The 56,891-nt window shown below is 68.3% G+C and carries 51 protein-coding genes, 2 tRNA genes and 1 pseudogene (2 of these 54 cut by a window edge); 33 read left to right on the top strand and 21 right to left on the bottom strand.

What is annotated here, in order from left to right:
- Window positions 1-602 carry the 3' portion of a sucrase ferredoxin gene (locus SRU_RS10060; RefSeq protein WP_011404642.1) on the top strand. 304 nt of this gene lie to the left of the window's left edge, so the window shows 602 of its 906 coding nt (coding positions 305-906); its start codon lies off the left edge, out of view; the stop codon is at window positions 600-602.
- Between the two features lie 203 nt (window positions 603-805).
- On the opposite strand, the gene SRU_RS10055 is transcribed toward SRU_RS10060, so the two are convergent.
- From SRU_RS10055 to idi, 8 genes are all read right to left on the bottom strand, one after another.
- Window positions 806-1,888, bottom strand: a complete 1,083-nt coding sequence (locus SRU_RS10055) for a class I fructose-bisphosphate aldolase (RefSeq protein WP_013062314.1) — start codon at window positions 1,886-1,888, stop codon at window positions 806-808.
- Between the two features lie 257 nt (window positions 1,889-2,145).
- Window positions 2,146-2,928 (bottom strand): triose-phosphate isomerase, encoded by a 783-nt coding sequence (gene tpiA / locus SRU_RS10050; protein ID WP_011404640.1) that lies wholly within the window; start codon window positions 2,926-2,928, stop codon window positions 2,146-2,148.
- 47 nt (window positions 2,929-2,975) lie between these two features.
- Entirely contained in the window at window positions 2,976-3,548 is a 573-nt protein-coding gene (locus tag SRU_RS10045; protein ID WP_231847096.1) for a class I SAM-dependent methyltransferase, read from the bottom strand.
- A 118-nt stretch (window positions 3,549-3,666) separates the two neighbouring features.
- Window positions 3,667-5,085 (bottom strand): TlpA family protein disulfide reductase, encoded by a 1,419-nt coding sequence (locus SRU_RS10040; RefSeq protein WP_011404638.1) that lies wholly within the window; start codon window positions 5,083-5,085, stop codon window positions 3,667-3,669.
- 8 nt (window positions 5,086-5,093) lie between these two features.
- Complete coding sequence (gene gatB, locus SRU_RS10035; protein ID WP_011404637.1) at window positions 5,094-6,620, bottom strand: Asp-tRNA(Asn)/Glu-tRNA(Gln) amidotransferase subunit GatB; 1,527 nt, start codon at window positions 6,618-6,620, stop codon at window positions 5,094-5,096.
- Between the two features lie 112 nt (window positions 6,621-6,732).
- A complete protein-coding gene (locus SRU_RS10030) occupies window positions 6,733-7,548 on the bottom strand; it encodes a DUF547 domain-containing protein (protein ID WP_011404636.1) in 816 nt (271 codons plus the stop codon).
- Window positions 7,520-7,870 carry a hypothetical protein gene (locus SRU_RS10025; RefSeq protein WP_013062311.1) on the bottom strand — a complete coding sequence of 117 codons (351 nt, stop codon included), beginning with the start codon at window positions 7,868-7,870 and terminating at the stop codon, window positions 7,520-7,522. Before SRU_RS10025 ends, SRU_RS10030 begins: the two co-directional genes overlap by 29 nt.
- A 93-nt stretch (window positions 7,871-7,963) precedes the next feature.
- The gene (gene idi / locus SRU_RS10020; protein ID WP_148278427.1) at window positions 7,964-8,512 is read right to left on the bottom strand and encodes an isopentenyl-diphosphate Delta-isomerase; all 549 of its coding nucleotides are present in this window, start codon (window positions 8,510-8,512) and stop codon (window positions 7,964-7,966) included.
- Window positions 8,513-8,815: 303 nt separating this feature from the next.
- Here idi and SRU_RS10015 point away from each other — a divergent pair, with 303 nt between their 5' ends.
- The gene (locus tag SRU_RS10015) at window positions 8,816-9,190 is read left to right on the top strand and encodes a 2Fe-2S iron-sulfur cluster-binding protein (RefSeq protein ID WP_118828994.1); all 375 of its coding nucleotides are present in this window, start codon (window positions 8,816-8,818) and stop codon (window positions 9,188-9,190) included.
- Window positions 9,191-9,237: 47 nt separating this feature from the next.
- On the opposite strand, the gene SRU_RS10010 is transcribed toward SRU_RS10015, so the two are convergent.
- A complete protein-coding gene (locus tag SRU_RS10010) occupies window positions 9,238-9,477 on the bottom strand; it encodes an FmdB family zinc ribbon protein (protein ID WP_013062310.1) in 240 nt (79 codons plus the stop codon).
- Window positions 9,478-9,746: 269 nt separating this feature from the next.
- Here SRU_RS10010 and SRU_RS10005 point away from each other — a divergent pair.
- The 12 genes and pseudogenes from SRU_RS10005 to SRU_RS09950 all read left to right on the top strand — a co-directional run bounded on the left by SRU_RS10005 (window position 9,747) and on the right by SRU_RS09950 (window position 19,788).
- A tRNA-Asp gene (locus SRU_RS10005) sits at window positions 9,747-9,821 on the top strand.
- Window positions 9,822-10,035: 214 nt separating this feature from the next.
- Complete coding sequence (locus SRU_RS15510; RefSeq protein WP_051010834.1) at window positions 10,036-10,899, top strand: zinc transporter; 864 nt, start codon at window positions 10,036-10,038, stop codon at window positions 10,897-10,899.
- Window positions 10,900-11,052: 153 nt separating this feature from the next.
- Complete coding sequence (locus tag SRU_RS09995) at window positions 11,053-11,859, top strand: hypothetical protein (protein ID WP_103017756.1); 807 nt, start codon at window positions 11,053-11,055, stop codon at window positions 11,857-11,859.
- 18 nt (window positions 11,860-11,877) lie between these two features.
- Window positions 11,878-13,533, top strand: a complete 1,656-nt coding sequence (locus tag SRU_RS09990; protein WP_013062307.1) for a M1 family metallopeptidase — start codon at window positions 11,878-11,880, stop codon at window positions 13,531-13,533.
- Window positions 13,534-13,546: 13 nt separating this feature from the next.
- Window positions 13,547-14,062 carry a nuclear transport factor 2 family protein gene (locus SRU_RS09985; RefSeq protein ID WP_013062306.1) on the top strand — a complete coding sequence of 172 codons (516 nt, stop codon included), beginning with the start codon at window positions 13,547-13,549 and terminating at the stop codon, window positions 14,060-14,062.
- Window positions 14,063-14,153: 91 nt separating this feature from the next.
- Window positions 14,154-14,891 carry a head GIN domain-containing protein gene (locus tag SRU_RS09980; protein ID WP_013062305.1) on the top strand — a complete coding sequence of 246 codons (738 nt, stop codon included), beginning with the start codon at window positions 14,154-14,156 and terminating at the stop codon, window positions 14,889-14,891.
- A gap of 135 nt (window positions 14,892-15,026) precedes the next feature.
- A complete protein-coding gene (locus tag SRU_RS09975; protein WP_011404627.1) occupies window positions 15,027-15,527 on the top strand; it encodes a hypothetical protein in 501 nt (166 codons plus the stop codon).
- Window positions 15,528-15,888: 361 nt separating this feature from the next.
- Window positions 15,889-16,395, top strand: a complete 507-nt coding sequence (locus SRU_RS09970; protein WP_164923595.1) for a hypothetical protein — start codon at window positions 15,889-15,891, stop codon at window positions 16,393-16,395.
- 413 nt (window positions 16,396-16,808) lie between these two features.
- Window positions 16,809-17,372: a hypothetical protein gene (locus SRU_RS09965; protein ID WP_051010832.1), complete on the top strand. Its 564-nt coding sequence runs from the start codon at window positions 16,809-16,811 to the stop codon at window positions 17,370-17,372.
- Window positions 17,373-17,443: 71 nt separating this feature from the next.
- On the top strand, window positions 17,444-18,394 hold the full coding sequence (locus SRU_RS09960; RefSeq protein ID WP_148278425.1) for a HEPN domain-containing protein: 951 nt from the start codon (window positions 17,444-17,446) through the stop codon (window positions 18,392-18,394).
- A 148-nt stretch (window positions 18,395-18,542) separates the two neighbouring features.
- A pseudogene (locus tag SRU_RS09955) lies at window positions 18,543-19,355 on the top strand (HAD-IIA family hydrolase); the annotation flags it as partial.
- Window positions 19,348-19,788, top strand: a complete 441-nt coding sequence (locus SRU_RS09950) for an NUDIX domain-containing protein (RefSeq protein ID WP_011404625.1) — start codon at window positions 19,348-19,350, stop codon at window positions 19,786-19,788. The pseudogene SRU_RS09955 and the gene SRU_RS09950, both read left to right, overlap by 8 nt.
- Before the next feature lie 47 nt (window positions 19,789-19,835).
- On the opposite strand, the gene SRU_RS09945 is transcribed toward SRU_RS09950, so the two are convergent.
- Window positions 19,836-20,297, bottom strand: a complete 462-nt coding sequence (locus SRU_RS09945) for an NUDIX hydrolase (RefSeq protein WP_231847094.1) — start codon at window positions 20,295-20,297, stop codon at window positions 19,836-19,838.
- 189 nt (window positions 20,298-20,486) lie between these two features.
- Here SRU_RS09945 and SRU_RS09940 point away from each other — a divergent pair, with 189 nt between their 5' ends.
- The 4 genes from SRU_RS09940 to SRU_RS09925 all read left to right on the top strand — a co-directional run bounded on the left by SRU_RS09940 (window position 20,487) and on the right by SRU_RS09925 (window position 25,787).
- Window positions 20,487-20,867 carry a hypothetical protein gene (locus SRU_RS09940; protein WP_013062301.1) on the top strand — a complete coding sequence of 127 codons (381 nt, stop codon included), beginning with the start codon at window positions 20,487-20,489 and terminating at the stop codon, window positions 20,865-20,867.
- A 239-nt stretch (window positions 20,868-21,106) separates the two neighbouring features.
- Window positions 21,107-23,509: a TonB-dependent receptor gene (locus SRU_RS09935; protein ID WP_011404623.1), complete on the top strand. Its 2,403-nt coding sequence runs from the start codon at window positions 21,107-21,109 to the stop codon at window positions 23,507-23,509.
- 130 nt (window positions 23,510-23,639) lie between these two features.
- On the top strand, window positions 23,640-24,845 hold the full coding sequence (locus SRU_RS09930) for a GTP-binding protein (protein WP_043552436.1): 1,206 nt from the start codon (window positions 23,640-23,642) through the stop codon (window positions 24,843-24,845).
- A 339-nt stretch (window positions 24,846-25,184) separates the two neighbouring features.
- The gene (locus tag SRU_RS09925; RefSeq protein ID WP_112904297.1) at window positions 25,185-25,787 is read left to right on the top strand and encodes a zinc transporter; all 603 of its coding nucleotides are present in this window, start codon (window positions 25,185-25,187) and stop codon (window positions 25,785-25,787) included.
- Window positions 25,788-25,821: 34 nt separating this feature from the next.
- Here the strand turns inward: SRU_RS09925 and SRU_RS09920 are convergent, their stop codons facing one another.
- The 5 genes from SRU_RS09920 to SRU_RS09900 form a co-directional block, all read right to left on the bottom strand.
- Complete coding sequence (locus tag SRU_RS09920) at window positions 25,822-26,907, bottom strand: lysylphosphatidylglycerol synthase transmembrane domain-containing protein (RefSeq protein ID WP_112905250.1); 1,086 nt, start codon at window positions 26,905-26,907, stop codon at window positions 25,822-25,824.
- A 536-nt stretch (window positions 26,908-27,443) separates the two neighbouring features.
- Window positions 27,444-27,529 (bottom strand) — tRNA-Leu (locus tag SRU_RS09915).
- Between the two features lie 207 nt (window positions 27,530-27,736).
- Window positions 27,737-29,107, bottom strand: coding sequence for a dipeptidase (locus tag SRU_RS09910; RefSeq protein ID WP_011404619.1), 1,371 nt, complete (start codon window positions 29,105-29,107; stop codon window positions 27,737-27,739).
- Between the two features lie 177 nt (window positions 29,108-29,284).
- Window positions 29,285-30,028, bottom strand: coding sequence for an SAM-dependent methyltransferase (locus SRU_RS09905; protein WP_011404618.1), 744 nt, complete (start codon window positions 30,026-30,028; stop codon window positions 29,285-29,287).
- Window positions 30,029-30,120: 92 nt separating this feature from the next.
- Complete coding sequence (locus SRU_RS09900) at window positions 30,121-31,362, bottom strand: 4-hydroxy-3-methylbut-2-enyl diphosphate reductase (protein ID WP_011404617.1); 1,242 nt, start codon at window positions 31,360-31,362, stop codon at window positions 30,121-30,123.
- A 187-nt stretch (window positions 31,363-31,549) separates the two neighbouring features.
- Between SRU_RS09900 and SRU_RS09895 the strand changes: the two genes are divergently transcribed.
- Entirely contained in the window at window positions 31,550-32,605 is a 1,056-nt protein-coding gene (locus SRU_RS09895) for a hypothetical protein (RefSeq protein WP_231847093.1), read from the top strand.
- 2 nt (window positions 32,606-32,607) lie between these two features.
- Here SRU_RS09895 and SRU_RS15505 read toward each other — a convergent pair whose 3' ends face one another.
- Complete coding sequence (locus tag SRU_RS15505) at window positions 32,608-32,883, bottom strand: NifU N-terminal domain-containing protein (RefSeq protein WP_043552433.1); 276 nt, start codon at window positions 32,881-32,883, stop codon at window positions 32,608-32,610.
- Window positions 32,884-33,072: 189 nt separating this feature from the next.
- On the opposite strand from SRU_RS15505, the gene SRU_RS09885 reads away from it, so the two are divergent.
- From SRU_RS09885 to SRU_RS09835, 11 genes are all read left to right on the top strand, one after another.
- Entirely contained in the window at window positions 33,073-33,585 is a 513-nt protein-coding gene (locus SRU_RS09885) for a phage holin family protein (RefSeq protein WP_013062295.1), read from the top strand.
- Window positions 33,586-33,642: 57 nt separating this feature from the next.
- Window positions 33,643-34,164 (top strand): hypothetical protein, encoded by a 522-nt coding sequence (locus SRU_RS09880; protein WP_011404613.1) that lies wholly within the window; start codon window positions 33,643-33,645, stop codon window positions 34,162-34,164.
- 57 nt (window positions 34,165-34,221) lie between these two features.
- Window positions 34,222-34,860, top strand: coding sequence for an adenylate kinase (locus SRU_RS09875; protein ID WP_011404612.1), 639 nt, complete (start codon window positions 34,222-34,224; stop codon window positions 34,858-34,860).
- Between the two features lie 51 nt (window positions 34,861-34,911).
- The gene (locus SRU_RS09870; RefSeq protein WP_051010830.1) at window positions 34,912-35,910 is read left to right on the top strand and encodes a polyprenyl synthetase family protein; all 999 of its coding nucleotides are present in this window, start codon (window positions 34,912-34,914) and stop codon (window positions 35,908-35,910) included.
- Window positions 35,911-36,005: 95 nt separating this feature from the next.
- Window positions 36,006-36,275: an HPr family phosphocarrier protein gene (locus SRU_RS09865; RefSeq protein WP_011404610.1), complete on the top strand. Its 270-nt coding sequence runs from the start codon at window positions 36,006-36,008 to the stop codon at window positions 36,273-36,275.
- 63 nt (window positions 36,276-36,338) lie between these two features.
- Window positions 36,339-38,168: a phosphoenolpyruvate--protein phosphotransferase gene (gene ptsP / locus SRU_RS09860; RefSeq protein WP_043552431.1), complete on the top strand. Its 1,830-nt coding sequence runs from the start codon at window positions 36,339-36,341 to the stop codon at window positions 38,166-38,168.
- An 81-nt stretch (window positions 38,169-38,249) separates the two neighbouring features.
- Window positions 38,250-38,717 carry a GatB/YqeY domain-containing protein gene (locus SRU_RS09855; protein WP_013062292.1) on the top strand — a complete coding sequence of 156 codons (468 nt, stop codon included), beginning with the start codon at window positions 38,250-38,252 and terminating at the stop codon, window positions 38,715-38,717.
- A gap of 156 nt (window positions 38,718-38,873) precedes the next feature.
- A complete protein-coding gene (locus tag SRU_RS09850; protein WP_013062291.1) occupies window positions 38,874-39,467 on the top strand; it encodes a CvpA family protein in 594 nt (197 codons plus the stop codon).
- Window positions 39,468-39,575: 108 nt separating this feature from the next.
- Complete coding sequence (locus SRU_RS09845; protein ID WP_013062290.1) at window positions 39,576-40,007, top strand: hypothetical protein; 432 nt, start codon at window positions 39,576-39,578, stop codon at window positions 40,005-40,007.
- A gap of 105 nt (window positions 40,008-40,112) precedes the next feature.
- Complete coding sequence (locus SRU_RS09840) at window positions 40,113-43,157, top strand: SbcC/MukB-like Walker B domain-containing protein (RefSeq protein WP_231847092.1); 3,045 nt, start codon at window positions 40,113-40,115, stop codon at window positions 43,155-43,157.
- 110 nt (window positions 43,158-43,267) lie between these two features.
- Window positions 43,268-43,603: a MerR family transcriptional regulator gene (locus SRU_RS09835; RefSeq protein WP_013062289.1), complete on the top strand. Its 336-nt coding sequence runs from the start codon at window positions 43,268-43,270 to the stop codon at window positions 43,601-43,603.
- Between the two features lie 42 nt (window positions 43,604-43,645).
- Here the strand turns inward: SRU_RS09835 and acnA are convergent, their stop codons facing one another.
- The 4 genes from acnA to SRU_RS09815 all read right to left on the bottom strand — a co-directional run bounded on the left by acnA (window position 43,646) and on the right by SRU_RS09815 (window position 49,544).
- Window positions 43,646-46,378, bottom strand: coding sequence for an aconitate hydratase AcnA (gene acnA, locus SRU_RS09830; RefSeq protein ID WP_011404603.1), 2,733 nt, complete (start codon window positions 46,376-46,378; stop codon window positions 43,646-43,648).
- Window positions 46,379-46,517: 139 nt separating this feature from the next.
- Window positions 46,518-47,165 carry a polysaccharide deacetylase family protein gene (locus SRU_RS09825; protein ID WP_011404602.1) on the bottom strand — a complete coding sequence of 216 codons (648 nt, stop codon included), beginning with the start codon at window positions 47,163-47,165 and terminating at the stop codon, window positions 46,518-46,520.
- A 47-nt stretch (window positions 47,166-47,212) separates the two neighbouring features.
- Window positions 47,213-48,199, bottom strand: a complete 987-nt coding sequence (locus SRU_RS09820; RefSeq protein WP_112904241.1) for a hypothetical protein — start codon at window positions 48,197-48,199, stop codon at window positions 47,213-47,215.
- 49 nt (window positions 48,200-48,248) lie between these two features.
- Entirely contained in the window at window positions 48,249-49,544 is a 1,296-nt protein-coding gene (locus tag SRU_RS09815; protein ID WP_011404600.1) for a BamA/TamA family outer membrane protein, read from the bottom strand.
- 104 nt (window positions 49,545-49,648) lie between these two features.
- On the opposite strand from SRU_RS09815, the gene purD reads away from it, so the two are divergent.
- The 3 genes from purD to SRU_RS09800 all read left to right on the top strand — a co-directional run bounded on the left by purD (window position 49,649) and on the right by SRU_RS09800 (window position 55,546).
- Window positions 49,649-50,941: a phosphoribosylamine--glycine ligase gene (purD, locus tag SRU_RS09810; protein ID WP_011404599.1), complete on the top strand. Its 1,293-nt coding sequence runs from the start codon at window positions 49,649-49,651 to the stop codon at window positions 50,939-50,941.
- Between the two features lie 14 nt (window positions 50,942-50,955).
- The gene (locus SRU_RS09805; protein ID WP_011404598.1) at window positions 50,956-51,879 is read left to right on the top strand and encodes an NHL repeat-containing protein; all 924 of its coding nucleotides are present in this window, start codon (window positions 50,956-50,958) and stop codon (window positions 51,877-51,879) included.
- A gap of 85 nt (window positions 51,880-51,964) precedes the next feature.
- Window positions 51,965-55,546: a hypothetical protein gene (locus SRU_RS09800; protein ID WP_162713383.1), complete on the top strand. Its 3,582-nt coding sequence runs from the start codon at window positions 51,965-51,967 to the stop codon at window positions 55,544-55,546.
- A gap of 57 nt (window positions 55,547-55,603) precedes the next feature.
- Here SRU_RS09800 and murA read toward each other — a convergent pair whose 3' ends face one another.
- On the bottom strand, window positions 55,604-56,891 hold the 3' portion of the coding sequence (gene murA / locus SRU_RS09795; RefSeq protein WP_231847091.1) for a UDP-N-acetylglucosamine 1-carboxyvinyltransferase. The gene runs 32 nt beyond the window's last position; the window shows 1,288 of its 1,320 coding nt (coding positions 33-1,320); the start codon falls outside the window, past its right edge — the gene reads right to left on this strand; the stop codon is at window positions 55,604-55,606.

Here is a 56,891-nt window from a genome sequence, read left to right as displayed (position 1 = left end):
CCTACGGGGACCTCCCTGCCCTGCGGGTGCCCGAGGCGCTCCGGGGCTCCGGTCCTGCCCTTGAGGCAGGGCCGCTCGTGCTCACCTGCGTGAACGGCCGCCGGGATGCCTGTTGTGCCAAGTGGGGGCGCCCCGTCGCTCAGGCCGTGGCCGACGCCGCCCCCGAGGCCGCGTGGCAGACGTCGCACCTCGGGGGACACCGCTTTGCCCCCACCGCCCTGGTGCTGCCCGACGGCACACACTACGGCTGGCTCCGCCCCGCCGACATGGCCGACCTGGTGGGGGCGCACCGGGACGGACACCTGCACGACCTCGACCGGGTGCGCGGGGCGGTCCACCAGCCGCGGCCCGTCCAGGCGGCGTGTCTGTCCCTCCGGCAACGACGGGGGGCGACCGCCCTCCCGGCCGTGCGGGGGGTGGGGCTGGACGAGACCGACGAGGGCTGGGCGGTGCGGGTGCGGGCCGAAGGCGAGCCGCGAACGGCGCACGTGTGGCAGGAGCAGGAGGGAACGCCGTTTCCGCACAGCTGCGGAAGCCGCGAGGCAAAGCCGCAGCGGGCGTGGCGCGTGAGGTGGACGGCCGACGAAGCCGCCGGGCCCTGAGAGCCCGTTTTCCATGCATGCCACGAGGCTGCGGGCGGCAGCGAGGGCCTGCACGTCGTCCCCGACAGGATTGGGAAGGGCCCCTCTTGCGAGGGAAAATCAACATGCCAGGTTCTGAGACACAAAAAAAGCGTGCCCCCACCGGGCGGTGGAGGCACGCTACGGGGCCTGGTACGAATTGATCTGCCCTCGGCATCACGCGGTTAGGCAATCGTGATGTCGTCGTCGAGGTACACGTCCTGGATGGCGTTCAGGATCTCGACGCCCTCCTCCATCGGCTTCTGGAACGACTTGCGACCGGTGATGAGGCCCATCCCGCCGGCGCGCTTGTTGATCACGGCCGTCCGGACGACCTGCTGCAGGTCGTTCTCGCCGCTGGCCCCGCCGGAGTTGATGAGGCCGCAGCGGCCCATGTAGTTGTTGGCGACCTGGTAGCGGGTCATGTCGATCGGGTGGTCCGTCAGCAGCTTCTCGTCGACGAGCGACGGGTCCTTCGCGTAGCCCTCGTCCTTGTGGTCCCGCACGGCCTGGTACCCGCCCGTGAGGGTCGGCTGCTTCTGCTTGATGATGTCCGCCTCGATGGTGGCCCCGAGGTGGTTGGCCTGGCCCGTCAGGTCGGCCGAGCCCTCGTAGTTGGAGCCGTTCAGGACGAACTCCTTGTTGCGCACGTAGCACCAGAGGATGGTGGTCATGCCCAGCTCGTGCGCCCGGGAGAAGATCTTCGAGATCTCCTGCAGCTGGCGGTTCGACTCCTCGGAGCCCCAGTAGATCGTGGCCCCGACGCCGACGCAGCCCTGCTCGTAGGCGTCTTCCACGCGGGCGTAGGGCACCTGGTCGTACCGGTTCGGGTACGAGAGCAGTTCGCTGTGGTTGATCTTGAGGACGAAGGGGATCTTGTGGGCGTAGTCCCGCGCCACGGAGCCGAGCACGCCGTAGGTGGTGGCCACGGCGTTGCAGCCGCCCTCGATGGCCAGCTTGACGATGTTCTCGGGGTCGAAGTACATCGGGTTCGGCGCAAACGAGACGCCGGCGGAGTGCTCGATGCCCTGGTCGACGGGCAGGATGGAGATGTAGCCGGACCCGCCGAGGCGACCGTGGTTGAAGATCTGCTGCATCGACCGGAGGACCTGGGGACTGCGGTCCGAGCCCTTCCAGACGCGGTCCACGAAGTCCGGGCCGGGAAGGTGAATCTGGTCCTTCGGAATGGTTTCGCACTCGTGGTCGAGAAGGTCCTCAGCTTCGTCGCCGAGGTGCTTGGCAATGGGGGTGCGGGTTGCTTGGGCCATGGGTCGGTTGGGGAGGGTTGTAGGACAAAACGACAAGGAGAAGGCCTCGGTCGGATGTGGACGGCGAGGGCCTACCTCACATGGTAAGAAGAGAAAAGGTTTTCGTCCACGTCGGCGACGCAGGAACGTCGTCGCCCTGGGAGGACGCACAGGAGCGTGGGGCGGCGGCGTGCAAATCGGCTCGCAGGACCATGCGGGGCCCGGTGCGCCCCCGTTGCCGTTCCGGGCCACGGCGACGGCTTGACGGACGGGAAGGGTCAGTGCCCGGACGTCTCGAGCACCTCTGCCGCCTTCTCGGCGATACCGAGGAAGCTCTCCGCCTCGAGGCTCGCGCTGCCGATGAGGCCCCCGTCGATGTCCGGCTGGGAGAGAAGGCCGTAGGCGTTGTGCGGCTTCATGCTGCCGCCGTAGAGGAGCGGCACCTCGTCCGCCACGTCGCCCCCGTAGCGCTCCCTCAGGTCGTCCCGGATCACCGCGTGCATCGCCTGCGCCTGCTCGGCGGCGGCGGATTCCCCCGTGCCGATGGCCCAGATCGGCTCGTAGGCCACGATCAGCTCGTCCGCGCCATCGATCGAGACATCCGACAGCGCCCCGTCCACCTGGCTCCGGACGACCGTGTCGGCCTCCCCCGCCTTCCGCTGCTCGAGGGTCTCGCCGACGCACACGATGGGCACAAGGTCGTGGGCACGGGCCTGCTGGGCCTTTGCGTTGACCTCGGCGTCGGTCTCGTCGTAGTACGTGCGCCGCTCGGAGTGGCCGAGAATAACGGCGTCGCACCCGATGGAGGACAGCATGGGGGCGGACACGTCGCCCGTGTAGGCCCCTTCGTCCTGTGCGTGCATGTCCTGGGCCCCCACCGCGACGGGGACGTCCGCCAGCGCCTCGCGGACGGCCGGCAGGTGGACGTACGGGGGGCAGACGAGGAAGTCGACGTCGCCCCGGTCGGCGGCCGTGGACGACAGGCCCTCCGCGATGGCGTCGGCGAGCGCCCGGCCTTCCGGGACGTCAGTGTTCATTTTCCAGTTGCCAGCGACCAGCATAGACAGGGAAGGGTTGTGCGGAAAATCGAATCGGGCAGGGCGCCGTCCTACTTCTGCGCCTCGTAGACAAACATCGTCGGGGGGATGTTGCGGGGCTCGTACTCCTTCGTGACCGCCGAGAAGTGCTTGCGGAGCGGGGCCTCCAGGTGGTTGTAGTTCTGATAGACGAGGAACTTCCCGTCCTCCGCGAGGACGTCTCGGGTCCGGGCGAGCAGTTCCTCCCGCTCGCCCTCGTCGAAGAAGGAGAAGGGAATCCCGGACACGATGTAGTCGACCGCGTCCACGTCGTGCGCGTCGAGAATGTCGACGATACGCTCGGCCCGGTCCTGCACGACGAGCGCCCGGGGGTCGTCGCTCGTCCATTCCTCGAGCATCTCCACGAAGTCGGGGTTGCTCTCGACCAGGAGGAGCGTCGAGTCCGCCGTCATGCGGTCGAGAATGAACTCGCTGAAGACCCCGTTTCCGGGGCCGTACTCGACGACGACCTGGTCCTCCTCGAAGTCGATCCACTTGCAGACGCGTCGGACCAGAAAGGAGGAGGAAGGCACGATCGCCGCGACATCCTGATCCTGAAGAAAGTTCTTGATGTAGGAGAAGGTCCCGGAGAGAGCAGACGGCACGGCACGGGTGGAGCTATCGCAGAAGACCAACGATGAACCAGCACGAGCCAAGTACGCGGACAGCGGGGCATGTTTCAAGGCCGTCACGTTCCGACTCCATGAAGGACCGCGGAAAAGGTTAGGGCAGGGAGAGGGGGGCGGCCGCCGTGGGCCGAGCGTGGAGGAGTTGCGTGAGGCCCTGCCGGAGGGCAGGAAAATCGCCGGCCCAGTAGCAGTCCACGATGGCCCCGGTGTCGTCGATGAGAATCCACCGGGGGAGGCGCGTGGCGTTGTACCGGCGGACGAGCGGGTCTTGCGGCCCGTCGGCGGCGATGGCCCGATGGCCCGGCAGTCGTCGGTTGTGCAGAAAGGCCCGGTTGACGAGCGTATCGGGCTCGGTGGAGACGGAGACGAACGCGACGGAGTCGGCCCGGGTGGCGTCGTACAGGGCGTTCCGGAGGGGGCGCTGGAGGGCGTACAGGTCGAGCCCGGGGCGGTAGTATTCGAGGACGACGGGCCGGCCCCGAAGGCCGTGGAGGGAGAGGGTGTCGCCGCGAAGCGTTCGGAGCGTTAGGTTCGGCGCCGTCATGCCCGGCCGGAGCCGGGCCGCCTCGTACTCGGTGCGGCGGGCCCATTCGGCCCAGGGCGTGCGCGGGAAGCGGGCCCGGAGCCGTTGAGACGCCGAGAGGGCCGCCTCCACCTGTGCGCTGTCCAGGAAGGCCTGGATGCGGGCGGCCTGCACCCCAGCCCGCTGCCGCGCGGTGGCGGCCCGGGCCTCCAGCGTGTCGAGGAGGGCGAGCGCCGCCCGATGGCCGTCGAGGCGGGCCTCGGCCCGCCGGGCAATGTGGGCGGCGTCGGCGTAGTGCGGACTGGCGGGGCCGATCCGCTGGGCGCGGGCCACGACCAGCGAGTCGTTCCAGCCTTCGAGCAGAGAGAGGGACTCGACGGCGGCAAATCCCGCGGCGTAGGTGCCGGGGTAGCGGTCCCGGAGGCCCCACAGGACGCTACTGGTGAGGCGGATGTTCTGGACCTGCATGGTCGCGTTGGACGGCGCCGTCCGGAGCCGGCGCGTGAGCAGGCGCCGGTGCATGGTCATGGCGTTGCGGTACGCCTGCAGGGCCCGGTTCTCCGGCGACACCGGACGGAGCCCCTCGCCTCGGAGCGGAAGGGAGACGCGAAGCGTGGCGGTGTCGCCGGGGGCCACCACGTACTCCGTGCTCGCGAGTTGCGCCCGGCCGCCCCGGCCCCAGAGGGACAGGGCGTAGAGGCCCCGCTCCGGTGCGGAAATCGACATCTGGAAGCGGCCGTCGGGGCCGGGGCGGGCGTGGCCCAGTGTATCGAGGCGGCGCCCGTCCGGCCGAACCACGAGGAGCCGCACGTCGCGGTACGCGTCGAGGGCCCCGGCCGAGGAGTCGACGGCGACACGGCCCGTCAGGTGGCTCCGGACCGACGAGGAGGGCGGCTGGCAGGCCCCGCACAGCACGACGAGGAAAAGGGCGCCCAGGACGCACCGCCCCGACAGGGCGGCACGGGAGTGGGCGGAAGGGGAGGAGATCATCGGACCGGCTACTCGTCGACATTCGCCGTGTCCCGCCGCGCATCGAGCTTTTCCCGAAGCAGCGACCGGACCAGCTCCGGATTGGGGGAGCCGTCGAAGCGCTGCATCACCTGCCCGATAAAGAACCCGAGGAGGCCGTCTTTGCCGCCGAGGTAGGTGTTCACTTTGTCCGGATTGTCGTTCAGGACGTCCTCCACCACGGGGGCAATCGCGCCCCGATCGGTGACCTGAATCAGGTCCCGCTCGTCGGCGATGCGGCCCGCGCTCTTATCGGGGGCGTCGAGCATGGCCTCGAAGACCTCCTGGGCGCCGTTGGAGCTGACCTTGTCCTGCAGGCGCAGAAACACGAGCTGGGCCAGGCGCTCCGGCCCGACCCCCAGCTCGCTGACGGAGAGGTCCCGCTCGTTGAGCACGCGCATCACCTCGGTCATGATGAAGTTCGACACCGCCTTGGCCTGCGCGTCGGTGTCGCCGCCCTTCGTGCGCTTGTAGAGGTGCCGCAGGGCCTCCTCGAAGTAGTCGGCCACGGCGCGCTCCTCGGTGAGGACGCCAGCGTCGTACGCCGGCAGGCCCACCTCTTCGACGAACCGACGCCGGCGGGCCCGTGGCAGTTCGGGAAGGTTCGCGCGGACCTCGTCGACCGTGGCGTCCTCGATCCGCACCTCCACCAGGTCCGGATCCGGCAGGTAGCGGTAGTCGTGCGCCTCCTCCTTCGAGCGCATGGGCCGGGTCGTGCCCGCGTCGGCGTCCCAGAGCAGGGTCTGCTGCGTGATGGACTCGCCCCGCTCCTCGGCGGCGATCTGGCGGGCAATTTCGTAGTCGAGCGCCTGCTCCACGTGGCGCATCGAGTTCATGTTCTTCAGCTCGGTGCGCGTCCCGAACGCCTCGCGGCCCTGGGGGCGCACGCTCACGTTCGCGTCGCAGCGCAGGGAGCCCTCCTCCATGTTGCCGTCGCTGATGCCGAGGTAGCGCACCAGCTGTCGCAGTCGCTGCAGGAAGAGGGAGGCCTCCCGGGGGGAGCGGAGGTCCGGCTCGGTCACCATCTCCAGCAGCGGCACCCCGCACCGGTTGTTGTCGAGTCGGGTGGTCCCCCCGGCCGAAGCGTGTACGGACTTGCCCGCGTCCTCCTCCATGTGGATGCGCGTCAGGCCGACGCGCCGGGAGTCGGGGGCCGACGGGGACGCGTCCTCCTCCTCCCCCGGGAAGACCTCCAGGTAGCCGTCATAGCAGATCGGCGTGTCGTACTGGGAGATCTGGTACCCCTTCGGCAGGTCCGGATAGAAGTAGTGCTTGCGGGCGAAGGCCGAGCGGTCCGCGATGGAGCAGTGGGTGGCCACGCCGAGCCGGAGGGCGTGCTTGACCACCGTTTCGTTGAGCACCGGCAGCGTGCCCGGGTGGCCGAGGCTGATGGGGTCGACCTGCGTGTTGGGGGCGGCCCCAAACGCTGCGGCGTCGGGACTAAAAATCTTGGCGTTGGTCTGGAGCTGGACGTGGACCTCCAGGCCGATGACCGGCTCGTACCTCTCGTAGGCCATACGTGTTGGACAGGGTCAGAACGAAATGCGTGGACGGGGGCGGCAATGCCCCGATGGGTGCGTGGACGTGAAAACCCGGGGGGCGGGAAAATGTTCGGTCCCGACCCGCGGATCACGAGTCGGCGGCGATGTCGGGGTCCCCGTCGCCCCGATCGAGGGAGGGGGCGTTCAGGGTCCAGTCGTAGGGCCGGTAGCGGACGTCATACGCGCCCTCCGCCAGGGAGTCGCGCACCGCCCCGTCGAAGTAGGGGGCCAGGGCCCGCTGGACGGCGGTGGGGGTGGGCCCAAAATCCGCCCCGTACCACTTGAGGATGCGAGACAGAGCAATGGTGCCGTTGCCGCCGGGAATGCGGTTTTTGGACGACGCGTGCAGAAACCGGCGGGCCTGTGCGTCGAGTTGTGCGTCGAGTTGAGGGCCCGTGTAGGCCTCCCGGCGGAGGCGCGGGCAGCTCTTGGCGGCACAGACGAGCGCGAAGTGGATGCGCGGCTCGTCGAACCGGACGCGGATGATTTCGTGCTCGATCTCGTCGAGGGTCCGGACGGTGTCGGCGACGGGGCCGACGGGGCGTTCAAACGGGGTGCCGCCGTCGGGCGGGCCGTCGATGTCCCGGATGCTCGCCACCGGATAGTGGTCGACGATCAGCTTCAGCGTGTAGGCGTTGTACGCGTTGATCCAGAAGGCAAGGCGGGCCTCCCGATCCAGGGCAGAGGGACGAGCCTCCGCGAGCGTCTGGAGATAGGGGGCGAGTACAGTGTCGGCCTGCGCCTGCAGGGCCGCGTAGTCCACGTCGCCCTGCGAGTCCACGAATCGCTCCAGCAGGCGGTCCAGGGCGGCGTGCCGGGTCGAATCCGACCCGGGAGGGGCGGCGCCCGTGGGGGCTGCGGCAAGGGGGGCGCTGCTACCGACGCACAGAAGCACTGCGAGCATCCACATCCGCCCGGTCATTGGTGATCGTCAGGGTCTGGTGGGAGGACACGAGGGGCGACAGAAGACGGAGGCCGTCCCGCGCCCGCCAGCCCGGGATGGGGCGTCTCGGAGACGGCCCATTATCGAAGACGGTCGGGACGGAGACGGCGGCCGAGGGAGCGGCCCCAACGGAGACGGCCTGAACTTGAGCAGAGCCGTTGGGAGGGGGCGTGGATTCGACCTGCTGTACGGCGCACGACCACCCGATGATGCCCCCGACGTAGGTCAGGATGACGAAGGCGAGGCCGGCGTACTGTCGATACGGGGGGCGACCGTCGGGCACGAGAGGGGGGCGGTGAAGAGAAGAAAACGCTGAGGGCGTATCGGAGGGGTTTCGTCGCCAAGAGTTCCGGGCCGCTCCGCCCGCCGGCCCGGGCTACGCCATGGGGGCGGACGCCGACGGGTCGCCGGACGGGGCAGCGGCGAGGGCAGCGGGAAGAAGGTGCCGAAACCACGCCGTATACCGGTGTGGACGGGCCGCCACGTCGTCGCGCAGGGCGGACGGGGCGACCCACGCCCAGTCGTCCACTTCGTCGGCACTGGGACGAATGCGGGGGGTATCGGCCGTGCCGATGAACACGTGGTTGTGCTCGTGCTCCACGAGGGCGTCCCCGACGGGGAGCTCGTAACGGTCCTGGAAGGCCGGCGTGAGGGCGGCCGTAAAGCCGAGCTCTTCGGGCAGCCGGCGATGGGCCCCGTCGATTGCGGGCTCCTCCGGCCGGGGGTGACTGCAACAGGTGTTCGACCAGAGGCCGCCGGAGTGGTACTTGTCGTCGGTTCGCCGTTGGAGGAGGAGCCGACCGGTGGGGTCGAAGACAAACACCGAAAAGGCACGGTGCAGCCACCCCTCAGCGTGTGCCCGAAGTTTATCGGCGGTGCCGAGTGATTGGTCGTCTTCGTTGACCAGTACGACGGGGTGCGACATGGGCCAAAGGCGGGGGAAAGCGGTGGGGAACCATCCACAATGTGAATGGTGGGGCCGGCCCTCGTTGCCCGAAGGCGCCACACGTTACGGGTTTATCCCAGAACGTTTCCCGACCGGGGGAGGCCAGCCCTCCAGCGTCCAGGGGCCAGTGGGCCGTTCAGTCCGGCCGGTGTGGACGGACGCTCTCACCACGGGGGAGGCCCGCCGGCCTCCACTTGACGTGCTCGCTTCGGATTTGTCTCTTGGGGCTAGACGAATTCCCGGCCGCCCCCGTCCATCCCCTCGCAGATCACGATGCCCCCCATGCACGAGCTTACGATCGAAGGCCTCGGTCCCTGTGAAGTGGAAGAAGGCACGCGGCTGGTCCGGGCCATTGAGGACTGCGGGGCGGCGGTGGGGCACCGCTGCGGGGGGCAGTCCCAGTGCACCACGTGCCGCGTGGAATTCGCAGCAGGGGAGCCTCCCGTCATGACCGAGGCCGAGTACGACAAGCTTACCGACATCGGCCGGCTCGGAGAGATGCGCCTCGCCTGCCAGATCGTGGTGGATCGGGACATGACGCTGACCCCCCTCATGACGGTAGAGGACCAGGGGTGGGACGATGCGGGCCCGGAGCCGGCCCTCATGGTGGAGCCGGACGCAGAGTGGTTTTCGATCGAGACGCTCGAGCAGCGGTGAGTCCCCCGCGTTTCGGGAAGGAAACGGGGACACGGCGCCACCGGTGCCTACGACCCCTCCGCCCCGGCGTCTTCGTCATCGGCGTCCGGGGCCTCCTCCTTGGGGCCGTGGTCGTCGTAGTCGTTGACGTGGAAGCCTTCGCCCTTAAAGATGACGCCGGGGTTGTCGGTGATAATCCGTTCCACGTCCTGCCCCGTTTCCGGGCACGTGTCGAGAGGATCTTCGGTGATGGGCTGATCAACCTCGAAGGTGCTTCCGTCTTCGCGGCGGTACGTGTAGGTCGGCATTGTCGGGTTTGTCGACGGTCTGAGAGAATCGGCGCGTTCAAGAACGACACGTGGCTCCACCCTTGCGTGAGTGGACCAGCCCCTGGTACTTTTTGAATTTCGATTGTTTCCGGGGCTGTGGGCAGTCCCGAGAGAAATTCAAGGAGCCCCGGACGCCTCGTGTCGGAGCGCTCAGGAGTGAGGCGTGGGTTGAACCTGTGTGAACATTCCTCGCGTCCGGAACCCGATCGGGTCTCAGTTTTAGACATAGGTGCAATTTTGAAATCGACGGTCCGGTAGTTCAGTTGGTTTAGAATGCTGCCCTGTCACGGCAGAGGTCGCGGGTTCGAGTCCCGTCCGGACCGCTCAGCCCTCGGTTCCGCTCGTCCGGAATCGAGGGTTTTGTCGTTTGGGTGTTGCGGGGGTGTGAGGGGCCCCCGACGCCGGCCCGGGCCTTTCTGGCCCCACCCTACGGCCTCGCAGGTCGGTCGTCCGCGTCGTCGCGACCGCCCCATCGCTGTCTTCGCCTTGCTCCGGTGCGCAATGTCCTCTTTCTCTCTGCCGTCGCCTGCGCGCTCCATGTCGCCGGTCGGATGGGGCGGGGCCGGGGTGCTCGTCGTTGCGCTGGGGCTTGCGGGGGCGGCGTCGCTCTGGAAACTATTCGCCATCGGGGCCACGGCGTTCGTCGCGATGGCGGGGGGCGCCTGGTTGGGCGTCCAGTCCGAGGCCACCGGCCGGGCGGGGGGCGAGCGGCAGGCCCGCCGGCTCGCCTGGGGGTACGGGGGGGCGAGCGGGGCCATGATTACGAGCACGGGGGCTTTTCTTATCCCGAGTGCCGTCGGGCACGACCCGGTCGTGGGCGGGTTTGGGATTGCGGCCGGGGTGTTTGTGGGGTTCCTGCTGCACGCGGCCCAGCACCAGCTCGCCCATCTGCACCTTCCGGTCGACGCCACGACGCTGGAGCTGACCGCCCACTCGCTCGCCGCCGGGCTTGTCATCGGGGCCGTCTACGCGACGATGCCGGCCCTGGGCCCTGCGCTCGGCCTCGCGATCGTGTCGCACAAGGCGCCGGCGGGCTACGCGGCGGCACGGCGGCTGTGCCGCGCCGGCCGGCCCGTCTCGGTGCTCCTGGTGCCGGCGGCCGCCGTGGCCGTCGCGGCGGTCCCGGTCGGGTTTGCGTCCCCGCCCGGCAGCGACGTCGTGCACGCCCTCGTCTTCGGAATCGCGACGGGCGTCTTCCTGCACGTCGCGCTCGACTTCCTCCCGCGGTGTGAAATTGGGGGGGAGGTGTCGGAGGCCGCCGGGCTGACGGAGGGGGAGACGGGCGAGGATGAGTTCGACGCGCAGCATCACCTGCTCGACCGCCTCCGCCTCCACGCCGTGGCGAGCGCCCTCGTGGGGGGGCTGGTCGTCTTTGTTGCGTGGTGGGGCCTGCACGCCTGACGAGTCCCACGGGGGCCTTCTCGGAGGGCGGACGCCGGCGTCGTCCGGGGCGCGTTGACAGACGAGGCCCTACTGCCTATTCTTACCGTGCATCCCAAAAACCTACGCATTCATCTCTCTCCTGTGCTGCTTCCACCAATCCCCCGAGGTCCCATGCTCCAGTCTCGCTCCCTCGTTCCTCCCCTTGCCTTCGTGTGCGGCGCCCTTCTGCTCCTGGCCGGCTGCGGCGGTGGGGGCGGCGGCAACGGCGTGCAGATTCAGGCGGGCGACCGCTCGCCGTCGATCGACGGCGCGATGGCCCGCGCGACGGCCCCGGCCGACAGTGCGGTCGTCGACAGCGCGGGCGTGGACGTCACGATTGAGGCCGAGAATTTTGAGGCGGGCATCCAGACCGACACGGAGCGGGCCAGCGAGATTGCCAACTCCGGAAACGGGCAGCACTTCCACATCATTGTGGACAACCAGCCCTACATGGCCAACTACGAGGCCGGAACGCCCTTCGACCTCGGCGACCTGGAGCCGGGGGCGCACACCCTCGTCGCGTTCCCGAGCCGGTCCTACCACGAGAGCGTGAAGGGGCAAGAGGCGTACGATCTCGTCAACTTCTACGTCGGCGAGGCGTCCGGCGCGTTCATGCTGGGCCCGAGGGAGCCGGCCATCATCTACAGCCGTCCGAAGGGCACGTACAGCGGCGACGGCGCCGACCGGATTATGCTCGACTTCTATCTCCACAACGTGGAGCTGGGCGCGGACGGCTACAAAGCCCGCTACACCATCCGGGACGCGGAGGGGAGCGAGGTCGCGTCGACGACGCTGACCGAGTGGGCCCCGGCGTTCGTGACGGGATTGGCGGACGGGACCTACGAGGTGACCCTTCAGCTCATCGGGAGCGACGGCAACGTCGTGCCGGGGCCGTTCAACGACACGACCCGCGAGATTGAGGTTCGTTCTGGAAACTAAGGTTCCCTGGAGGTCTGCATGATGACTCTTGATTTGTCCCTATGGCGCTGGGCCCTCCTGTTGATGGTGGGGGGGAGCGTTCTGATCGGCGGCCGCGGGGCCTGCGCGCAACCGGCCCCGGGCCCCGCCGCCCGGCCCCAGCCCGGCATCGACGTGCAGGACTACGACTTTTCCCTCACCCTCTCCGACACCACGGATCGGATCGAGGGCACGGCCACGGTGCACGTCCGCATCGACGCCGACACGCTCACGGCCGTGCGGCTCGACCTCATCGGCCGGGCGCCGGGGGGCGAGACGGGCATGCGCGTGCGTTCGGTGTCCGAGGACGGACGGGCCGTGTCCTACCGCCACGCCGACGATCTCCTCCGCATCCGGCCGCCCGACCTCGCGGCGGGCCAGACCCGCACGTTCCGCATCGAGTATGCGGGCGTGCCGGACGACGGCCTCATCATCGGCACCAACCAGCACGGCGACCGCACCTTCTTCGGCGACAACTGGCCGAACCGCGCGCGCCACTGGCTGCCGGTGGTGGACCACCTGTCCGACAAGGCGACCGTCGAGTTTCGGGTGACGGCGCCCGCCCGGTACGAGGTCGTGAGCAACGGGGCCTTGGTGCGCGACTCGACGAGCGGGGGCACGCGCCACACGCTCTGGCGGACCGACGTGCCGCTGCCGCCGAAGGTGATGGTGATTGGCGTGGCCGACTTTGCGGTCGACACGGCCGGGACCGTCGACGGCGTGCCGGTGCAGAGCTGGGTCTACCCGGAGGACCGGGGGCCGGGCCTCAAGGACCTGGGACAGGGGCCGCCCATCCTCCGGTTCTTTGAGGAAAACCTGGGGCCGTACCCGTACGCGAAGCTCGCCAACGTGCAGTCCACCACGCGGTACGGCGGTATGGAGAACGCGGCCGCCATCTTCTACAGCGAGACGGCGGTCGCCGACGGCGAGGACGACACCTCGCTGTTGGCCCACGAGATTGCGCACCAGTGGTACGGAAACACCGTCACCGAGGCGGACTGGCCGCACCTCTGGCTCAGTGAGGGGTTTGCCACGTACCTGACGGGCCTGTACCTGGAGCACGCCCGCGGCGCGGCGGCCCTGAGGCAGTACATGACCGCGGCGCGGCGGCAGGTCGTGCAGTTCCACGACGCAAATCCGGACACGCCCCTCGTGGACACGACCTACAGCGACCCGAACGAGCTCCTCAACACGAACCCCTACCAGAAGGGCGGCTGGGTGCTCCACATGCTCCGTCGCGAGGTGGGCACCGACACCTTCTGGCGGGGCCTGCGGGCCTACTACGAGCGCTACCGCGACGGCAACGCGAGCACCCGCGATTTCCGGGCGGTCATGGAGGACGTCTCGGGGCAGGACCTCGAGGCGTTTTTTGACCAGTGGACGCGTCGGCCGGGCCATCCGGTCATCGAGGGCACCTGGCGCCACGACGCCGCTGCGGGGGAGTGCGTTGTGACGCTGCGCCAGACCCAGGACGAGCCCCCGTTCGCGGTGCCGGTGCAGGTGGCCCTTGGCGAGTCCCCGTCCCGCACCACGACGCTCTTCATGCGGGGCCGGGAGGCGCAGTCGCGCGTCGACTGCCCGCGGGCGCCGTGGTCCGTGACGCTCGACCCCAACACCGATCTCCTCGCGGAGCTGTCGATGCGCCGCGCCCAATAGCTGCCCGACGCTCATGACGCGCCGTCTCTTCCCGCTTCTCTCTGTGGCGCTTCTCTTTGTGGCGGGGCCGTTGGTCCCGGTCGCGTCTGCCCAGTCCGACGGACCGCGCATGCCCGCGGCGGAGGCGGCGGTGCGGGCCACCCTCGACGCCCTCTTCGACGGGATGCGGGCCGGGGACAGCACCGCGGTCCGAGACGTCTTTCACGACGACGCCCGTCTGCACACCGCAGGGGGCCCGAGCGACACGGCTGGCGTGAGTGAAACCCCGGTCGACGCGTTCGTCGCGGCGGTGGGCCAGCCCCGTGAGCGCGTGTGGGACGAGCGCACCTGGGACGTGGCGGTCCGCGTGGACGGGCCGCTCGCAAGCGCCTGGGTGCCGTACGTCTTCTACCGCGGCGACGAGCGGTCGCACTGCGGCGTGAACGCGGTGCAGTTGGTGCGCGGGCCCGACGGCTGGCGGATTCTCCAGCTCACGGACACCCGGCGGCAGGCCTGCGATGTGCCCCCCGAGGTGCAAAAGTCGCGGTAGCGAGGACGGTGTAACATTGGCGCGCGGCCGACCGTGATGGACATGCCTTCCAGGCATCCACGCATTTTCTCACCCATCCGTCCGCTGCGCCATGCTCCAACCCACATCTGTATTGCGTACCGCGCTGTTCGTGGGCCTTCTCGCCCTGCCCCTCCACGTCGCCGCCGCCCAGGAGAGCGCCCGGGAGACGCGCTCGGTGGAGGCGTTCACCGCCGTCGAGTTTCGGGTGCCCGGCACCCTGCACCTGCGGCAGGGAAGCGACCGGTCCGTCGAGATCGAGGCCCCGCCGGCCGTCCTCGACCAGTTCGAGACCGGGGTCGACGACGAGACGCTCGAACTCCCGGTCGACTCGGACGACACCCTGTTCGGCGGCCTCTTCGGCGACGACGCGTCCGTCGACGAGAAGGTGGACGTCTACGTGACCGCGCCGACGATCGAATCCGTATCGCTGGCCGGGTCGGGCGAGATTGTGGGCGAGAATCAGATCGAGGGGGAGACGTTCGGGCTCAGCGTCGCAGGGTCGGGCCGCACGCGCCTGGACGTGAACGCGGAGGAACTGGACGTGCAGGTGGCCGGCTCGGGCACCACGATGCTGGAAGGGCAGGCGGACGCCCTCACCACCAACATCGCCGGGTCGGGCGATCTGCAGGCCGCGGACCTCGAAACGCGGACGATGGAGGTGAGCATCGCCGGGTCCGGAGACGTGGAGGTGCACGTGACCGACGAGCTGGATGCCTCCATCTTCGGCTCCGGCGACGTGCACTACCGCGGACAGCCCTCCGTCTCCACGAGTTCGTTCGGAAGCGGAGAGGTCGGCCCGCTCGAGTAGAAGGGGCGGGGCCGGTCCCCCGGCGCGATCTTTTGGGCCGGGCGTGCATATGACGGGGCCCTGTCGGGTTCCGACTGTCGGAGTCCGACTGTCGGACCGACGCGCCCGATTTCCCTCATCAATTCCGGACTGCCCGTGGACCTTGACGACTGCACCGTTACGATTCCCCGCGAAGAAGACGCCGCCGACGAGCCCGCATCCGTGGAGGTGTGGCCCCTGATCGAGGCCGCCCTCGACAAGATCGACGCCGACCCCTCGACCCGCGACGCCGCGGAGGCCGCCATCGAGCACGGCGACGGGAGCGTCGTGCTGGCGAACTACCTCAACAGCGAGGCCAAGCGGGTTCACGAAATGGACTACCGCTTCAAGGTCCCGCTCGTGGTGTGGGCCGCCGAGCAGGCCCGCGCGGACGACACCGCGACCTCCATCTACGACCCCGACGAGGGCTGCGTCTACTTCGAGACCGAGGTGAGCCAGTTCTCCTTTCACGTCTACAAGGACTGGACTGTCGACTGGCCCGCGGTGGCCGACGAGGTGCAGGCCGGCTACGAGTGGAGCGGCGAGGACAACCAGACGTGGGCCCTCGACTGGCTCATGGACTTCCTCGACGTGCCCACGGACGACTACATGGTGTGAGCAACGGGCTGGAGCGGGCCGTGGAGGCGCTTGGGTAGGGCCCGTGCCGCCCGCGTCCCGCCCGTGGAGGCGGCCCGGATCGACATTCGGGACGATCGGCGCGGTCCAAACCCACTTCCTCCCTCACGTCCGTTCGGTCAGGGCGTTGGGGGCCTGATTCTGAGACCCGGACATGACATAGAAAGGGTGTTTCAACAGATCGTGTGGCTTGAAGGTAAGATTTATAATATCGAGTATGTCAAGCGGTAGGCGATATTCCACGAACCAAGCCCATGGGACATATCAACAGCCCGCTTTTCTCAATCCGGTCAGTCTCAAAGGATTATGAGCCAAAAGATGTGTATATGTTGAGGGATTTGATATGGTTAAAAGTTATGCAGATAACAACGATTCAATTAATCACAATATGAACGATATTCAACACTCAGAAACACCTGATGCTTCGATAGTCTCGTTCAACTCGAATTACGAAGCAGCCGAAGAGATATCTCAGAGTTCTAACCCCCAAAGCTTCAGTCGAAACCTCGATGAGATAGTCAATGAGATGTCTGACGAAATCTGGTGTGTCTGGTACTTTTTGTTGGATGCCTCGCCGAAAAAGAAAATCTTGAGCGAACAACTCATGAGAGTATTCAAAGCCGGCGAGACTTTGTACTTAGATTCGTGGGGACCAGTAAACATCAAAGTCTTGCCTCCTAGCAAGGCCAGGAATGCTTTCGGTCGTCAACTTGGAAACACCGCTGTGTTTCAGTTCGGATACTTGATACTCGAAGCGGATGGTAATGCTAAAATTGAGACTGGAGATGGAGAAAAGACGATTGTAAGTCGCTTAACCGGGATGTATGGGTTGCTCGATACCTCTGGGTAGTATTATGACATTGCACTGCATCACGTTATACTGCCCCTAGAGAGATCGATATGGCTGCTCAAGATACCTGTCCAGTTTGCAAGTCACCTGACGCACAGTTTAAACCACCCGGAGGAGGATCAGATGGCTTAATCGTACAGTGTCCGATCTGCGGTCAATTCCAGTTGAGTCGGACACTTCGCGGAAAGCTTACGGCCCTCAATGACGCTGAGGTTGCTGAAGAGTACGCTCCGAGATGAGTTTTATCAGCAGCTATTCGTAACCAATATGAGCAGGGAGAAAGATTAAAACTTCTCATCAACACCGTAGAGATACTTCTTCAGGTGGCTCGTCGGCCAGATGATCCGTTCGAATCGATCAATCTTCTTCTGCGTCGCATTCAGAACGAAGTTTCATCACCAGCCCAGGCAGTCATGTTTGAGCAGGAGCATGACTACCCTCTAATTTACGCGAGAGGACCGGAGGAATTTCAATACTACATTACCAAGGCACGGGAACTCGACTTCATCGAAACCGGGCCTGATAATCACGGGTATCGTCTTGGCTTGGAAGGTTGGCGTAGATTGAAGGAATTGGAAGAGGACCGAACGCAGAGCTCTCAGGCCTTCATTGCGATGTGGTTCGATGATGAGATGAAATCAGCTTACACGGAGGGAATAGAACCTGCCCTAGACGAAAGCGGGTATGATCCTATACGGATAGACATGGAGGAGCACAATGAAAAGATTGATGATCGGATTATTGCTGAGATCCGACAAAGTGGCCTCGTTGTCGCCGACTTTACGGGACAACGCGGTGGAGTTTACTACGAGGCCGGCTTCGCAAATGGACTCGGTATACCTTTGATCTGGACTTGCCACGATGACGCAGTCGAAAATCTTCACTTTGATACCCGGCAGTATAATCACATCGTTTGGCAGGAGCCGGTGGATCTCAGAAGCCAGCTAGTAGACAGGATCGCAGCCACCTTACCCTAATTTGACGCGAGCAGTATAATTCCACTGTTATGGCGAATATCCTCTAACACTATTTACATACGACAAGGTGGGTGAGCGCCGAAACCACTGTAAAAATATCTGCAGGATGCAAGATCCGAAACTATTCAGAATCGGAGGCAAAGCAAACAGCTCAAGTCGTACGGAATCGAAATGTCAGTGCCCGAGTCAGCGGTCCCCGTGATTTCTACTATCAGCGTGCCGAGAATCTGAGTGATAAGACGGTGGTAGAGATCATCAATAGCGACCAGATTTTGTCAGATGAAAGGCTGAGTCACGAAGCAAAGCTAGCAGAGGCTGTGCTGGTTGCAAGTATTGTCCTTCAGGGTGACAGAAGTAGTTTTCTAAGTAGTGTAGTTGGTGTCAGGGAAGAGTTTTTCGATCTGAATATCACCAAAGATGCTCGCGAGACGTCAGTTTCTTCGACCAGTCAGGTTGAGAAGGAGCCTTCAGGTTTGGCGGTGGATAGCACGGCTGCTCGACGGTTCCGGAAAAATGGATTTCCAGACCTCTATGCAATAGCGAATGGAGACAGTAAGCTCTCAACTCGGTTGGAGCGCTCTCTGGGTTGGCTAATCCAGTCGAGAACGGACAAATCGGTAAGTTCTGCAATCGTCAAGACTTCCACAGCTTTAGAGACTCTTGTCGTCATAGGTCGGGAGCCCACGCGACGCGCTCTCTCTGAGCGCGGAGCATACATTTTATCAGATGATCCTGATGAAAGACGACGTATAAGCCGTGCCATTAAAACGTTTTACTCAAAACGCGGAAATATTGTACACGGAAAGGGGGATGTATCAGACGAAGAGACAGTTCGTATTTTAGAATTTGGGGATAGACTATCGGTACTAATCGCACTGGTATTATCTTCCAACGGAAACAAATGGGAGAATGCAGATGATGTGCGACGACATTGTGATGCAGTGCGATGGGGAGAAGATCGGACTTGCTCTAGGCCATGGAGCAGGAGGTATCTCAATACAGCACTCAACCGTCTTCCATAGTTTCTGAACGCCATAACACACCACTATAGCTGACGAAAAGCTCGGGCCGTTTTGCCTTCTTAGAGCGAGAGTTGTTTCCTGTGCTTAGATCAGAGGCTCTGCCGCGACTTTTCGCACCTAAGCTCAACGTTACACAGCACGTCTCAACTGGGGAAACCAAAGAACCGCAAGATCTGACGTGACCGCAGAACAGTTCGACATTCTTCTTCTCGATCTCGACGGCGTGGTCTACGTGGGCGACCGCCTGCTCCCTGGGGCGCGCCGGGCCCTTCGGCGTCTCCGTGAGCGCGGGACGACGCTCCGGTTCTTGACGAACGACCCCCGTCCAACCCGAGACGAGGTCGTCGCCCGACTCGAGCGACTCGGGGTTGCGGCAAGCGTACAGGAAGTGGTGACCTGCGGATGGTCCACGGCCGTGTGCCTGCGGGAGGCGGGTCTGGCGTCGGCCTACGTCGTCGGAAGCGACGGGCTTCGCCGGGAGCTCGACCGTGCAGGGGTTCGGGGGACGGACGGCAACGAGGCGGAAGCAGTCGTCGTGGGGTGCGACGAATGCGTGTCCTATCCGCACATCAAGCGGGCGGCACGGCTGATTCGGAAGGGGGCCCGGTTTGTCGCGACGAACGACGATCCGACCTTCCCGACCCCGGAGGGGCCGGCGCCCGCCACCGGCACCATCGTCGCGGCGGTGCGTGCGGCGTCGGGAACGGCGCCACACGTCGTGGGGAAGCCCCATCCCGCCATGTTCGAGGCCGCCCTAGGCGACCGGGATCCGGCAGCGGCCGTCATGGTGGGCGATCGCCTGGACACCGATATTCGCGGGGCCCGTCGGATGGGGATGTCTGCCCTTCTCCTCCGTCGAGGGGACGAACGGCCCCAGCACCATGAAACGGAAGTGACGCCGGACCGGGTGATCACGTCGCTCAGTGACCTTCTCAACGAGAGTGCCTGCCACGATGCGTAGCGATTCGATCTCCATTCGACCGGGCGTCGCTGGGGTGGTCGTCAACGACGAGGGCAACATACTGCTGCACAAAAGGCGAGTGGAGCACGCGTGGGCGCCGCCGAGCGGGGCCGTAAACCCCGGAGAAGACGTCCGTGGGGCGCTGAAGCGAGAACTGCGGGAAGAGGCGTGTTTGGAGGTTGAGATCGATCGGTTCGTCGGGCTCTACTCGGACCCCGCGTTCCAGGTCGTAGACGATCCCGCCGGGGACTCCATCCACTTCGTGACCAGTCTCTTTGCCTGTCGTGTGTCGGACGGTCGGCTCGAAGGATCAGACGAAGGACTCGACTGGGGATGGTATGAGCCGGAGGGGCTGCCGGACCCGCTGCTTCCCTATGCCGAACGGTGGCTGACCGACACGCTCGCGGGGCATGCGCGGCCCGTGGTCCGGTAGGGGCCGCATCACACAGCGGGGCGATGGACGACGAGGGGGCGGACCGATCATTCGGGGGGCGTCCGTACGACCAGTTGCGGCGGGATGCCGGCGCGGAGCGTCTGGTCGGCCAGGCGAAGGAGGCGCTGCTGCTCGGGCCACGCCAGTCGGCCGGCGGCCTCCTCGGCCGGGAGCCAGGCGAACGCGTCGTGCTCGTCGTCGAGCACCGGGTCGCCGGGAAGGGCCGCGGCAAAGGCCGGAATCAGATTGACGCGGTCGTCCTGCCATTCGTAGAAGGCATTGACGGACGGGAGCGTCCAGAGCCGATCGGGGGCGTGGCCGGTTTCTTCGGTGACCTCGCGGTGGGCCGTCTCCCACGCCGCCTCCCCCGACTCGATTTTGCCCCCCACCATGCGCCACTGCCCGGCGTACTCTGTGCCGGGGGCGCGGCGGAGGAGCAGAAACTCGGGGTTTACGGCCGACTCGCGGTACGGATACACGTCGACGACGCGGACGACAGATCCGGGCATGGCGGAGGGCGGTTGGACGACCGACGGTGCACAGGCCAATGTAGCCATCGGCACCGAGAGTATCGATTCGGGGGCCGCCGCGGGGCGGGTCGTCTGAATGGATGTGCATGTGTGGTCGTTTTCAAGTGAGGAACCAGGGGGGAGGTGTGGCAATAGGGAGGATGATTCCTAACAACCCTTCGTCTTCCCATGCAGGGACGCCGTCCCATTCTGGTCGGGCTGCTGCTCGTGGCGTTCGCCACGGGCGGGGTCATCGGGCCGACCGTCCACCTCGTTCAGCACGGGGCGGCGCAACGGAGCACGCAGACGGAGGCGTCTTGTCACCCGGCGGATGTGCACGCCGCGGAGGGGCCCCTCTGGACGGGCGCGACCGATGGTCGTGTGCTGCCGGAGTGTGACCTCTGCGCCACCCGGCTCCTGGTCGTGCCGCCCACGCCCATTCCCGCCACGGCCCCACGTATGGTTGAGGGCCGGGCCGTCGAGGTCCGGTCGCACGCAGCCGTCGCCCCTGTGGCGGCGGATCAGTTCATCCGCGGGCCTCCATCGTTCTCTGAGGCCCGTCCGGCGTAGTCCCGGTCCCCCCTTGGCAGTGCCCGCCCCCCGGACTCACTGGGTGTCCTGCGTGTCTGCAGGCCCCCGCCATCGATCCGGCGTCCGCCCAGGCCGCCCCCCAGCCCCGTGGAATGGGTGTGCGTCTGTGTCGTGGGGCGCCGCGACTGCGACGAACAGGTCTCCCCTCCGTCGTTCCCGCCCGTCCCCGATGGGCGGCCCCGATCTGTTTGCTCCGTCGCACCTGTTTGTCCCGTTTTATGTCGACCCGTATTCTTGTTGCCCTTTCTCTTCTCACCTTTGTGGTCCCCATCGCCGAGGCCCAGTCCACCCGCAGCACCGTGACCGGCACCGTCACGGACGCCGACGGGGCGCCCCTGCCCGGCGCCCAGATTGCCGACGTGGCGTTTCAGCGGGGCACCACCGCCGGCCCCGACGGCCGGTACACGCTCGACGGCCTTCCGCCCGGCACCCACACCCTCGAAATTCGGTTCGTCGGCTACCAGACGGCCGTCCGGGAGGTCACCCTTCAGGCCGGCGAGACCCGCGAAATGAACGTGTCGCTCGAGGAGCGCGTGCTGGAGACGGACGGGGTGACGGTCACCGGCACGGCCCGGGCCCGCAGCACGCTCCGCGCGCCGCAGGACGTGGACGTGATGGGGACCGAAGACTTGCAGAGCGGCCGCAGCGCCGCCCTCGGCGAACTGTTGCAGGAAAACGTAGATGGGGTGTCCTCCATCCAGACGGGCGCGCAGGCCGGCAAGCCGGTCCTCCGCGGCCTGAGCGGCAAGCGGGTGGTGCTTCTGAAAGACGGCATCGCCCAGGAGTACTACCAGTTCGGCGTGCGGCACTTCCCCACCACCAACGCGAGCGAGGCCGAGCGCGTGGAGGTGGTGCGCGGGGCCAGCAGCATCCTCTACGGCTCCGACGCCCTGGGCGGGGCCATCAACGTCATCAGCAAGCCCGCCCCCACCACGGGCGTCGACGCGTTTGAGGTGGGCGGGTCCGCGTCCACCCAGTACTACACGAACAACAACGAGCGGGCCGTTGCCCTTGACCTGAGCGCGGCGCAGGGCAACGTCGGCTGGCGCGTGGGCGCGGAGCGCCGCATCGCGGGCAACTACCACACGCCCGACGCCCCCACGTTTTCGGAAACGAAGAAGGGCGGCACCTTCGGCGATCCGCGCTACACCGGCGAGGTGCCGTTTACCAATTTCGAGCAGTGGAGCACCTACGGCCAGGTCGGCCTCCAGGGCGCGTTCGGGACCCTGCAGCTGTACGGCGACTACTGGTCGAACGCCCAAAACTTTCTGCTTCCCGCGGGCGGGACGCCGGGCCAAACCCCGTTTCCGGCCGCCGGCCTCGGCCAGAACCTGGAGCACAGCAACGTCGTGCTGAAGGGCAACATCGTCGCCGACGGCTTCGTGCTCAAGCCGCGCCTCAGCTGGCAGCGCTCCATCCGGCAGTCGGGGGCGCCGGGCACCAACCTGGGCGACATCCGTGACGGCGGTGGGCTGGCGCGGTTTGACTACCCGCTCGACCTCAAGACCGACATCTACACCGGGCGGCTGGAGGTGGCCCATCCCTCGATCGGATCCCTCAGCGGCACGATCGGGGCGGAGGTGCAGCACCAGGACGCCGACACGCGCGGCCCGGCCGAGCTGCAGCCGTCGGCACGCACGTGGAATACCGGCGTCTTCTTCTTCGAAGACCTCGACCTCGACCCCGTCACGGTCTCGTTCGGCAGCCGCCTGGACGTGCGCACCGTGCAGGCGGTGCCCAACGACCGCACCACCGAGTCCGACCAGCTGGAGAACACGTACACGACTCTCTCGGGGGCCGTGGGGGCCAGCTACGCGTTCGGCGATGGGGTCGCGATTGCCACGAACCTGAGCTCGGGCTTCCGCGCGCCCTCTGTTTTTGAGCTCTACGCGAGCGGCGTGCACGGCGGCGTGGCGGCCTTTCAGGTCGGCAACCCGGACCTGGAGCCGGAGCGCTCCTACAGCGCCGATCTGTCGCTGCGCGTGCGGCGCGACCGGGTGACCGCCGAGGTGACCGGCTACGTCAACGCCATTCAGGACTACATCTACCTGGAGAATACGGGCGAGAAGGGCCCAAATGGGAATCTTCCGAAATTTGCCGCCGATCAGACCGACGCCCTGATTCCGGGCATCGAGGCAACCGTCGAAACCAGCCCGCTGCCGTGGCTCCAGGTGGGCGGCAGTGCCGCCGTGCTTGACGGCACGGGCGACGGGCTGGGGGCGGACGAGGGCGACGACGGGGAGCTTCCGCTCCTTCCCGCCAACACCGTGAGCGGGTTCGTCCGCTGGGTCCCCGCCGACACGGGCCCGCTCACCAACCCCCAGGTGGAGCTCTCGCTGAAGCGGGCCCTGGACAAAGACGCCGCCGGCCGGTTTGAGCCCTTCTCGCAGTTCGACGAAGGCTTTGGCCCGCCGTTCGGGACCGCCTCGACCCGGGCCTACAGTGTCGTGAACGTGGAGGCCCGCACCACGCTGGCGCTGGGCCTGGGCGCGCCCCTCACCGTTTCGGTCGGCGTCGACAACCTGCTCGACGAGACGTACCGCGACTTCCTGGACACCTACAAGGGGTACGCCCTCTCGCCGGGGCGGGATGTGCAGTTCAGCCTGTCGACCTCGTTCTGACCGGCAGGGGCCCGGACACATGCGAGTGCAGTCGCCTGCGGGCGGTGGAGACGGGTCGTTCCCGGCCTCCGCCGCCCGTTCACGCGCGCGATCGCCTGCACATTCTGACCCTCATCTCCATTTTCCGCAAATGAGCGAAAAACTACCCGTTACCGTTCTCTCCGGCTACCTCGGCGCCGGCAAGACGACACTTCTCCAGCACATCCTCCACAACGCCGAGGACCGCCGCATCGCCGTCATCGTGAACGACATGGCCGAGGTCAACATCGACGCCGCGCTCGTCGACGAACAGTCGGACCTCGTCCAGACCGAGGAGAGCCTGGTGGAAATGTCGAACGGCTGCATCTGCTGCACGATGCGGGAGGACCTGCTCGCCGAGGTCAAGGCGCTGGCCGACGACGGCCGGTTCGACCACCTGGTGATCGAGTCGAGCGGCATCTCGGAGCCGATGCCGGTGGCCGTGACGTTCGACCTGTCCGACGAGTTCGGGCACACCCTGTCCGAAATCGCAAAAATCGACACGATGGTGACGGTCGTGGATGCGCACCGGTTCACCGAGGACTTCAACTCGACCGATCTGCTTGCGGATCGGGGGCAAGAGACCGGGCCGGACGACGAGCGGACCCTGGTCGATCTGCTCGTCGATCAAGTTGAGTTCGCGAACGTCATCCTGATCAATAAGACGGATCTCGTCTCCGACGAGCAGGTCCAGTTCTTGACCCACGTGCTTCGGACGCTGAACCCGGAGGCGACGCTCGTCCCGACCCAGCACTCGGAGGTCGATCTCGGCGCGATCATGGGCACGGAGGCGTTCGATTTTGAGGCCGCTCAGAACATGCCGGGGTGGGTCAAGGAACTGGACGGCGAGCACGTGCCGGAGACGGCGGAATACGGCATCACGAGCTTTACGTATCAGGCACGGAAGCCATTTCACCCACGGCGCTTCTGGGACTTTTTCCAGGGGCGGTGGCCCGGTGTCGTTCGGGCGAAGGGATTCTTCTGGCTCGGCACGCGCGACGCCATGGTGGGCGAGCTGTCGCAGGCGGGACGGATGCGAGACCAGCGCCCCACCGGCTACTGGTGGGCGGCCCTTCCGGACGAGGAGTGGCCGGACGATCCGCAGACCCGAGCGCTTATCGCTGACCGCTGGGACGAGGAGTACGGCGACCGGCGGCAGGAACTCGTCTTTATTGGCGTCGACATGGATGAGGCCGAGCTGCGGGATCGTCTGGATGCGTGCCGCATGACGGTCGAGGAAGAGCAGGCATGTCTCGACGGGGAGGGGGCCGTTGCCGACCCGTTCCCGACGTGGGGCACTCACCCGTCATTGGCGTAGGCGGACCTCTGGTTCTCTACGGTACACAGAATACAACGGCTGCCATGAGTTCTCGAACCTCGACCCGGACGCCCTCTCCCCGTGCGGTCCGATGGACGACGGGCCTCATTGCGTGTGGAATGGGGCTGGTGACGGCCTTCGGCCTCGTCGCGGGCCTGATGAAGCTGCTGGCGATCGGCTGGACAGCCTTTCTTGTCATGATGGCGGGGGCAGAGATGGGCCGGCGGGCCGAGACGCACGTCGTGGGGACAGTGGCACGGCGGCTTCGTCGTCTGGCCTGGGCGTACGGGCTGTCGAGCGGGGCCATGATCACGAGTGCCGCTCTCTTCCTGGTGCCAAATGCCGTGTCGCACGACGTGTCGTTGGGGGGGCGGGGGGCTTGGCATCGCGCTCGGAATCGTCGGTGGGTTCGCGATTCATACCGGCCTTTCCCCCCAAGCGTCCGAGGGGGAGGCCGCGTCGATTCCGGTCGTCTGGGTGCTGACGATGCATTCGCTGGGGGCCGGTCTCGTCATCGGGGCGGTTTACGCGACGATGCCGGCCCTCGGGGCCGTCCTCGGTCTTGCCATCGTGTCCCACAAGGGCCCGGCCGGGTACGCCGCGGCCCGACGGCTCCGGCGACGAGGGGCCTCCGTACTGCTTCTGCTCGCGCCCGCCGCGGCGGTCTGCATCGCTGCGGTCCCCGTTGGGCTGATCGACCCTCCCACGAGCGATGCGTTCCACGCCGTCGTGTTTGGCGCCGCCACGGGGCTGTTTCTGCATGTGGCCATCGACTTTCTCCCGCGGTGCGGGTGGGGCAGTGAATTGTCCCGCGCGGCCCGTGTGCGGCCGGACTCCCAATCGGGCCCGACCGCCCGACGGGTCGGAAACGTCCGCCACCACGCCGTGTGGAGCACTCTCGCCGGAAGCATGCTCGTCGTGGGGGCTTGGGCGCTCCTCTAGGGCCCATCCGCCGCCAATGCCCCCTGCGGGCCAATCAGTGCGGGGGGGCCCCGTCGGCCCGTCGCTGGTGCAGTTGGTGGAGGAAGAGGTAGGCCCCGAGCGCGATGAAGAGGTAGTAGCCCAGCAGGCGCCAGGTCAGGAGGGTCGGGGCCAGGAGCGCCTCCGGCATCAGCGGGCCGATGAAGAGGGCGTAGAGGCCCTCCAGGCCGCCGGAGCCCCCGGGGGTGGGCATGACCAGGCCCACCAGCATCATCGCCGCCGAGCGGGCAAAGAGAAGCGTTCCGTCGGCCGCGTGGACGCTGCGGACGATGAGATAAACGAGGGCGTAGCGGGCAAGCCAGGTGAGGGCCGTCAGGGCGAAGCCGGAGGCGTAGAAGGCGGGGGGGCGGCTCCCGAGGTGGCGCGCCCGCCGGAAGTAGGCCCGCATCTCCGGCATGACCGTCTCGCGGAAGCGGCGCAGGTAGGGCCACCGGACGCACCAGTCGGCCACCGCCACCAGCAGGCGGGGGCGCACCAGGGTGGCGTAGGCGTAGAGGCCCGCCCAGAGCAGCAGGCCCCCGAAGTAGGCAAGCAGGCTCCACCCCCCGACCGCGCCGGCGGCGCTGGGCAGCAGGTCGATGGCAAAGGTGGCCAGGACCAGCAGCGGGATGGCGACCAGGAACCAGAGCTGGTCCAGCAAAACGCAGAAGAACAGGAAGGCGGCCGACTCGCCGACCGCGAGGTCCTCGTCGCGGGCCACGTAGAAGGCGGCCACCGGCCCCCCGCCGACGACCGAGGGGGTGACGCTGGAGAAGAAGTCCCAGGCCAGTTGGCCGCGGGTGCCGCTCCGGAGGGAGAGGCGGCCTTCGGAGACCTGGCTGAGGCGCCAGCCCCCGAGGCCGATGCGGGCGAAGGCGACGGCGACGGCCGCGGCCAGCAGTTCCGGGCGGAGGTGCTGGAGGAGGCGGCCGAAGGCGCCGGCGTCGAAGGTGAGGGCCCCGACCGCGGCCAGCACCAGGGCGCTCAGCAGGAGGGACACCACAATGTTGCGGGTGGAGCCGGCGGTGCGGGGCCGAGGCGGGTCCTGAGGGGAGTCGTCATCCGTAGGGGGCGGGGACGCAACGGGCGAAGAAGAGGACATCGAGAGCAGAACACCAGAGGGGGACCCCATCGCAGTGGGCGGCGCGTCGGGAGGGGAGTGCCGCCTAAATGTCGTCACGTCCTACCCGTGTTGCGTGGAAAGGTTTGGGCGACTCGTAAAGCCAAAATTAAGCCCATCCGTGTTGGGTCGGCGGGCGCCGACCGGGCAGTGGGGCCTCCCCATCGTCTTCGTTGGGACAGGGGAACGCCCTTCAATGGAGGGAGGGCGGACAGCCGATTCAGGAAGAAGTCTTGATCCAGCGGGCGGAAGCCGGAGCGGGCCCTTTGACGTCCGCTTTGCCGACGCCCCGGGCAATGTCACGCAGGCGGTCGTACCCATCGAGCGGGGTTCGGGGGGCGGTGACGACGCCCGCAGGGACGATTCCCGCGAGGAGCGGGGGGCTTCCCGCGGACGCATCCGGCTTCGCCCTGACGGGCCGTTCCGGAGGGCCGCCCGGCAGGGGCCCTCAGCGGCAGAAAAGCCCCTGTGTGCGCCGGCAAACGACGCTCAGGGGCGATGTTCGGGGAAAAGGGGGGTGCCCGAGGAGGGACTTGAACCCTCACGGTGCGTAAGCACCAACGGATTTTGAATCCGTCGCGTCTGCCGATTCCGCCACTCGGGCAGGAGTGGGGCCGACCCCGCCGGGGCCTATTTGGAGAAAAGCGGCGGGGAAGCGGTCAATTTCGAAAGGCCCCAATTCGTAGCCCAGCCGTCAGGTTCCGGAGCGCACAACGCACCCAGGCGGCAGGCAGGGGCCCACGCCGTGCCCGCTGTGCCGTTGACGGCGTGCCGCACGAGCGATCCCCGGGCCCGCCCGCCGGATGGACGCTCAGGCCATCGCGGCGTAGTGGTCGTGGAACCGGATGATGGCCTGGATTCCCTGGTGGAAGCGGTCGAGGCCGAAGTGTTCGTCGGGCGAGTGGATGGCGTCGGAGTCGAGCCCAAAGCCCATGAGCACACTGTCCAGGCCCAGGTGGTTCTGGAAGTCCGCCACCACCGGGATCGTGCCGCCGTTGCGCACGAACACCGGGTCGGTGCCGCGCACCTCGCCCATGGCGTCCTTGGCGGCCTGCATCGGCGGGGCGGAGGGGTCGACGAGCACCGGCTCGCCGCCGTGCAGCCGCCGCACCGAGAGGGTCATCGTGTCGGGCACCTCCGCCTCCAGGTGGGCCTCCAGCTTGTCGTAGACGTCCCCCAGCTGCTGGTCGGGCACGAGGCGCATCGAAATCTTCGCGTGGGCCTTCGACGGGAGCACCGTCTTGGCGCCCTCGCCGGTGTAGCCGCCCCAGATGCCGTTCACGTCGAGCGTGGGGCGGGCCGAGAGGCATTCGAGCGTCGTGTAGTCGCCCTCGGTCCGCACGTCGTCGATGCCGATGGCGTCCTGCCAGGCCGCCTCGTCGAACGGAAGGGCGGCGTAGGTCTCGCGCTCGGCCGCCGTCAGGTCGCGCACGTCCTCGTAAAACCTGGGGATGGCGATGCGGTGGTCGTCGTCGTGCAGGCCGGCAACGAGGCGACTGAGCGCGTTGGCCGGGTTGTCCACGGCGCCGCCGTAGTTGCCGGAGTGAAGGTCCCGGTTCGGGCCCTCCAGGGTGATCTCGGCGTAGGCCAGCCCGCGCAGGCCGTACGTGATCGACGGCGTCTCCGGCGAGAACATGGCCGTGTCCGAGACGAGGACGACGTCGCCGTCGAGCCGCTCCCCCTGCTCGCGGACGTACGTCTCGATTGCCATCGAGCCGGTTTCCTCTTCGCCCTCGATGATGTACTTGAGGTTGACCGGAAGGTCGCCCTCGGCCGACAGGTACGCCTCGGCGGCCTTGGCGTGCATGAACATTTGGCCCTTGTCGTCGCACGCGCCGCGGGCGTACAGGGCGCCGTCGTGCCGGATCGGATCGAACGGGTCGGTGGACCACTCCTCCAGCGGGTCGGGCGGCTGCACGTCGTAGTGGCCGTACACGACGACGGTCGGCTTGTCGGGGGCGGTGATGTGCTCGGCGTAGACGAGGGGGTGGCCGTCGGTCTCGATGATCTCGGTGTGCTCCATCCCGATGCCGTCGAAGTGGTCGGCGAGCCACTCGGCGGCCCGTTCCACCTCGTCGTCGTAGGCGGAGTCGGTGCTGACCGACGGGATGCGCAGAAGCTCTTCGAGCTCACTGACGAACCGGTCGGCGTGGCTGTCGGCGTAGGTGAGCGCAGTGTCCATGGGCGGTGTGACCTTGCGATGGGCGAGGGTTGAAAGAAAACGAGGCGGGTGTTCCGTAAGGTTTTCGGCGCCAGGGGGGCAGAGAATACAAGAAAAGAGACCGCATGTCCAGGGGCGCCGGCCGGACGTTTCACGAAACGGGCACCGCGTCCCCCGACCCGGCCCCCACTCGGCCGGTCACGTCGGGCGCACGGCATGGAGCAGGAGGCGCGGGCTCTCGTCGGGCACGTAGTTCCCTCCGTCGTAGTCCCCAAACAGGGCCACGACCTCCAGGCCCACCCGTTCGTACATCGCCGTGAGGTCGGACCGGGTGTATAGGCGCACGCTCTCCTGAAAGGTCTCCGTGTGGCCGTTCTGGCGGACGGTGATCTTCTTGTTGACCCGGCCGTCCTCGATCCAGCGGTCCTGGTGGATGGTGCGGCCGTCCTCGGTCTCGTACACGGAGGCCCCCAGCGACTCGGCGACCTGAGGGGCGTTCAGGAAGTCCTGGAGAAACCACCCGCCGGGCCGCAGGGCCGTCGCCATGGCCGCGAGGGCACGCTCGTTCTCGGCGTCCGCGTCGAAGTAGCCGAAGGACGTGAACAGGTTGACGACGCCGTCCGCGCACCCGTCGCACACCGGGGTGCGCATGTCGCCCACCCGGAAGGAGGCCCGTACGTCCAGGTCGTCGTCGGCCACCCGCGAGCGCGCCGCGGCGACGGCGTCCTCCGAGAGGTCGAGGCCGGTGACCTGCCAGCCGCGCCGGACGAGGGCCCGGGCGTGCCGGCCCCGGCCGCAGCCGATGTCCAGGATGTGGGCCCCCGAGGCCGGGGCGATCTCGTGCTCAATCAGGTCGACCAGCTGCTCGGCCTCCGCGTCGTCTCGGTGGTCGTAGACGCGGGTGTACGCGTCGCTCCAGAACCATTCTTCGTACCAGGACATGCGTAGAGGAAAGGGAGGGGCAAGGGGAGGAAGGGCGACCGCGGTCTCCCCCGGGGACGTCGGTCATCCAGCGCGGCGGTTACGGGGACGCACTACTCGTCCTCCAGTTCTTCCTTGAAGGGGGCGATGGCCTCCTCCACGGGACGGGCGTCCGGGAACCAGCTGATGATTTTGCGGACGACCTCGTCGAGCAGGGCGTCGGGGCAGGAGGCCCCGGAGGTGAGCAGCACGTCGACCGGCGTGTCCTCGGCGGGGAACCAGTCGTCCGTCGCGACCTCCTCCTTCGCGTGGACGTCGAAGTGATGAATCTCCGACGGGGCGTCAAACTCACTTGCGTCCCGGATAAAGTAGGTGGGCATGTGCTCCTCGCAGAGCTCCACGAGGTGGCTCGTGTTCGAGGAGTTGTAGCCGCCGACAACGATGCCGAGGTCGGCCCCGTCCTCGATGAGCGCCTGCGTGGCGTTCTGGTTTTCGTTGGTGGCGTAGCAGAGCGTGTCGCTCGTGTCGGCGAAGCGCTCCTCGACGTGGGCCTCGCCGTAGCGCTCCCGCATGGCGTCGCGCATCAGGTCGGCGATGGCGGCGGTCTCCTCCGCCAGCATGGTCGTCTGGTTGACCACGCCCAGCTTCTGCAGGTCCCGCTCCGGGTCAAAGTCCTCCGAGTACTTGTCCTCGAAGTAGTCGTAGAAGAAGTCGGCGTCCTTCTCGCCCCGGATCACCTTCGCCAGTTCTTCGGCCTCCTCCATGTCCCGCACGACGACCACGGGGCCTTCCTCCTTGGCGTGGGAGAACGTGGCGCGTGTCTCCTCGTGGTACCGCTTGCCGTGGACCACGATCGAGTGGTCGTCGTCCCCGATCTGGGAGCTCTTGCGCCACACCTTTTCGACGAACGGGCAGGTGGTGTCGTAGGCCTCCGTGTCCACCCCAATCTCTTCGAGTTTCTGCTCCACCTCCAGCGTGGTGCCGAAGGCGGGGATGATGACCACGTCGTCGGGCGTGAGCTCGTCGAACGGGATGAGCTGCTCCCCCTGCGTGGTGCGCAGGAACTGGATCCCCCGGTCCCGCAGGTCCTCGTTTACGTGCGGGTTGTGGATCATCTCCGAGAGGAGGAAGATCCGTTTGTCGGGGTTCTCCTCCAGCGCCTCGTACGCGATCTCGATCGCCTGCTCCACGCCGAAGCAGAAGCCAAAGTGCCGCGCGATTTTAAAGCGCACCGGCCCGAAGTCGATCACCGAGGGGGACAGGTCCTTCTTGCGCGGGTCGGTGGCCTGCCGCGCGTCCGTGACCGTCGAGATGATGGGGCTTTTGTAGAATGTGGGAACGTCGAACTGGCGCATGGGCAGTCGGAAGTCGCGGGAGGACAGTGACACTCCGTCCGGTCCTACGGAAGGGGGCCGCCGGTGATTCGGGGCGGGGCATGGGGGACGACGTGTGGAGGACGTGAAGGAGGAACAACCCGTGCCGGGGTGCCCGTGCAGGGCGCAGAAACACGCGTTTCATGTCTCCCCCCCCCCCTGTCTGTACGTGAGCTCAAAACAAGCCCGCATCGACGCCATTGCCGACGCCGCCGCGGACTGGCGGGAGCCGGACCATCCGCCGCGCGAAACGGCCGTCGCCGACACCCTGGAGGCGCCCAACCGCTGGACCGAAGAGGCGCTCGACTACGCCCTCAACCGGTGGATGCAGCGCCTCACGCCCGAGGCCCTTGTCGACTGGCTCGGCGACGGGGGGCCGGCGGCGCAGGCGACGGTGGGCGTCGTGCACGGCCCGTCCGGCCCCCTCGTGGGGCTCCGGGACGCCGTGGCGGTGTGGGCCGAGGGGCACACGTATCTCGGGCACGCGCCCGACGCCTCGCCCGCCCTACTCCCCGCATTTGCGCGGGCCGTGACGGACCGGGCCGACGGCATCGACGCGACGTTTGTGGAGAAAGAGGCACTCTTCGACCGCGCCGCCGCGGTCACGGCGCAGCCGGCCCGAGACGACGCCGGCGCGATCCGCGAGGCGTGCGACGACCACGGCATCCCGGCGGATCGTCGGCTCGTGCGCCCCTCCCAGCGGGCCGTGGCCGTCCTCGACGGGCACGAGGGCGACGAGGCCCAGGGCGGACTGGCGGAGGACGCGCTGCTCTACGAGGGCGGCGGGCACCGGCGGCTCGCGCTCCTGTGGGCCCCCACCGACCTGTCGCCGGACGCGTACCTCGAAGCGATGGCGCGCTTCCGCGGCGTCTTCCCGGCGCACGAGGATACACCGGGCGCCCTCCAGATGCAGAAGGCGTTCCTGGAGGCCCGGGACGAGCCGCGGGCCTTCGCCGAGGGCCTTGAGTTTCTCGTGAGCCGGGGCGAGCCGACGGAGCCGAGCCCTGAGGGGCACCTCCGGTGGACGGAGTACGCGGGCCTCGACGCGGTCGGCGACTGGATCGACGCCCACCGGACGGAGCTCGGCGCGGTCGTGGCCCGTGAGCCGCTGCACGACCAGCTGCCCGACTCCTGGCCGCTCCGCACGCCGGGCGACCTTCACCTTCCGCCCCTCGCGGACGAAGGGGGGCAGGCCGTCGCCACCTTCTTGCGGGCCCTGCGCTGACGCTACGCCGCCTCCAGGTGCTCGGCCAGGATCGTCTCCACGTCCGGCTTCACGCTGCCCCAGTCGACGGACGGGGCCTTCGAGACGGTGACGAACTGGGGGGTGATGAACACGTCGTCCACCCCCGACACGCCGAAGAGGCGACGGGCCAGGGGATCCTCTGCGGCCTCGTCCGCCGAGGAGTACGCGGCCACGCCCCCGCTGAGAAAGGGGCCGTCGTCCGTCGTGAATTTGAGGCTGTTCGGATTGGGGGTCGACTCCGCCTGCGTGGTGGCCATGGGCGCTTCGGGATCGGGGGCAGTGGAAAGGGAGAACGAACCGTGTTGGGCGTCGCAAAACGCGGGCCGTACGGACGAGTTCACGGGGGAACGAGCGCCGGGGTTGTACGGTGAATTCACTTGCGTCCTCCGCAGAATATAGTATCTTACCATTCTCCATCCTTTCAACGTCACGTTCCTCGTCCGGCCATGGAGTCCCTCGACGACCGCCCGTCGGCCCCGAATGCCGAACGCCCCGTGGAGGAGTCCCCCGACGGCGGCAAGGTGAGTCGCATCGCGTCCCACACGCAGGGGCTTTTTGCGGACCTCCGGGAGTGGATTGACCTGCGGGTCGACCTCGCGATCCTGGAGATGGAGGAGCGGCTCGACGCGTTCAAGAACGACCTGGCCCTCGGGCTCACGGTCGCCGTCTTTGCCTTCTTCGCCGCGTTCTTCTCGTTGACGACCGTAGCGCTGGGGGTGGGGTGGCTGCTCGGGCACCCGTTCTGGGGGTTCCTCGCGGTCTCGGTGGCGCTCATCCTAATCATCGTGACCCTCCGCGTGACGAAGCCGGCCCTGATGCCGCCCTCCAACCTGTTCGAGTCCCTTCGGGGAGAGCGGGCCGCGTCGGACGAGGGCCCGTCGTCCCGCCCCGCCTCGGCCGCGGTCGACGAGGCGGACGGCGCCGAGGCGCAAGCGTCCGCGCCCGACGTGAAGGCGTAGTCGGGATCCGGCCCCCAGGCCCTTTCGGTTACTCTGTTCTACGACCCTTTCTGCCCTATGGACTCGGATTCAACCAGAGCGGACGTGGAGGAACGCCTCCGCGAGACGGCGGACGCCATGGCCGATCGCTTCGACTCGCTGCAAGATGAGGTGTCGACCACCGGGTCGTCGCTGCGCGACTGGGTTGTCCAGAACCCGCTGAAAAGCGTCGGCGGGATGCTGGCGGCCGGCGTGGCGGTGGGGGCCCTCGTCGGGGGCGGCCGCTCGCGGCGGCCCGAGCACGCGGAGCTGCTCGACCAGTACATCGACGCGCTCCGTACGGAGGTGGAGGAGGCGATGGCGACGGGTGATACGCCGGGGGAGGCGGTAGAAAAGGCCCTGCGAGGGCGCGCCCCCCTCGTGGTGTACCGGGGCGACGGGGCGGACGCGTCCGAGGCGAGTCGCTCCGGCGGAAGTGTGTTGGGCGACACCCTCGGGTTCGTGGTGCGCCTCGTGGCCCGCGAGGTGATCCGCGACCAAATCCTCTCCTGGCTCGACGACCCCGACGTAGAGGGCCTGGGGGACGACCTCTTCGAATAGAGGCCGTGCCAGCAGCTCCCATCCGACCACTCTTTTTTGTACGACCGACCGACACACATGCGACTGATCATTTTTGGCCCGCCGGGTGCCGGAAAAGGCACGCAGGCCGGGCTGCTCGAAGAGCGCCACGGAATCACCCAAATCTCGACCGGAGACATCCTCCGGGAGGCTATGGCGCAGGAGACCGAGCTCGGCCAAAAGGCAAAGTCCTACATCGACGCGGGGGAGCTGGTGCCGGACGCGCTGGTCCGGGATCTCGCCGAGCAGGCCATTGCCGACGAGGGCCACGACGACTTCATGCTCGACGGCTACCCGCGCACCGACCAGCAGGCGGAGTGGCTGACCGAGTTTTTGGCGTCGAACGAGACGCCCCTCGACGGCGTCCTCAGCATGAAGGTGCCCGACGACGTGCTCGTGCGTCGGCTGAGCCGGCGCCGGGTGCACGAGGAAACGGGGGAAACGTATCACCTCGACCACGACCCGCCCCCCGAGGACGTGGACCCGGACCTTATCGTTCAACGCTCCGACGACGAGCCCGAGACCATTCAGAACCGGCTCGACGTGTACCGCGAGGAAACCGCGCCGCTGGCCACGTACTACGAGGAGCGGGACCTGCTCGTCCCGGTCGACGGGACCGGAGGCATCGAAGAGGTCTTCGGCCGCATCGAGGAGGCGCTGGACGCCCTCGAACGTTAGGGGCCGCACCGAGCACAATTGTTGAGTCCGTTGGCCGATCCCAACTCCCCGATGGCTTCCTCCACGCAAAGCGTGTCGTCCGACGAGCGTGTGGCGGCGCTGCGGGCGCGCATCGATGAGGCCCTCCCGGCGGTCGTGGACGGGCGGTCGCCCGCCTCGCTCTACGACGCCGTGGAGCACGTGCTGCGGGCCGGCGGGAAGCGCGTGCGTCCCGTCCTGCTCCTCCTGGTGGCCCAGTCGTACGGCACGTCCGTCGACCGGGCGCTGCCGGCCGCCCTCGCCGTGGAGGTGTTTCACAACTTCACGCTCGTCCACGACGACCTGATGGACGAGGACGACGAGCGACGCGGGGGCGCAACCGTGCATGCGAAGTGGAACCCCGGCACGGCAATCCTGGCGGGGGACCTCATGATGGGCCTCTCCTACGACCTGCTGGGCCAGGTGGAGGGAACGGACGCGGAGGCCCTCTACGCGGTGTACCACCCGATGGTGGAGCGGCTCTGTGCCGGCCAGGCCCTCGACGCGTCGTTCGAGACCGACGACGCGGTGACGGTGGAGGCGTACCTGGACATGATCGACCGCAAGACTGGGGCGCTTCTCTCGGCTGCGTTCGAGCTGGGAAGCGTCATCGGAGGGGCCCCGTCGCCCGAGCGCGATCGCCTCGGCACGGCCGGCCGGCTGGTGGGGCGGGCCTTCCAGATCCAGGACGACCTGCTCGACCTCACCGCCGACGATGAGGCCTGGGGACGCGGGGTGGGGGGGGACCTCGTGCAGGGCAAAAAGACGTTCCTCACCCTGCGGGCCCTGGAGCGGGCCGAAGGGGCCGAACACGATTGGTTCGCCCGCCTCGTGACCGACGGGGGGCTCCCGAGAGACGATGTGCCGGAGGCCCGCGAGCGGATGGCGGACCTGGGCATCTTCGAAGAGGCCCGCGAGGCGGTCCACACGTACACGGAGAAGGCCCACGATCATTTGCACCTCCTGCCGGAGACGGCCGCGGCGGAGACGCTCCACTGGCTCCTCGACCGTCTGCAGGCGCGCGGGCATTGACCCCTGCCGCCGCCCCGGGGCCCGGAGTTGTGCCGCGGGTCCGGAATGCACCCCGACAAGCGGATCGTCCGCCGTCGTCCCGCCCCTCACGCCCCATGATTGAACGCGAGGTCACCATCCGCAACCGGGCCGGCCTGCACACGCGGCCGGCGTCGATGCTCGTCAAGACCGCGTCCCAGTTTGAGGCGGAGGTCTACCTGCGGCGCGACAACTACGAAATCAACGGAAAGAGCGTCATTGGGGTCATGACCCTGGCCGCCGAGCAGGGGGCGACGCTCACGCTCGTGGTGGAAGGGGCGGACGAGGCCGAGGCCGCCGACGCGATCGAGGCGCTTTTTGCGGACGGATTCGGAGAAGAGATCTAGCCCGGCCTGTTCGAGACGCCAGGCCGGACGCAGCGCAGGCCGCCATTGCCAGCCATTCACGCCATGGAAGAACCGCCCCCGGAATCCACATCCGACGACGAACTGGTCATCGAGGGCACCGGTGCGGCGCCCGGCGTGGTCCTGGGCACCGCGTACCGGTACGAGGCCGCCGCCCCGACCGCCCGGCGCGACGCCATCGCGCCGGACGCGGTGGACGCGGAACTGGAGCGCCTGGCCAACGCCGTGCAGCGGGCCGAGCAGGGGCTGGAGGCCGACCGCGTGTGGGCGCCGGACGCCCTGGTGCCGGATGCCGACGCCATTTTTGAGGCGCAGGCCCTCATGCTGGGCGACGAGGACGTCCTGGAGGCCATTCGGCAGCGCATTCGAGACGCGAACGAGCCGGCGGGGGCGGCGGTGCAGGCGGTGCTGTCGGCCCACCGCGAACGACTCGAAGACAGCGAGGACGCGCACCTGCGCACCGGGGCCGACGACCTCCTGGCGTTTGAGCGCCGCCTCCTGCGGGCGCTCCGGCGCGGGGCCGCCGCGGCCCACATCGACGGGCATTCGGTGGTGGTGGCCCAGGACCTGACCGCCAGCGACCTGCTTCGCCTCCGACGCCACAACCTTCTGGGGGGCGTCACGGCCCGCGGCGGGCCCACCTCGCACACCGCCATTGTCGCCCAGGCGCTCGGGGTGCCTCTCCTCGTTGGGGCCGGAGAGGCGCTGGCGGCCGTCTCGGCGGGAGACCGCGTCGTCGTCGACGGGGACGAGGGGCGTCTGATTGCCCGCCCCGACCCGTCCACCGAGGAGGAATATCGAAAGCGAGCGGCCGACGCGCCGTCCCCGACGGCGGAACGGGAGCGCGCGCCCGAGGGCCCCCTCCGGACGACCGACGGCCATGCCGTCACCCTGCGGGCCAACGTTGGGCTGGAGGCCGAACTCGACCCGCTCCGGCCCGCCCCGCCGGACGGCATCGGGCTTCTGCGCACCGAACTGTTTTTGCGGGCCGACGGCGACCCGCGCTCGGTCGATGAGGAGCGGCAGGTGGAGGCGTACCGGCAGGCCATCGAGGCCGCCGGCGAGGGAGGGGCCACGATTCGTCTCCTGGACGTGGGGGGCGACGACCGGCGGTCCCAGGGGGCTGCCGAAGCGCACGAAGGCCATCCCGTCCTCGGCCGGCGGGGACTCCGGGTGCTCCTGGACCGGCCCGACGAGCTCTTGCGCCCCCAACTGCGGGCCCTCCTGCGGGCGAACCGTGAGGGCCCTCTCCGGATTCTGCTGCCGATGGTGACGGACGGGGCGGAGGTGCGGCGCGTGCGGCGGATTCTGGACGAGGAGAGCACCCGCCTCACGGAGAACGGCGTGCCCCACGATGCGAACGTGCCCCTCGGCGCCATGGTGGAGGTGCCCGCCATGGCCCTGCAGGCGCCCGCCTTCACCGAGTTGGTGGACTTTTTCTCCATCGGCACGAACGATCTGACCCAGTACGTCCTGGCGGTGGACCGGGCCAACGAACAGCTCGCGGCGCGGCACGACGCGCTGCACCCCGCCGTCCTCGGGTTGATCCTGCGCGTCGTCGAGGCGGGCCGGATGTCCGGCTGCCCGGTGGAGGTCTGTGGGGAAATCGCGGGTGACGTGCAGGCGGTGCCGGTGCTGCTGGGCCTCGGCGTCGACACCCTGAGCGTCGCGCCCCCGTCGCTGCCCGCCGTGCGCCGAATCGTCCGGGCAACCGGGTACGACGCGGCCAAAGACCTCGCCCGTGACGTGCTGCAGGCAGACGATGCCCAGGCGGTGCGCCGTCGGGCCCGGGCGTGGGTCGACACCCACCTATCGTCCTCCGACACTGCTTCTTCGACGACGAATTCTTCGACGACGAACACACCGGACCGGTGACCCGCAGCGGCGCTGAGCGTGTTCCCGGCCCGTCACTGCCCCTCACTCTCACCACCTCCCCGTCATTCCCAACCGCACATCATGTCCGACTCCATTCTCGACCGCGTAAAGCAGGACCTCACCGACGCCATGAAGGCGCAGGACGACGTGCGCCGGCGTGCCCTCCGATCCCTCCGGGCGGCCCTCGCCAACAAGGAGATTGCGAAGCGACGGGCGGGGGCCGATTCCAGCCTTGAAGGTCAAGAGGAGCTGGCCGTCGTCCAGAAGCAGGTGAAGCAGCGCCGCGACTCGATCGAACAGTACGAGGAGGCGGACCGCGACGACCTGGCGCAGAAAGAGCGGGAGGAGATTGAGGTGCTCGAAGACTACCTGCCGGACCGGCTGAGCGACGAGGAGCTGGCCGAGCGCCTTGATGCAATCATCGACGACGTGGGCGCCACCTCGATGGCCGACATGGGGCCCGTCATGGGGCGTGCCATGGACGAGTTGCGCGGCCGGGTGGACGGCAACCGGGTGCGGGAGATGGTACAGGATCGCCTCTCGGATTGACGCGGCTTCCGGAGGAATCAGTCGGGGCCTCTCTCCGCGTCACGAGGCTGTCCTCCTCCGCCGTGAACCTTATTCCGGCGGGCCGCTTTACATGATTGCATCTCTTCTTCATCTTTTCGGGTAGGTTCCTGTCTCCAGATCACCGGCGGTGTTGCCATGCTGACTGTGCTCGACTGGTTTATCCTCGTCATGCTCCTCGCGGGGCTCATCCGCGGGTACTTGGTGGGGGCCGTGCGTCAGGCGGCGAGCCTCCTTGGGCTCGTGGCCGCGCTTCTCTTTTCCGTGGAGTTTATGGGGGCGGTGGGGGCACTCATCGTAAAGAGCCTGGGCCTCGCCGAGTCGGTCGCGCCGCTCGCTGGTTTCACGGTGCTGTTCTTGGGGGTCTACCTCCTGTTTCTGGTCCTGGCCCGGCTCCTGGAGCAGCTGTTTGACACCCTGTCCCTCTCGTTCCTCAACCGGGCGGCCGGAGGGGCGGTTGGGGGAGCAAAGGCGGCGTTGCTCCTGAGCCTGCTGTTTCTGGTCCTCGCCGGCCTGGAGCTTCCGGAGAAGGAGACGCGGACCGACTCGGCCCTCTACCGCCCGGTTGCGCAGCTTCTGCCCAGGACGATCGAGGCGACCGAATCCTGGTTTCCTGCGGCCAAACGGGCGGCCGACCAGCTGGGCCGACAGGTGCGGTCCCGCATGGACGCGGTTCCGGAGTCGTCCGATTCGGGGAACGCCCGCTCGGGCCTCCAATCCGGGATTCAGTGATGTGCGCTGGGGCGCGTGGGGGCCTTGGAGAAGAAAGGGAATGAGGGTTGTGCTATTGACGGCACCAGTTCGTTCACACGCGTGGGCTCACTAACTTTGCTCGTTCCTATGCCCGTTCTTGGCAGCGACATCTCGATCGACCTTCACATTGTCGGGGACGTTGAGCTTGACACCATCCGCGGCCTCGTGCAGGAGAATGGGCGCCTGCGCCCGGAGCTCGCAGGGGACCTGCAGCGTGCGATCGAAGATACGGCCCGCGAGATTTTGGACGGTGCGGGCGCGGAAGACTGCACGCTCAGCGTCGACCTGAATCTTGTTCGGGAGCGGGTGCCGGGGGCGCCGCGCCAGCGGGTGGAGGCCGACCTGAACGTGGAGGCTGACCGCTCCGCCCTGGCGGCGGCGGACGATGCCCTGGACGCCCCGGAGCGGGCGCGGATTGCCGCCGCCGCGGAGGCGCAGCTCAACGACCGCCTCCGAGACCGGGACCTGACCGACGTGGTGGACGCGACCGTGATCGTAACGCCCGTAGAATTTCGGTGAGACGGCGCGTTCTGGAAACAGCGCGGGCGCATCGGGAATTTCCCGTAGTCCCACTGGCGTTTCGTCTTCTCCCCCGCGCTTGTCCCCCGAATGGTCCCGGTCCGCTTGGAACTGAAAAACTTCCTGAGCTACGGCACGGAGGCCCCACCCCTCGAGTTCGATCACTTCGACGTGGCCTGCCTGTCCGGCGGCAATGGAGAGGGCAAGTCGGCCCTCCTCGACGCAATGACGTGGGCCGTCTGGGGGGCGGCGCGCAAGTCGAGCGGCCGTCGCAAGCCGGACGAAGAGCTCATCCGAATTGGGACCCGGCACATGCGGGTGGCGTTTACCTTCGACCTTGAGGACACGCGCTACCGGGTGGTCCGCTCCTTCTCTCGATCGGAGACGGGCAAGACCACGTCGTCCGACCTCGAGTTCCAGCTCCGCGACGCCGCCGGCGAGGGCTACCGCCCCCTCACGGGGGCGACCCAGCGCGAGACGCAGGCCCGGATCGAGGACACGCTGGGGCTGGACTACGACACGTTCATCAACTCGGCCTTTTTGCTGCAGGGCCGCTCCGACGAGTTTACGCAGAAGCGGCCCAGCCAGCGCAAGGAGATCCTCACCCGCATCCTCAACCTTGGCCGGTACGAGGCGCTCGAAGACGAGGCGCGCGACCACTGGCGCGAAGCGAAGGAGCGGCAGCAGCGCGCCGCGGCGGAGGTGGAGCGCCTGGAGGCCGCCCTGGAGGACGTGCCGGACTGGGAGGCGGAGCGGGCGGCGGTGCAGGCGGACATCAAGGCGCAGACGGAGGCCCTCTCCGACCTCCGTGACCGGGAGAAGGCGCTGACCCAGAAGCGGGCCAATTTGGAGGCAACGGCCCGGGAGGCCGAGTCGATTCGCGAGTCGATGGCCAGCCTGGACGACCGGATCGAGGAGCACCGCGACGAGATCGAGGCCCTGACGGCGCGCATCGAGGAGGCCGAGGCGCTCCTGGAGGACCGCACGGCCATCGAGGAGGCGTACGACGAACATCAGTCCCTCGTCGCGGAGCGGGACGCCCTCGAAGACACGCGCGAACGCCACCGGACCCTTAGACAGAAGTTGGACGACATGTCGTCGTCCCTTCAGGAGCGGCGCAACGACGTCGAGCGTCGCCTGGAGCGACTGAGGGCCGAGCGGGCCGGGATCGAAGAGTCGCTGGACGACTGCCGGGAGACCCTCGCGCAGCGGGCGGAGGTGGAGACGCGCCTGCGGCGCGCCCAGGCGGCCCGGCAGCAGGTGCCGGAGCGGAAGCGGGTGCGCCGGCGTCGGGATCGGCTGGAGCAGCGGAAGGCCGAGGCGCGGGAGGCCATCGTGGGGGCACGGCAGCAGCTTCGGGGCGAGATTGAGACCCTCCGGGCCCAAATCGAAGAGGAGGCGGAGGCGCTGGAACGGAGGGAGCAGATCGAGGCACGGATCGATGCGCTTCGCTCGAAGCAGGAGACGCGGGCGGCCCTGGACGAGCGCATGGCCGAGATCGAAGACGACGGGACGGCCCGGTCCCAGGCCGTCCAGGAGCAGGCGGGGCAGCTGGAGGCGCTGCGGGACGAACGCGAGCGGGAGGTCGAGGAGTTGCGGCGGTTTCGAGAGGCCGATGGGGACGTGTGCCCGACCTGTGGCACCGAGCTGACCGACGCCCACCGGGAGGAGGCGGAGGCCACGCTCCGGTCCCACATCGATGAGCTCGACACGGCCATCGAGTCGGCCCGGGCACAACTCGATGAAGAAAAAGAGCGACGGGCCGAACTGCGGCGGACCTACCGTCAGCTTCAGGACAAACGCGAGGCGCTGGACGACGTCGGGGAGGCCCTCGCGACGGCCCAGGAGCAGAAGCGGGCGCTGGAGGAGACGGCGGAGGCGCTTGCGGCCCACCGCGAAAAGGCCGAACGCCTTGATCAGCGCCTCACGGAGGGGCGCTACGCCGAGTCCGCGCGGCGGCAGTGGCAGGCCTGCAAGCAGCGCCTCGCGGAGACGGAGGTCGACGCGGAAGCCTTCGAGGCGCTGCAGAACCGGGCGGCCCAATTCGACCGGTACGCGGATCGGCTGGGCGAGATTGAGCGCGCAGCCGCACGACGGGAGGAGCTGGCGCAGAAACGGGATGAGCGGGACGAGAAGATCGAGCAGCTCCGGACGGCTTTGGACGAGAACCGTGTGGCCGAGGACGTACAAGAAGACATGGAGGATCTGCAGGCGAAGATCGACGCCCTGGAGTTCGACCCGGACCGCTTTCAGGAAATCCGAGAGCGCCTGCAGGCGTTGAGCGACGTGCCGGACCGCCACAACGCGCTCGTCAACGCTCAGGAAAACCGCACCGAGTGGACGGAGCAGCGGGCGCGGATTCAGGAGCGAATTGAGGACGCGGAGGGGGAGAAGAAGGAACTGGAAGAGCGCCTCGCGGAGTGCGAGTCGGCACTGGAGGACAAGCCGGAGGTGGTCGCCGAGCAGGAGGACGTGTCGGAGCAGGTAGAGGCCGAAGAAGAGACGCTCACCGACCTGCAGCAGCGCCTCGGCAAGCTGGACGCGCAACTGGAGCAGGCCGCGGCGGACCAGGAGGCCTTGGAGGCGGCCCGAGAAGAGCGCCAAGACGCCGCCGCCGACCGCCAGCGGTACAAGCACCTCCGGGCCGCCTTTGGGAAGAACGGCATCCCGTCGCTCATCATCGAAGAGACGCTTCCCGACATCGAGGAGCGCGCAAACCGCATCCTGGATCGGCTCACCGACGGCCGGATGCACGTGCGGCTCGACACCCTCAAAGAGAAGAAAAGCGGAGGCACCAAAGAAACGCTCGAAATCATCATCACCGACGAGCACGGCGCACCCCGCCCCTACGAGACGTACTCGGGCGGCGAGAGCTTCCGGGTCAACTTTGCCCTCCGCGTCGCGCTGGCGCAACTGCTGGCCGAGCGCAGCGGCGTACGGGTGCGCACCCTCGTGATCGACGAGGGGTTCGGCACGCAGGACGAAGCCGGCATCGAGCGGCTCGTGGAGGCCATTCAGGCGATCCGCGAGGACTTCGCTAAGATCCTCGTCATCACGCACCTCGAACGGCTCAAGCGGGCCTTTCCGGTGCGCATTGAGGTCGAGAAAGATCCCTCCGTCGGCTCCACCTTCGAGCTCGTCGGGGCGTAGCCCGCCGTCGAGAATCGGTCCGACGGGGCGTCTCCCGAACGGTGACGGCCCAGCGTCGTACGGATCCACACGCCTTTTGCCCACGCCCTATCTGCCGGTCAGTTACACCCATGCCCGAGGACGAAATCGAGAAGCTCTACTACTCGATCGGGGAGGTTGGCGAAATTGTCGACCAGGAGCCCCACGTCCTCCGGTACTGGGAGCAGGAGTTCGAGGTCTTGAGTCCCCGAAAGAACCGGGCCGGGCGGCGGGTCTACACCCAGGACGACGTGGAAACGGTCGAGCGCATTCGTCACCTCTTGAAGGACGAAAAGTACACGATCGAGGGGGCGCGGCAGGCCATTGCACGCCAGGACGCCGGGGCGGAGGGAGGCGACGACATCGAGGACGACCTGAAAGCGCTCCGGGCGTTCCTCGTTGAACTCCGCGACCAGCTCGACGAGTAGCCCGCCTCCAGCGGTGCGCCGGGCCGTTCGGACGGCCTCCCGCTACGCCGTCACCGGGGCCTCCCGCAGCGTCTCGCGGAGGACGTAGTGGAGAATGCCGCCGTGGCGGTAGTAGCGCACCTCGACGGGCGTGTCGCACCGGGCGATGGTGGGGAAGGTGGTGGCCGTGCCGTCCTCGGCCGTGGCCGTCACCGCAATCTCCTGGCCGGGCGCAAGGTCGTCGTCGAGCGGAATGTCGAACGTTTCCGTGCCGTCGAGCCCCAGGCTGTCGGCGTCCGCGCCGTCGGCGAACTGGAGCGGCAGCACGCCCATCCCGATCAGGTTGGAGCGGTGGATGCGCTCGTAGCTGGCAGCGAGGACGGCCTCCACGCCCAGCAGGTCGGTCCCCTTCGCGGCCCAGTCGCGGCTGGAGCCCATGCCATAGTCCTCGCCCGCGAGCACCACGAGCGGCACGTCGTGTGCCTGGTAGTCCATCGCCGCCTCGTAGACGCTGGTCACCTCGCCGTCCCGCAGGAAATTCTTCGTAACGCCGCCTTCCGTGCCGGGCACCAGCTCGTTCTTGATGCGGATGTTGGCGAAGGTGCCGCGCATCATCACCTCGTGGTTGCCGCGGCGGGCGCCGTACGAGTTAAACTGGCGCGGCTCCACGCCCTGCTCGATCAGGTACGTCCCGGCGGGGCTGTCTGGCGGGATGGCGCCGGCGGGCGAGATGTGGTCAGTGGTCGTCGAGTCGCGCACCTTCACCAGCACGCGGGCGTCCTCAATGGAGTCCACCGGAGGCACCTCGGGCGTGAGGTCGACGAAGAAGGGCGGCTCCTTGATGTAGGTGGAGTCCTCCTCCCAGTCGTAGACCGCCCCTTCCGGGATCTCGATCTCGTTCCACGTCTCGTTGGCGTCCTCGATGCCCTCGTACTCCGCGGCGAAGAAGTCGGGCTTCACGGCCGTGTCGACCAGGCGCTTCACCGCCTCGCTCGACGGCCAGAGGTCCCGCAGGTACACCTCGTCGCCGTCGGCCGTCTCGCCGATCGGGTCCGTGGTGAGGTCGATGTCGACGGTGCCGGCGAGGGCGTAGGCCACCACGAGCGGCGGCGAGCCGAGGTAGTTGGCCTGCACGAGCGGGTGGATGCGGCCCTCAAAGTTGCGGTTGCCGCTGAGCACGCCGGAGACGATCAGGTCGCCCTCTTCGATGGCGTCCTCCACCGGGTCGGGCAGGGGGCCGCTGTTGCCGATGCAGGTGGTGCAGCCGTAGCCGACCGTCGCGAAGCCGAGCTCTTGGAGGAAGGGCAGCAGGTCGCTCTCCTGGAGGTAGTCGGTCACGACCTTCGATCCGGGCGCGAGGCTCGTCTTGATGTAGGGCGGGACGGTGAGCCCGGCCTCGACGGCGTTCCTGGCGAGCAGGCCCGCGCCCAGCATCACGGAGGGGTTTGAGGTGTTCGTGCAGCTGGTGATGGCCGCGATGACCACGTCGCCGTGCGTGAGGTCGAGCGTGTGGGTGCCGTCGTCGTACGTGCCGGTGGCGCCGAGGTCGTCCGCGTCGAGCCCAAAGCCGGTGGGGCCGGACGGAGCGGTCAGCGAGTCCGCGAAGGCGTCCGGCAGCTCCGGGACGCGGATGCGGTCCTGGGGGCGCTTGGGGCCGGCCACGCTCGGGGTGACGTCGCCGAGGTCCAGCTCCAGCACGTCCAGGAAGTCGGGGGCGGGCGTGTCCGGGGTGTGGAAGAGGCCTTGCTCCTTCGTGTAGCGCTCCACGAGGTCGACCTGCTCCTCGGAGCGGTTCGTGCGGCGCATGTAGTCGAGCGTCTCGCCGTCGATGGGGAAGAAGCCCATTGTGGCCCCGTACTCGGGCGACATGTTGGCGATGGTGGCGCGGTCGGGCACCGTCAGCGTCCGCAGGCCCGCGCCGAAAAACTCGACGAAGCGCCCCACGACGCCGTACTCGCGGAGCATCTGGGTAATGGTGAGCACGAGGTCGGTCGCGGTGGCGCCCTCCGACAGCTCGCCCGTCAACTCGACGCCGACCACCTCCGGCATCAGCATGTAAAGCGGCTGCCCCAGCAGGGCGGCCTCCGCGTCGATGCCGCCCACGTCCCAGCCGAGCACGCCCAGGCCGTTGATCATGGTGGTGTGGCTGTCGGTCCCCACGAGGGTGTCGGGGTAGGCGAGGGGCGTCCCGTCCGCCGTGTCGCGCGTCCACACCCCGCGGCCCACGTACTCCAGGTTCACCTGGTGGCAGATGCCGCTGGCCGGGGGGACCACGCGAAAGTCGTCGAAGGCCTGCTGGCCCCACTTCAGGAACTTGTACCGCTCCTGGTTGCGGCGAAACTCCAGCTCGCTGTTGAGCTGGACCGCGTTTGGCAGGCCGAAGTGGTCCACCTGTACGGAGTGGTCGATGATGAGGTGGACCGGCACCTCCGGACTGATGCCGTCCGGGGCGGCGCCGAACCGATCCATCGCCGACCGCAGGGCCGCGAGGTCCACCACGGACGGGACCCCGGTGAAGTCCTGCAGCAGCACGCGGGAGGGCGTGAACGGGACGGCCGCCTCGGTCGGGGCGGCGGGGTCGTACTGCGCCAGCCGGCGGACGTGCTCTTCGGTCACGAGGTCGCCGTCGCACTCGCGCAGGAGGCCCTCCAGCAGGACGCGGATGGAAACGGGGAGCCGGTCGAGATCGACGCCGTCCAGCGCGGAGAGGCGGTAGAGATACGCGCGTCCGTGACCGGTCGCGAACGTGTCGAGGGCGTCGAAGGGATCGGGAGCGAGATCAGCGGGGGCAGACATCATCCGAAAGGGGCTGAAGCGAGGAGGCCGCGCGGGCTCCCTTCAATTCCGAAGGGCCCGCTGAGGCTCCGCCAAATCCGTGGGACGACCCCGTGGCGTCCCGCCGGGCATGTCCCCACATCTGTGCGGGAGAACGCCTTTAAAGCGCGTCAAACGTCCAGCCCTCGGCGGAAAGCGTGCGGAGAATGGTCTCCAGGGCCGGGAGGGTGACGTCCTCGCAGACGGGATTGTCGTGGAGGACAATGACGGAGCCGGGGCGCACGTGGCGCACCACGAAGTGGGCCACCCGCTGGGCCCGGGCGGTCTTCAGGTAGTCGCCCGGCATCACGTCCCACATCACCATCCGCTGGTTCTGGGCCGCGCACCACCGGCGGAGCCCCTGCGTGGGGTGGCCGTAGGGCGGGCGGAGCGCCCGGAGCCGGGTTTGCGTGAGGGACTGCAGCCGCCGCGTGGTGCGGGCAACCTCACTCTGCAGCTGCTCGTGGGGCACGGACCAGGGGTCGACATGGGTATAGGTGTGGTTGCCGACGAGGTGCCCGGCCCGGGCAATGGCGCGGGCACGGCCCGGATGCCGGTCCGCGTTCTGGCCGACGAGGAAGTGGGTGGCCTGCGCGTCGTACTGCGCGAGCAGGTCGAGCAGGTCGTCCGTGAGCTCCTCGGTCGGGCCGTCGTCGAAGGTGAGGTACGCGGTCTTGGCCGCCGCCTCGACCCGCCAGAGGAGGTCCGGAACGAAGCGGTGGAACGGGCGCAGGCCGTGGGTGGCCAGGTAGGGAATGAGGAAGCGCATTGCGGGAGGCGTACGACGGGATTTGGTGCGCGAGTCGAGCGGGTGGGTCAGGACGCTCGTGTTTCATTATGGGCGTTCCGTCCGGCGTGCCGCCCTCGTGACGGGGCCACCAGGGCCCATCCGCCCGCGAGGGGGATGGAGAGCACCAGCATCAGGACGGTCGCGACGGTGGACCGGAGCAGTTGGCGCTGCCCGAAGTGGGACGCGGCCGGAAGGGTGAGCACCACGTCCGCGCCCATCTTGCCGAGCAGGGCGAGGAGGGTGGGCTGTCGCCACGCGGGCAGGGCGAGGGCGACCGCACAGCAGGCGAGCAATGCGGCGTGGACCAGCCAGAGCCCCACCGCCTGGGCCTGCACGAACCGGGACGGCGCGCGGATCGCCTGACGGAACCACTCGGCCTGATTCCGGAGAAGATCGACGAACGAATCCGCAGGCGGACGCGTCACGGCGGCCTCCGGCTCGGGATTGAAGGCGGCCGTAGCGGGTGCGAGAGGGGCGGGCGGCACAGAGGCCTCGGGGGACGTCGAGCCGGGGGGCCGCGATTTGGCGTCGAGGGCCCGGTTGGCCGTGCCGGGGCCCAGGGGAAGGCCCAGATGCGCGGCCCCGCCGAGGAGCGTCAGGCGGCCCAGGTGCTGGAGGGCCTCCAGGCGGGGCAGGAACAGGTCGTCGTGCTCCACCAGCGTAGGGCCCATCACGACGGGCGCGTCGGCCCGACTCTGCCGCACCATCGACTGCGGCCAGGTGGGCGGGGCGTCGGCCGCGGCGGGAAGGGTCAGGGTGACGTCGCCCGGGACCGGCCCATCGGGCCGCGCGACCGCAATGCGGTCGGTGGGGTACGCGCAGGACTGCACGGTGTCCCGGAGGCGTCCCGCATCCTCGTCGCGGACGGGAACGATCGTCACGGACGGCCACTCGGCGGGCGCGCTCGGCGGCGACCCGCGCCGGGCGGCGAGAAAGCCCAGGGCCGCGGCCCCTGCCAGAAGCGCATACGCTGCGACGAGGCCGGAGAGAATAGCAACGAGGACGGGCGGCATGAAAAACGGGAGGATCGACGGAGCGGCCGAGTGGACGAGGAACGATGGCCTACGGCTGGCGCAACTGATGATGGGGCGGACGCAGGGCCTGCAGGTCCTGATGCAGGGCAAACCGGACGCCCGTCACCCCGTCCGGGCCGACGCCGAGCGCCAGGTCGAGTGCAGGCACCTCGCGAAACGAGAGCCCCACCCGAAGCCCGACGGACGCGGCCGGCCGCAGGGGCACAGATGCCTCCCCCACGTCTGCGGCGTCGTCAAACGTGAGGTCAAGCGCCGCGTCGGCAAACACGTTGTCGTACACGCTCGCGGCGTGGAGGCCCACGTGGCCGCCGAGACGAAAGACACGCAGGGGCTGGGCGAGCGGAAAGCGGTACAGCATGCTGCCGATCAGGCGGTCGGAGTCGACGAAGCGGTGTCGGGACAACCCGGGGACCTGGGTGCCGTCGAGCATCGGGCGCAGGTAGTAGGGGACGGGCGCCTCGCCGCGCGCCACAGTGCGGGCCAGGGACAGCCGTCCCACCAGGCGATGCGCGCCGCCGAGGGGCACCAATCCTTCGGCGCTGAGGTCCAGGCGATCGTACTGCACGAAAGAGGAGACCGCCCCGTATCGCTCCCAGCCGCCGTTTAGGAGCAGGCCGCGCGTGGGCCGGGGACGAGGGGAACGGGTATCGTACTGCACGTCGACCCCTACGCGCAGGGCGGTATGGCTCGGGGCCAACGGGCCGATCCGCCTGCTCGCCAGTTGCCGGAGGTGTCGCCGGGACGCCGCGTTCAGGCTGGGATCCGCGGGGGACGGAACGCGATCGACCCGGTGCGCCGAGAGGCCGACGTGGGGCTGGAGGAGCAGTCGCCGGTCGAGAAAGTGCTGTCCGGCCCGAACGCGGACCCGGGCAGCGGAGCGTTCGATGGGCTGCCGGGCGTCGGATGACGACCTAGGCCCGAGTCCATAAAACCAGTCCCGGTTCGTGTGGAGGCCCCGGGCATTCACGAGCACATACTGGCGGGCCCGCTGGGGATTGGCACTGGCCCAGGCCGCGGTGGCCACCTGTTCGTGCCGGGCGGGCGCCGCGGTGAGAAGGGCCTGTGCGTGCCGACGCCCCAGGTGATGCACGACGAGTCCGGCCCCGGCGCCCCCACCGACCCGTGGGCTCCACGTGGCGAGGGGATACAGCCGGAGGTTGATGGCAGGCTCGTCCGGGGCCCCTGGAAACGCCTGCCCGGCCGCCGGCGCCGCCGCCAGCCCCACCATCCCGCCGAGGAGAAGGGCGAAGGCGGCCCGGAGACCGCGTTGGCGAAAACGCGTCTGGGATCCCCAGGAGGCAAAATGAGACGGGAGCGTGTGCATCAGTGGGAGCCGTCACCTATGTTGAAATGGATCCTGCCGCACGGCGCGGCGAGGGGGGAGGTTTCAGTGTAACTGGTTCTTCCCGGTCAGTCATCAAAAACCGTATGCGAATCCTCGTAGTCGGAAGTGGAGGACGAGAGCACGCGCTCGTGAAGGCCCTGGCCCAGAGCGATCAGGTGTCCGCCCTGTTCGCCGCGCCCGGCAACCCCGGCACGGCCCAGAAGGCCACAAACGTGGGCCTGGAGGCGACCGACCTGGACGGGCTGGTCGACTTTGCGGAGACGGAGGCCATCGACCTCACCCTGGTGGGGCCCGAGCGGCCGCTCGTGGCGGGCATCGTCAACCGATTCGAGGCGGCCGGGCTGCCCATCGTGGGGCCCACGAAGACGGCTGCGCAGCTGGAAGGCAGCAAGGCCTTCGCCGATCAATTCATGGCGCGCCACGACGTGCCAACGGCATCGTTCCGGGTGTTCGACGCGGAAGAGGCCGACGACGCGGCGGCTTACCTCGATGACGTGGGGGCCCCGGTCGTGGTGAAGGCGGATGGCCTGGCGGGGGGGAAGGGCGCCTTCGTGTGCTCCACCCTGGACGAGGCCCACGACGCGCTGGGCCAGATCGTAAACCAGCGGGCCTTCGGGGCGGCGGGGGATCAGGTCGTGATCGAGGAAAAGATGGAGGGGGAGGAGGTGAGCGTCCTGGCCCTCACCGACGGGGCGCACTACGTTCTTCTCCCGCCGTCCCAGGACCACAAGCCCATCGGGGAGGGTGGCACCGGCCCGAATACAGGGGGCATGGGCGCGTTTGCCCCGGCCCCGATCGTGGACGGAGCGCTGCTCTCACGCATCTGCCGCGAGATCATCGAGCCGACCCTTCAGGGCATGCAGGAGGAGGGCACGCCGTACCGCGGGGTGCTCTACTGCGGCCTCATGATCACGGAGGAGGGGCCGAAGGTGGTCGAGTACAACTGCCGCCTCGGCGATCCCGAGGCCCAGGTCGTGCTTCCGCTCGTGGAGTCAGACTTAGCCGCGCTCTTCCGGAACCTCGCGGACGGCGACCTGCAGGGTGGCAACCTCCGGACCACGCCCGGAGCGGCGGCCTGCGTCGTGCTCGCCTCGGACGGATACCCGACCGACTACGAGACGGGATTTGAGATTGCCGGGGTTGGGGACGCGGAGGCCCTGGAGGACGTGTCGGTCATCCACGCCGGCACCCGGCTCACGCCGGAGGGGACGCTCGTGACCGGCGGGGGACGCGTGCTCGGCGTCACCGCCACCGGACGAGACCTGCCGGCGGCCCTCGACCGGGCGTACGACGGCGTCGACCGCGTCGAGTTTGAAGGCAAGACCTACCGCCGCGATATTGGCGAGAAAGGACTGGCTCACCTGAATGCATCATAGGCCCCCCTGTGTGTATGCGTTGCCGCCATCTGCTGTGTGCTGGGCTTGCGGCCCTGCTTCTGTGGGGGGGCGGAGGCGCGTGGGCCACGGGCTCGGCGTGGGCGCAGGGGACAGACCGCGTAGCGGGGACGGTCCTTGCACAGTTTGAAGAGGCACGGGCGCTCGCCGTCGATCCGCGGGAGCGCCTCTACGTCGCGGACGCGGGGCGTAGCGTGGTGGGCATTTTTGAGGCCGATGGCACCCGCCGGGCTGTGCTGGGCGGGGCGGGCACACGACCGGGCACGTTCGACACGCCCTCGGCCATCGATCCGACGAACGGGCAGGTTCTCCTCGTGGCCGACACCTACAACGGGCGCGTCCAGCGGTTGTCGACGGAGGGGCAGTATCTCGAGTCGCTGCCCGTCGGGCAGACCGGGCGGCGGGCGGCCGGGGAGTGGGCCTTTCAGGACGGAGGAGGAGGGGCCTCGGTCCAGGGCGATGGACGGCCAATCGGGGTGGCGCGGGACGATGAGGGGGCCGTGTTCGTGCTCGATTCACGCAACCGCCAAGTCTGGAAGTGGAGTGACGTAGGGCAGGCGCAGGCCGTCGTGTCTGGGCGAGGAGGGCGGCTGCAGGATCCGGTTGCGTTGGCCCTGGGGCCGGACCGCCGCCTGTACGTGGCCGACGCCGGTCGCGAGGCGGTGCTTATCTACGATGCCGTCGGCACATTTCGCCGTCGCGTGCCCGGACTCGCCCCGGCCGCCGTGCAGGCCCTCGCCGTCCATCGCGGCCGGCTGTGGGTTGTGTGTCCGCGCCGTGTCCTCGTGTGGGACCGGGCGGTGGGCGTCGTCGCGGAGCACACGGTCGACCTCGGCGAGCCGCTCGTCGACGTGGCCGTGTACCAGGACCGCGCGTACCTGCTTACCGAAACGCGGCTGCTTCGGCGCCCGGCCTGGTAGCGGCAGAGAGACGAACGTCGTCGGGAGGCAGCGTCGCTCGGGGAATCGCTAATGCTCGTTTCGTTCCGCTGGCGCGGTACCGCTCGTGTTGTACGCTCCGTCGATTGTTCGGGTGCTGCTGCTGTGTGGTGTGGGGGGACTGCTCCTGGGCGAGGCGGCGGCGCAGGACACGACGCAGGTGCTGAGGGACCTCGGGCGTCACCGGGATACAATCGATACCTTTCAGCCGCAGCCGTATCAGCTACGCCGGTTTGTGCTGCCGGGCAGCGAGACGATTCGGGTCGGCCCGACGCGCCTCGATACGTCCGAGTACCGGATCGAGGCGCGAACCGGGCGGTTGTGGGTGCGTCGGGACGACCTCCTCGGGGCCCGCGACACCCTGTTCGCCCGCTACCGGACGTATCCGTTCGCCTTCGAGGAGGTGTATCGCCGCCGGGCCCCGGACACGAGTGCCGCGGCCGACTCGGCGACGGTGGTCGTGGAGGAGACTCGTCCCGACACCACCGGGTTCGATCCCTTCGCCGGCATTGACATTCAGCGGAGCGGCTCCATCTCGCGGGGCGTGGTGGGCGGCACGCAGCGCGACGTGAGCGTGGAGTCGGGCCTCCGCATGCAGTTGCAGGGCGAGGTGGCCGACAGCGTGTTCGTCCAGGCCCTGCTCACCGACGAGAACACGCCCATCCAGCCGGAAGGCACGACCCAGCGCCTTCAAGACTTCGACCGTGTCTTTCTATCGGTGGAGGCCCCCCAGGGCAGGGCTCGCCTCGGCGACGTGGACGTGGATCTCGACGGCGGGACGTTCGGCCAGTTCTCGCAGAAGGTGCAGGGCGTCTCCGTCGAGAGCGACGGGCTGGGCGCGGCCGCCGGGCTGGCGGAAGGGGAGGCCACGGCCTTCGGGGCGGTGAGCCGGGGGCAGTTCCGTACGCAGGACATCGCGCCGACCGACGGGGTTCAGGGGCCGTATCGCCTCCGGGGGGCGAACGGGGAGGAGGCCATCATCGTCGTCGCGGGGTCGGAGCGCGTCTTTCTAGACGGCGAGCGCCTCACGCGCGGCCGAACTGAGGACTACGTGATCGACTACACGCAGGCCGAGATCACATTTACTGCCGACCGCCTCATCACCGACGACCGGCGCATTACCGTCGAGTTTCAGTACTCGACCACGCAGTTCACGCGGACGCTGGTCGGTGGGCGGGCAACGGCGGGGGCGTGGCGGGGACGCGACGGCGACGCCCGGGTCAACGTGGGGGCCACGGTCGTCCGGCAGGCCGACGGGCGCGACTTTCAGACGGCCTTCGACCTGTCCCGCCAGGACTCGCTCCGCCTCGCGCGGGCCGGGGACGCGTCGGCGGTCCGGAGCGGGGCGCGCCGCGTGGAGTTCGATTCGGATGCGCCCTACGTCCACTACCGCCGCGAGCCGATCGCGTCGCCCGACGGGACGCAGGACACGATCTTCGTCGCCGTAGAGGACGCGCCGGCCCCGGACACCCCGGTCTTCCGGGTCCGCTTCACGCGGGTGGGGGCCGGAGAGGGAGACTACCAGCGCGCCGGGGCCGAGACGAACGGGGTCGTCTACGAGTACGCAGGGCCAGGAGATGGGGCCTACGCCCCCGTTCAACCGCTTCCGGCCCCGACCCGCCAGCGCCTCGTCGACCTGACCGGCTCGGTCGAGCCGGTGGCTGGTGTCGAGGTGTTTGGGGAGTGGGCCGGGTCGCTAAACGATCAAAATCGGTTCTCGGGACGCGACGCGGGCGACGATCGGGGCCGGGCGTGCACGGCCGGGGTGCGGGTCGCCCCGATGAGGATGGAGGTCGGAGGCACGACGCTCGGAACGGTATCGGGCCGGGTGCGGCGCCGGGAGCGGGGCCAGAACTTTGTCACGTTCGACCAGACGCGCCCCATCGAGTACGGGCGGCGGTGGAATCTCTCGCGCGGCGGGTCGGGGCTTCCGGACCGCCTTCTAGATCGCGGCGACGAGACGGTGGACGAGGGGCAGATGAGCGTCGACTGGGGAGACGATTCGTCTTTGAAAGCGGGCGGCGGGCGGCTGACGGTCGGGTCGGCCTTCGAGGCGTGGCGGCGGCGGGGGGCGCTCTCTGTTGAGGAGCCCGGATGGCCCCGCCTCTCACTCCAGGCCGTCTCCATCACCAGCACCGACCGGTCCGCGGAGGTCGAGGGGGCCTGGCGGCGGCAGGCGGCCACGGTGCGCCAGCCGCTCTGGGACGGGCGCCTGGAGCCACGGCTCGACGTGCGGCGGGAGCGCCGCCGCCAGCGAGCACGCGGCACGGACAGCCTGACGGCCGAGTCGGTTCGGTTTCTGGAGGTCCGACCCGGGCTGTCGTACGCCAACGGGCCCGTCGAGGCGTCCGCCAGCCTGGAGCGCCGCACCGAGCAGGGCGTGGTGGACGGTTCGTTTCGCGACGCGTCGCGGACGTGGACGGCCCAGACGGAGCTCGCCCTCGACCCGCAGGCGCCGTACCGGGTGTCGGTGCAGGGCGGGCTGCGACGCCGAGACGTCACCGATGTCTTCCGCCGCACCGGGCAGCGGCGCGAGACCGAGTCGGTTCTCATGCGGATCGACGGGCGAGCCCGGCCGCTGGAGCGGGCGGTCGACGCGCGGTTGTTCTACGACGCGGCGACCGAGCGCACCCCCATTCAGCGCGAGGTGTACGTCCAGACCTCGCCCGAGCGGGGGCAGTACGTGTGGCGCGACGCCAACGACGATGGCGTGCAGCAGGTCGACGAGTTCGTTCCGGAGACAACCCCCAACGAGGGCACGTACGTGCAGCGCTTCGTGCCGTCCGACACGCTCGAGTCCGTCGTTGATCTCCAACTGCGCACCCGCCTCGCGCTGCGCCCCCGGCGCCTGTGGCCGGACGGGGACGCGTGGTGGAAGAAGGGACTGCGCCTGGTCACCACGGAGACGCGCGTCCAGGTCCGTGAGCAGAGCCGGACCGACAATCCCACGGCCCTCTACCGGCTGGATCCGAATGAATTTCGGCGCCCGGGGCGCACGACCGACGGCTCACTGCGGCTCGAGCAGCGCCTGGAGGTGTTTCGGACGCAGCGGGGATACGGCCTGGATGCCTCCTGGCGGCAGGTCCGGGGCCTTACGGAGCGCGCCGCGGGGGGCGAGCGGCGGTTCCTGAACCGGTGGGAGGTGGAGGGACGGCTCCGCCCGGCCTCGTCCTGGCAGTTCCGGGCGACGGGCACGGCGGAACGCGACCGGGTGCAGAGCGAGGCCTTCGACGAGGCCCGTAGTTTCGACATCCGCACGCTCCGAATTCGGCCCAGTGTCTCGTACCAGCCCCGTCCTGCGCTCGACGTGACGCTAGCGGGGGTCTATGCCCGAAAGCGGGACCGGGCGAAGGGGCGCCGCGTCGACCTGTATACGCTGCCCCTTGAGCTGACATGGCGCCGCGCGGGGCGCCTGCGGCTTACGGCGAACGCCGAGGTGGCGCGGGTCGACCTCAACGGGACGGCCGTCGGGCGGGCGCAGTTCGAACTGACCGATGGACGCGGGCCCGGCACCTCGCTGCTCTGGGGGCTGCAGGGGCAGTACGCGTTTACGGACCGCCTCCGTGCCACGCTGAACTACGACGGACGCGCCCCGGCCACGACCGATCCGATCCATACGGTGCGCGTGCAGGTCAACGCCTCGTTTTGACGCCCGCTCCTGTGTAGGGCACACCTCGCAGCCCCGAGGAAAAGCCGCGAACGCGAGTTACCCGTCCTGAGCGGGGGCCTGGTCCGGCTCAGCAAACTCGTCGTACGCCTCGCGGTGGATGGAGACTCCGGCGCCGCGGAGCTTGTCTTCGAGGTCTTCGTACCCGCGGTCGAGGTGGTAGACGCGGAGAACGTCCGTGCGGCCCTCGGCGAGCATGCCGGCCATCACGAGGGAAACGCCGGCCCGCAGGTCCGTGCTCATGACCTTGGCCCCCTTCAGCGGCGCGCCCCCATGGATTGTCGCCGTGTTTCCGTCCACCTCGATCTCCATGCCGAGGCGCTGCAGCTCCGGGACGTGCTTGAACCGGTCGTCGTAGATCGTGTCCGTCACTGTGGCCGTGCCGTCGGTGCGGCTGAGCAAGACGGTCCACTGTGCCTGCAGGTCGGTCGCGAAGCCGGGGAAGGGGGACGTCTCGACGGAAACCGGACGGAGCGTCTCGGGGCGCGTGACGGTGACGGCTTCGGTGCCGTAGGACACGTCGACCCCCGTTTCGGCCAGCTTTTCCTTGAAGACCGGGCCCAGGTGCTCGTGGGTGCCCTCGTGGATGTCGACGGGGCGGCCGGGCTCGGCGGCGGTCGCGGCCATGAGGATGAAGGTGCCCAGCTCGATGCGGTCGGGCGTGTTGCGGAAGGTGCCCGCGTTGAGCGCGTCGACGCCCTGCACCTCGATCGTCCGGGTGCCGAGGCCGTCGATCTGAGCCCCCATCTCCTGCAGGGCGCGCCCGAAGGCCACCACGTCCGGCTCCTTGGCCGCGTTCTCGATCTTGGAGCCGCCCTGGGCCGTCACGGCGGCGAGCAGAAGGTTGATGGTGGCCCCCACGCTCACGGGCTCCAGCCGGAAGGTGCCGCCCGCGAGCCCGCCATTCGGGGTGGAGGCGTGCACGTAGCCCTCGTCCAACTCAATGTCGGCCCCGAACTGCTTCATGCCCTCAATGTGCAGATCGACCGGTCGGGGCCCCCACGCGCAGCCTCCGGGGAGGGACACCTTGGCCGTCCCGCAGCGCCCCAGGAGCGCGCCGAGCATGTAGAAGGAGGCCCGCATCTTCTTGACCAGTTCGTAGGGCGCCACCGGCGTCTCAATGGTGGTCGCGTCCACCGAGAGGGTGTGGGCGTCGGCATCGAAGGCGACCGCCGGCCCCCCGTGCCGAATGACCTTCGAAAAGGTGCGCACGTCCCGCAGGTCCGGTACGTTGGTGATGGTCGAGGGGCCTTTCGCCAGAAGGGTGGCGGCCATGAGCGGAAGGGCCGTGTTTTTCGATCCGCTCACGGTAAGGGGGCCTTGGAGC

This window comes from Salinibacter ruber DSM 13855, from assembly GCF_000013045.1.
Classification (GTDB): Bacteria; Bacteroidota; Rhodothermia; order Rhodothermales; family Salinibacteraceae; genus Salinibacter; species Salinibacter ruber.
This window is presented reverse-complemented; position numbering and strand designations above follow the sequence as displayed.

Bases quoted from the DNA above. Each gene is read 5' to 3' on its own strand.
- SRU_RS10055 (WP_013062314.1), bottom strand. From the start codon at position 1,888: ATGGCCCAAGCAACCCGCACCCCCATTGCCAAGCACCTCGGCGACGAA.
- tpiA (WP_011404640.1), bottom strand. From the start codon at position 2,928: ATGCTGGTCGCTGGCAACTGGAAAATGAACACTGACGTCCCGGAAGGC.
- SRU_RS10040 (WP_011404638.1), bottom strand. From the start codon at position 5,085: ATGATCTCCTCCCCTTCCGCCCACTCCCGTGCCGCCCTGTCGGGGCGG.
- gatB (WP_011404637.1), bottom strand. From the start codon at position 6,620: ATGGCCTACGAGAGGTACGAGCCGGTCATCGGCCTGGAGGTCCACGTC.
- SRU_RS10030 (WP_011404636.1), bottom strand. From the start codon at position 7,548: ATGCTCGCAGTGCTTCTGTGCGTCGGTAGCAGCGCCCCCCTTGCCGCA.
- idi (WP_148278427.1), bottom strand. From the start codon at position 8,512: ATGTCGCACCCCGTCGTACTGGTCAACGAAGACGACCAATCACTCGGC.
- SRU_RS10015 (WP_118828994.1), top strand. From the start codon at position 8,816: ATGCACGAGCTTACGATCGAAGGCCTCGGTCCCTGTGAAGTGGAAGAA.
- SRU_RS10010 (WP_013062310.1), bottom strand. From the start codon at position 9,477: ATGCCGACCTACACGTACCGCCGCGAAGACGGAAGCACCTTCGAGGTT.
- SRU_RS15510 (WP_051010834.1), top strand. From the start codon at position 10,036: ATGTCGCCGGTCGGATGGGGCGGGGCCGGGGTGCTCGTCGTTGCGCTG.
- SRU_RS09995 (WP_103017756.1), top strand. From the start codon at position 11,053: ATGCTCCAGTCTCGCTCCCTCGTTCCTCCCCTTGCCTTCGTGTGCGGC.
- SRU_RS09990 (WP_013062307.1), top strand. From the start codon at position 11,878: ATGATGACTCTTGATTTGTCCCTATGGCGCTGGGCCCTCCTGTTGATG.
- SRU_RS09985 (WP_013062306.1), top strand. From the start codon at position 13,547: ATGACGCGCCGTCTCTTCCCGCTTCTCTCTGTGGCGCTTCTCTTTGTG.
- SRU_RS09980 (WP_013062305.1), top strand. From the start codon at position 14,154: ATGCTCCAACCCACATCTGTATTGCGTACCGCGCTGTTCGTGGGCCTT.
- SRU_RS09970 (WP_164923595.1), top strand. From the start codon at position 15,889: ATGGTTAAAAGTTATGCAGATAACAACGATTCAATTAATCACAATATG.
- SRU_RS09965 (WP_051010832.1), top strand. From the start codon at position 16,809: ATGTTTGAGCAGGAGCATGACTACCCTCTAATTTACGCGAGAGGACCG.
- SRU_RS09950 (WP_011404625.1), top strand. From the start codon at position 19,348: ATGCGTAGCGATTCGATCTCCATTCGACCGGGCGTCGCTGGGGTGGTC.
- SRU_RS09945 (WP_231847094.1), bottom strand. From the start codon at position 20,297: ATGCCCGGATCTGTCGTCCGCGTCGTCGACGTGTATCCGTACCGCGAG.
- SRU_RS09940 (WP_013062301.1), top strand. From the start codon at position 20,487: ATGCAGGGACGCCGTCCCATTCTGGTCGGGCTGCTGCTCGTGGCGTTC.
- SRU_RS09935 (WP_011404623.1), top strand. From the start codon at position 21,107: ATGTCGACCCGTATTCTTGTTGCCCTTTCTCTTCTCACCTTTGTGGTC.
- SRU_RS09930 (WP_043552436.1), top strand. From the start codon at position 23,640: ATGAGCGAAAAACTACCCGTTACCGTTCTCTCCGGCTACCTCGGCGCC.
- SRU_RS09925 (WP_112904297.1), top strand. From the start codon at position 25,185: ATGCCGTGTCGCACGACGTGTCGTTGGGGGGGCGGGGGGCTTGGCATC.
- SRU_RS09920 (WP_112905250.1), bottom strand. From the start codon at position 26,907: ATGTCCTCTTCTTCGCCCGTTGCGTCCCCGCCCCCTACGGATGACGAC.
- SRU_RS09910 (WP_011404619.1), bottom strand. From the start codon at position 29,107: ATGGACACTGCGCTCACCTACGCCGACAGCCACGCCGACCGGTTCGTC.
- SRU_RS09905 (WP_011404618.1), bottom strand. From the start codon at position 30,028: ATGTCCTGGTACGAAGAATGGTTCTGGAGCGACGCGTACACCCGCGTC.
- SRU_RS09900 (WP_011404617.1), bottom strand. From the start codon at position 31,362: ATGCGCCAGTTCGACGTTCCCACATTCTACAAAAGCCCCATCATCTCG.
- SRU_RS15505 (WP_043552433.1), bottom strand. From the start codon at position 32,883: ATGGCCACCACGCAGGCGGAGTCGACCCCCAATCCGAACAGCCTCAAA.
- SRU_RS09885 (WP_013062295.1), top strand. From the start codon at position 33,073: ATGGAGTCCCTCGACGACCGCCCGTCGGCCCCGAATGCCGAACGCCCC.
- SRU_RS09880 (WP_011404613.1), top strand. From the start codon at position 33,643: ATGGACTCGGATTCAACCAGAGCGGACGTGGAGGAACGCCTCCGCGAG.
- SRU_RS09875 (WP_011404612.1), top strand. From the start codon at position 34,222: ATGCGACTGATCATTTTTGGCCCGCCGGGTGCCGGAAAAGGCACGCAG.
- SRU_RS09870 (WP_051010830.1), top strand. From the start codon at position 34,912: ATGGCTTCCTCCACGCAAAGCGTGTCGTCCGACGAGCGTGTGGCGGCG.
- SRU_RS09865 (WP_011404610.1), top strand. From the start codon at position 36,006: ATGATTGAACGCGAGGTCACCATCCGCAACCGGGCCGGCCTGCACACG.
- ptsP (WP_043552431.1), top strand. From the start codon at position 36,339: ATGGAAGAACCGCCCCCGGAATCCACATCCGACGACGAACTGGTCATC.
- SRU_RS09855 (WP_013062292.1), top strand. From the start codon at position 38,250: ATGTCCGACTCCATTCTCGACCGCGTAAAGCAGGACCTCACCGACGCC.
- SRU_RS09850 (WP_013062291.1), top strand. From the start codon at position 38,874: ATGCTGACTGTGCTCGACTGGTTTATCCTCGTCATGCTCCTCGCGGGG.
- SRU_RS09845 (WP_013062290.1), top strand. From the start codon at position 39,576: ATGCCCGTTCTTGGCAGCGACATCTCGATCGACCTTCACATTGTCGGG.
- SRU_RS09835 (WP_013062289.1), top strand. From the start codon at position 43,268: ATGCCCGAGGACGAAATCGAGAAGCTCTACTACTCGATCGGGGAGGTT.
- acnA (WP_011404603.1), bottom strand. From the start codon at position 46,378: ATGTCTGCCCCCGCTGATCTCGCTCCCGATCCCTTCGACGCCCTCGAC.
- SRU_RS09825 (WP_011404602.1), bottom strand. From the start codon at position 47,165: ATGCGCTTCCTCATTCCCTACCTGGCCACCCACGGCCTGCGCCCGTTC.
- SRU_RS09820 (WP_112904241.1), bottom strand. From the start codon at position 48,199: ATGCCGCCCGTCCTCGTTGCTATTCTCTCCGGCCTCGTCGCAGCGTAT.
- SRU_RS09815 (WP_011404600.1), bottom strand. From the start codon at position 49,544: ATGCACACGCTCCCGTCTCATTTTGCCTCCTGGGGATCCCAGACGCGT.
- purD (WP_011404599.1), top strand. From the start codon at position 49,649: ATGCGAATCCTCGTAGTCGGAAGTGGAGGACGAGAGCACGCGCTCGTG.
- SRU_RS09805 (WP_011404598.1), top strand. From the start codon at position 50,956: ATGCGTTGCCGCCATCTGCTGTGTGCTGGGCTTGCGGCCCTGCTTCTG.